This is a genomic window from Nocardioides epinepheli (assembly GCF_037936805.1).
Lineage (GTDB): Bacteria > Actinomycetota > Actinomycetes > Propionibacteriales > Nocardioidaceae > Nocardioides.
This window is the reverse complement of record NZ_JBBMMC010000002.1, coordinates 1-56909: the sequence shown is the minus strand read 5'-3', so window position 1 is coordinate 56909 and position 56909 is coordinate 1. Positions and strand designations below refer to the sequence as shown.

Genomic DNA, 56909 nt, shown 5'->3' with positions numbered 1-56909 from the left:
GAGGCGTCGCGTCGCCACCGCTCGGCGCGGAGGGAGTGCCCGGCTCCGACGACGGCGCCGGGTCCGAACTGGAAGAACCCTCCAGGTTCGGGCGACCGGCATTGTCGGAGTTGTCGGAGTCGCCGGAGTCGCCACCACACCCGGTGAGCGCTGCCACCAGAACCAGACCTGCCGCAGCACCCGCGGTCGCGCGACGCGGAGCCAGTACCGCGCGTAGTCGCACCAGGTCCTCCGTATCGTCAGCGTCCGGCCGGACGGCGGTCGTCACGGTCGCGCCTACCCCGCGGGCGGGCGACACAAACACCGGTCTGCAGACTACCCGGCGTCGGACGGATCCGAATCATGCGGGATCGGCGGCGGATCAGCGGGCGCTCGTGGTGGCCACCGGGTCGACGGCTCCCAGGGCCGCCGAGGCCAGCACGCGGGCGCCGATCGAGATGGCTCGTTCGTCGACCTGCAGGTTTCCCTGATGCAGGTCGTAGGTCGGGCCTCCCGGAGTGCGCGTGCCGAGTCGGAACATCGCGCCCGGCACCCGCTCGACGTACCAGCCGTAGTCCTCGCCGCCGAGGCTCTGCGGTACCGCGACCTGCCCGGAGGGCCCGAGCACCCCTCGGACCGCGGCGGCCAGGATCGCGTTGGAGCCGGCGTCGTTGACCACCGGCGGGACGCCTTGGAGGTAGTCGACGTTGGCCGTGACGCCGTAGGGGCGCACGATGTCCTGGATCGCCTCCCGGATGGCCGGCTCGCATCCGGCCCAGGCGACCGGGTCCAGGATGCGCACGGTGCCGGCGGCCATACCGCGGTCGGGGATCACGTTCGGCGCGACGCCGGCGCGGACCACGCCCCACACGACGCTGACTCCCGAACGCGGGTCCATCCTGCGGCTCAGCACGGCGGGAAGCTCGCTGGTGACCTTCGCCAGGGCGAAGGTCAGGTCTCCGGTCAGGTGTGGGCGCGAGGTGTGCCCGCCGGTGCCCTCGAGGTAGACCTCGATCTTGTCGGCGGCGCTGGTGAGCGCTCCGGAGCGCAGGCCGATCCTCCCGACGTCGACGGCGGGGTCGCAGTGGAGCGCGAAGATCCGGTCGACGCCGTCGAGATGGCCGTCCGCGATCAGCTGGCGCGCACCACCGGGCATGACCTCCTCGGCCGGCTGGAAGAGCAGCCGGACCCGCCCGGGCAGCTCACCGCGCTCGTGGAGCTCGGCGAGGGCGAGGGACGCTCCCAGCAGGCAGGTGGTGTGGACGTCGTGGCCGCAGGCGTGGGCCACCCCGGGCGTGGTGCTCGCCCACGGCACCCCGGTGACGTCCTCGACGGGCAGGGCGTCGATGTCGGCACGCAGCGCCACCACCGTGTCGGCGTCCGGCGGCCCGATCTCGGCCACCACGCCGGTGGGCACGGCGCGGGTGACCTGCCACCCCGACGCCTCGAGCCGGTGGGCGACCAGGTCGGTGGTGCGCGTCTCGGACCACGACAGCTCGGGATGGGCGTGCAGGTCGCGACGCAGCTCGAGGAGCTCGGTTTCGTACTTGCTCACGACGTCGTCGATGACGGTGAGGGCTTGGTCGGACATCACGCCCAATCTAGTGCTCACCCGAGGCGATCGGGACGGGTGTCCGCCCGGGTCGGCCTCCCGGGGGTGCTGGCGACCGTTCTAGTCGACACCGGTGACGACGGACTGGGACTGGACGACGGGCACCACGATCGAGGCCGTCGGGCTGAGCGTCTGGAGCGCGCCACCGACGGGGCCGTCGTTGTCGACCCCCTCCCAGCTGCCCTGCCAGGTGGTCCGCCCGGTGACGGTCCAGCCGGCCGCGCTGGGCCGCAGGAACTCCAGCGTGCACGCCGCGTCGGCGTTGCCGCCGGGAGCGTAGGCGGTCGTCGCCTGGTCCAGGGTGCAATCGCGATCTCCGGCCGGCGAGGTCACCTGCACCCCGTCGGTGGCGGCGTCCAGGGTGGCCCGTACCGGCGTGCCGGGGATCGAGACCTCGAGGTGGATCTTGCCGTCGCCGGCAAGTGCGTCCTCGGTGTTCTCCACCCAGAACCACGTGGGCAGGTTGACCATCGTCGCTCCGCCGAAGTCGCCGAGCTCGGGATTGCGCACCAGCTGCGGGCCCTCGATCTGGGCCGAGGCGGCGTCCCAGACCTCCCGGACGACGTCCTCGACGTCGACCAGCGGTGGCGCCGGGTCGGCACCGATGAACGCGGCGAGCGAGATCGAGAAGTTGCCACTGCCGGGCACCCCCCAGTCGCCCGGGCTGCTGCCGCCACTCGGGGTGAAGCCCTCGTCGGAACAGTTGACGCCATCGGCTGACCCGAGGGTGTACCAGGTGTACTGCGTGCCCTCGTGGGCGTGCATGTACTCCTGTGTGGGAAGGGTCAGCAGGGATGGCACGAAGGTGATGGAGGTGGCCTTCCTGGTGGCCTCGACCCACTGGGTCATCGCGTCGGGCGCGGACGGGTCGATGTCGTAGTAGGACAGGTTGGCGGTGTTGAAGGGCACCCACCAGCACTTCGGGGGGACGGTGACCGTGATCCCTCCGCTCGGTACGGGATCACCGGGTCCCCCCTTCACCACCACGTGCACCGCGATTCCGAAGGACCCACTGCCGGCGCCGGCACGCGCTGGAGCCGGACTGCTGAGCGCGATCACGAGCCCCAGGGCCACACTGACCGCCGCAGTGGCAGCGGCGGATAAGAACCGATTCCTCACGATGCGTCACCCTCCCGAGCGCGGCGACATCCTCGGAGGCACTCTATATCTCCCCGGCCTCCTCGGGTACCTCCCTGGCCTCTTCGGATCCCTGGTCGTAGGCCGCGAGCAGCCGGTCTGCGGCCAGTGTCGCCGGGATCTCGCCGGCCAGGACCTCGGCGCGGACGCCGTCGCGGATGGCCCGGACGCCCGGCGAGTGCCGCAGCCGCTGGTCGAGCTCGTCGCGGACCAGCGCCCAAGTGAAGTCGAGCTGCTGCTGGGCCCGTTTGTCGGCCAGGCCGTCGGCACCGAGGTGGTCGCGGTGCTGCAGCACGCGGTCCCAGACGTCGTCGACGCGCAGGTCGTGCAGGGCCGAGCAGGTGACCACAGGCGGGGCCCACTCGCCGTGGCCGCGCACCAGCCGCATCGCGCTCGCGAGCTCGCGGGCCGCGACCCGGGCCTCGCCCTCGTGGTCGCCGTCGGCCTTGTTCACCGCGATCACGTCGGCGATCTCCAAGATGCCCTTCTTGATGCCCTGGAGCTGGTCGCCGGTGCGGGCCAGGGTGAGGAAGAGGAAGGTGTCGACCATGCCGGCGACGGTGACCTCGGACTGGCCGACGCCGACGGTCTCGACCAGCACGACGTCGTAGCCGGCCGCCTCGAGCACGCTCATCGCCTGGACGGTCGCGCGCGCCACTCCCCCGAGCGTCCCCGCGCTCGGACTCGGCCGGATGTAGGCGTGCGGGTCGGCCGAGAGCTGCGCCATGCGGGTCTTGTCACCGAGCACCGAGCCGCCGGTGCGCACGCTGGACGGGTCGACCGCCAGGACGCCGACCCGGTGGCCGGCCGCGGTGAGCCGGCTGCCGAGCGCCTCGATGAACGTCGACTTGCCCACGCCCGGCACGCCCGAGATCCCCACCCGGACGGCGGGCGAGTGCACACCGGAGCCGGGATCGGCGGTCAGCGTGGTGAGCAGCTCGCGCGCGGCCTCGCGGCGTTCGCGCTTGCTGGACTCCACCAGCGTGATCGCCCGCGCGACTGCCGCCCGCTGCCCGTCGCGGACGCCGTCGACCAGCGCGCCGACGTCGACCTTCACGCGTCGTCGTGGTCGAGCTGGTCGCGCAGCTTGGCGAGCAGGTCGAGGGCCGACTCGGCGATGACGGTGCCGGGGAGGAAGACCGCGGCGGCCCCCATCTCCTGGAGGGTCGGGACGTCGTCGGGCGGGATGACGCCGCCGATGACCGTCATGATGTCGGGCCGCCCCTGCTCCTCCAGCGCCTTCTTCAGCGCCGGGAGGAGGGTGAGGTGGCCGGCCGCGAGCGAGCTGACCCCGACGATGTGGACGTCGGCGTCGACCGCCTGCTGGGCGACCTCCTCGGGGGTGGAGAACAGCGGCCCGACGTCGACGTCGAAGCCCATGTCGGCGAAGGCGGACACGATGACCTTCTGGCCGCGGTCGTGGCCGTCCTGGCCCATCTTGGCGACCAGGATCCGCGGCCGGCGTCCCTCGGCCTCCTCGAACTCCGCGGTGGCGGCGAGGGCCTGCGAGAGCAGCGAGCCGCCGTCGGCGCCCTCCTCACCGGAGTGCTGGGCGGACTCGTCGCGGTACACGCCGGAGATCGTACGGATCACCGCGCGGTGGCGGCCGTAGACCTTCTCCAGCGCGTCGGAGATCTCGCCGACGGTGGCCTTCGCGCGGGCGGCGTCGACGGCGAGGGCGAGCAGGTTGCCGTCGAGGTCGCTGGAGGCGCCGCGCTCGGCGGAGGAGGTGAGCGCCTCGAGGGCCGAGCGCACCGCCTCGTCGTCGCGCTCGGCGCGCAGCCGCTCCAGCTTGGCGACCTGCTGACGGTAGACGTCGTCGTTGTCGACCTTGAGGACGTCGAGCTTGTCCTCGGCGGCCAGGCGGTAGGTGTTGACGCCGATGACCTGCTGGGCGCCGGAGTCGATGCGCGCCTGGGTGCGGGCCGCGGCCTCCTCGATGCGCATCTTCGGGATGCCCTGCTCGATCGCCTTGGCCATTCCGCCGGCGCGCTCGGCCTCCTGGATGTGCGCCCAGGCCCGCTCGGCGAGGTCGTGGGTGAGCCGCTCGACGTAGTAGGAGCCGGCCCACGGGTCGATGGTGCCGGTAGTGCCGCTCTCCTGCTGGAGCAGCAGCTGGGTGTTGCGGGCGATGCGGGCGCTGAAGTCGGTGGGCAGCGCGATCGCCTCGTCGAGGGCGTTGGTGTGCAGACTCTGGGTGTGGCCCTGCGTGGCGGCCATCGCCTCGATCGCGGTGCGCCCGACGTTGTTGAAGACGTCCTGGGCGGTCAGGCTCCAGCCGGAGGTCTGGGAGTGGGTGCGCAGCGAGAGCGACTTCGGGTTCTGCGGGTCGAACTGGCGCACCAGCCGGCTCCACAGCGCCCGGGCCGCACGCATCTTGGCGACCTCCATGAAGAAGTTCATCCCGATCGCCCAGAAGAAGCTCAGCCGCGGGGCGAACTGGTCGATCGTCATGCCGGTGTCGAGGCCGGCGCGGATGTACTCGACGCCGTCGGCCAGGGTGTAGGCCAGCTCGAGGTCGTTGGTCGCCCCGGCCTCCTGGATGTGGTAGCCGGAGATGGAGATCGAGTTGAACCGCGGCATCCGCGCGGCGGTGTAGCTGAAGATGTCGGAGATGATCCGCATCGACGGCGCCGGCGGGTAGATGTAGGTGTTGCGGACCATGAACTCCTTGAGGATGTCGTTCTGGATGGTCCCGGCCAGCTGCTCGGGCGTGACGCCCTGCTCCTCGGCGGCCGCGATGTAGAGCGCGAGCACCGGAAGCACGGCGCCGTTCATGGTCATCGACACCGACATCTCATCGAGCGGGATGCCGTCGAAGAGGGTGCGGGTGTCGTAGATCGAGTCGATCGCCACACCGGCCATGCCGACGTCGCCACGGACCCGCGGGTGGTCAGAGTCGTAGCCCCGGTGCGTGGCGAGGTCGAAGGCGACCGAGAGTCCCTTCTGGCCGGCGGCGAGGTTGCGCCGGTAGAACGCGTTGGACTCCTCGGCGGTGGAGAACCCGGCGTACTGCCGGATGGTCCACGGCTGGGTGGTGTACATCGTGGGGTACGGGCCGCGCAGGAAGGGGCTCAGCCCTGGGAGGGTGTCGAGCGCGTCGAGGCCCGCGAGGTGCTCGGGCCCGTAGACCGGCAGGACGTCGATGCCCTCCGGGCTGGACCACGGCTCGGCGTCGACCCGCGGGGTCTCGGGCGCTGTGCCGCCCGCGAGGGGAAGTCCGCTGAAGCTCTTCGGAACCGTCATGACAGGGCCTCCCGCGTGCGGGTCAGGAAGGCGAGGGCATCGACGCCCATCGCACACGAATCGTCGGCGTAGTCGGTGGGCTTGCCCGCGATCACCACGTGCCGCGCGCCCGCCTCGCGCAGGGCCGCGGCGGCGGCCTCGCCCCAGTCGGCGTAGGCGGCGTCGGAGCCGGCCAGGCACACGACCGGCTGTCCGGCGTAGGCGGCGACGAGCGCCTCGACGCCGCCCTCGGGCGCAGTGGGGCCGGCGACGTCGGCCTCGATGCCGCCGGCGGCGAGCAGGTTGGTCGCGAACGTCGCGCGCGCGGTGTGCTGGGCGACGGTGCCGAGCGTGGCGAGGAAGACGTGAGCGGTGGGCGGGTCGTCGCGCAGGGCCTCGAAGCTCGCGCCGTAGGAGCGGACGCCGAGGCCGGGCCCATCGCGCTCGGGGAGGGTCTCGGCGAGGTTCGGGAACTCGGTGAGTCCGGTGAGCGGACGACGCCGGGTGGCCACCTGCTGCTCGCGCTCGGCCACCACGGCCTCGATCGCGGCCTCGAGGTCGCCGCCGTCGTCGAGGTCGCCGAGGACGGCCCAGGCCGCGGCGGCGAGGTCGTCGGTGAGCCGCTCGACGGCGTACGCGCCGCCGGCGGGGTCGGCGACCCGGGCGACGTGGGACTCCGAGATCAGCAGCGAGGAGGTGTTGCGCGCGATCCGGCGTCCGAAGGCATCGGGGCGGCCCAGGGCGCTGTCGAAGGGCAGCACGGTGACGGCGTCGGCGCCGCCCACCCCGGCCGCGAAGGCGGCGACGGTGGTGCGGAGCATGTTCACCCACGGGTCGTAGCGGGTCATCATCGGCCGGCTGGTGACGGCGTGGATCCGCATCGGCACCGGCGCGTCGATGCCCGACAGCTCCTGGAGCCGGGCCCACAGGCGCCGGGCCGCGCGCAGCTTGGCGATCTGGGCGAACTGCTCGTCGGTGACGGCGTAGCGGAACTCGACCAGCGCGGCCGCGTCGGCGAGCGCGAGCCCGGACGCCTCGGCGGCGCGCAGGTAGTCCGCCGCCGCAGCCATCGAGGCGCCGAGCTCCTGGGCGTCGGAGGCACCTCGGTCGTGGACGGCGGTGGCGTCGACGACGAACCCGAGGATGCCGGCCGCGCGGGCGGCCTCGGCCAGGTCGGCGTCGAACTGCGGCAGGCCGAGGTTGGTGTGGGGGTGCAGCTCCCGGTCGGTGGCCCAGCCGAGGAAGCCGCGCGCCGCGGCCGCCGGGTCCGCGGCGTCGAGCACCACCGGCGCGAGGTCGATGAAGACGCCGGCGAGAGCCGCGTCGAGGGCGTCGGGCGAGGCGGCGTCGGGGTCGGCGAGCGAGACCCACAGCGAGGTGGCTCCGGCCTCGAGGTCGGCGATGGCCTCCTCGTTGAGCAGCTTCGCCGGACCGGCGGCGAGGTGGGTGCGGATGTCCCAGGCGCCCGCGCGGGCCGGTCGTCCTGCCGTCCGGAGGTCCTCGAGCAGGTCGGGAGTGCCGAGCGGACTCACCTCGACGCCGTCGAGGGTGGTGCGGGTGAGCTTCTCCCACACCAGCGAGTCGGGGTCGTCGTCGGTCATCCGCCGCGCCTTGCGCAGGACCTTCGCGGCCTCCCGCTCCCAGTCGCTGCGGGTGTGCGTGTCCTCGGGCTGCGCCAGGTCGAGCGAGCCCTGCTCGGGCTCCAGGTCGGCAGGCTCCTCCAGACCGCCGTCGACGGCAGCCCCATCTGTGGTCATGCTCGGCACCCTAGAGACGACGCGTGACGAGTGCCACCGAGTGTGATGTTTCCCGCCGATGATTCCAGCGGTCTCCACCGGTCCTTCTTCACATGCCCGCCACCGACGTCGACCTGTTCGCCGGGGTGCCCGTCACCGACTTCCCCCGGGCGATCGCCTGGTACGAGCGGCTGTTCGGCCGAGCCGGCGACTTCGCGCCCCATGACACCGAGACGGTCTGGACCCTCGCCGAGCACGGACACGTCTACGTCGTCCTCGACCCGGCCCGCGCGGGCCACGCCCTGGTCACGGTGTTCCGCACCGACCACGACGACTTCGTCGCCGCTGCCTCCGCGCGAGGCCTGGAGCCGATCTCCCGCGAGACCTACGCCAACGGCGTCCGCAAGACCACCTACCGCGACCCCGACGGCAACGAGCTCGGCATCGGCGGCGCCCCCACCCCCACCTGACCACCCGTCCCGCCGTCCCGGCCGCCTTATCCACAACCCGACTCACTCAAGGCACGCTGACCCGTCCGCTATAGCTGACGGGTCACCTCAAATGGACGCCGACCCGTCAGCTATAGCGGACGGGTCAGCGTTCTCGGGACGGTCGGGGCGGGGGTCAGAGTTCGGTGCGGCCGTCGTTGTCCTTGTTGCGGATGCCGATCTTGGAGCCGAGCCAGACGAGGGGGTCGAACATGCGGTCGGCGACGCGCTCCTTCATCGGGATGATCGCGTTGTCGGTGATGGTGATGTTCTCGGGGCAGACCTCGGTACAGCACTTGGTGATGTTGCACAGGCCGATGCCGCCGGCGGCCTGGGCGAGCGAGCGGCGGTCGTGGGTGTCGAGGGGGTGCATGTCGAGCTCGGCGAACCGGAGGAAGAAGCGCGGGCCGGAGAAGGCGGGCTTGTTGTCCTCGTGGTCGCGGATCACGTGGCAGACGTCCTGGCACAAGAAGCACTCGATGCACTTGCGGAACTCCTGGCCGCGCTCGACGTCGATCTGCGACATCCGGCGCTTGCCGTCGGCGTCGCGCGGGGGCGGTGCGAACGACGGCATCTCCTTGGCCTTCTCGTAGTTGAACGAGACGTCGGTGACCAGGTCGCGGATGATCGGGAAGGTCCGCAACGGGGTGACCGTGATCGTCTCGGTCGGCTCGAAGTCGGAGAGGCGGGTCATGCACATCAGCCGTGGCTTGCCGTTGATCTCCGCGCTGCACGACCCGCACTTCCCGGCCTTGCAGTTCCACCGGATCGCCAGGTCGTTGAGCTGGGTGGCCTGCAGCCGGTGGAGCGCATCGAGGACGACCTCGCCCTCCGAAACCTCCACGGAGTAGTCGCCGAGCCCACCGCCGCTCCGGTCGCCGCGCCAGATGCGCAACTTCAGTTCGTAACCCATGTCGACTCCCTCGCGGTCACGTGGTCACTTGCTCTCGAAGTACTGCATGAGCTCGCCGGGCATCTGCGCGAGCGGCTGCTCGAACAGGTCGACGCCGGTGCCGGCGTCGTTGAGCCGGACGACGAGGTTCTTGGTGCCCCACACGGCGTCGGGTCCGGGGAAGTCGTCGCGGGTGTGCCCGCCGCGCGACTCCTCGCGAGCCAGCGCCGCCTTGGCCACCGACTCGCTCACCAGCAGCATGTTGCGCAGGTCCAAGGCCAGGTGCCAGCCGGGGTTGTACTGCCGGTTCCCCTCGACGCTGACCAGCTCGGCGCGGAGCCGGAACGCCTCGATCTCCACCACCGCCTCGGCGAGCTCGCCGGCCGTGCGGATGATGCCGACCAGGTCGTTCATCGACTGCTGCAGCTCGCTCTGGATCGTGTAGGGGTTCTCCCCGCCCTCGATCTCGAACGGCAGCAGTGCGCTGGCCTGCGCGACCGCGACGTCGGCCTCGGCGACCGCCGGACGCCGGGTTCCCAGACTGGCGGCGTAGGCCGAGGCGAACTCCCCGGCTCGCTTGCCGAAGACCAGCAGGTCGCCGAGGGAGTTGCCGCCCAGCCGGTTGGACCCGTGCATTCCGCCCGAGCACTCCCCCACCGCGTAGAGCCCGGTGACCTGGCTCTCCTGGGTGTCGGGGTCGACCTCGATACCGCCCATCACGTAGTGGGCGGTCGGCCCGATCTCCATGGGCTCACGGGTGATGTCGACGTCGGCGAGCTCCTTGAACTGGTGGTACATCGACGGCAGGCGCTTGCGGATGAAGTCGGGCGAGCGTCGCGAGGCGATGTCGAGGAAGATCCCACCGTGCGGTGACCCGCGTCCGGCCTTGATCTCGGCGTTGATCGCCCGCGCCACCTCGTCGCGTGGCAGCAGCTCGGGTGGCCGGCGGTTGTTCTTCTTGTCGTCGTACCAGGCGTCGGCCTCCTCGACCGAGTCGGCGGTCTCGGCCTTGAAGAAGTCGGGGATGTAGTCGAACATGAACCGCTCGCCCTCGGAGTTGCGCAGGATCCCCCCGTCGCCGCGCACCGACTCGGTGACCAGCAGCCCCTTCACCGACGGCGGCCACACCATCCCCGTGGGGTGGAACTGCACGAACTCCATGTTGATGAGCGAGGCCCCGGCACGCAGGGCGAGCGCCTGGCCGTCGGCGGTGTACTCCCAGGAGTTGGAGGTCACCTTGAACGCCTTGCCGATGCCGCCGGTCGCGAGGATCACCGCGGGTGCGTCGAACAGGACGAACCGGCCGGTCTCGCGCCAGTAGGCCAGCGCGCCGCTGATGCGGCCGTCGTCGGGATCCTTGAACAGGTCGGTGACCGTGCACTCCATGAAGACGTCGATGCCGAGCGCCACCGCCCGCTGCTGCAGCGTGCGGATCATCTCCAGGCCGGTGCGGTCTCCTACGTGGGCCAGGCGGGCGTACTTGTGACCACCGAAGTCGCGTTGCGAGATGAGGCCGTCGTCGGTGCGGTCGAACAGCGCGCCCCAGTCCTCGAGCTCCATCACCCGCTCGGGCGCCTCCTGCGCATGCAACTGCGCCATCCGCCAGTGGTTGAGCATCTTCCCGCCGCGCATGGTGTCGCGGAAGTGGACCTCCCAGTTGTCCTCCGGCCAACGGTTGCCCATGGCGGCGGCGATGCCACCCTCGGCCATCACCGTGTGCGCCTTGCCGAGCAGCGACTTGCACACCACGGCCGTGCGCGCGCCGGCCTCGAACGCCGCGATCGCGGCGCGCAGACCGGCGCCACCGGCACCGACCACGACGACGTCGTACTGGTGGTGTTCCATGCCGCCCTCGGCGGCGCCGGACATCTCGTTGCCGGTCATCGGATGCCGCCCGGCGCCGTCGGGCTGGGCTGCGTGTCCTGGACTGCTCATGCGACTCTCCTCGAACCGACGTCGTGGGTGCTCAGAAGAACCTCACGTCCTGGATCGCGCCGCTGGCGACGAGATACACGTAGAGGTCGACCAGGGCCACCGAGAACAGTGAGGCCCAGGCGTAGCGGCCATGGTTGACGTTGAGCTTGGACACCAAGGTCCACAGCTTGTAGCGCACCGGATGCTTGGAGAAGTGCCGCAGTCGCCCGCCGACCGCGTGACGACAGGAGTGGCACGAGAGTGTGTAGAGCCAGATGAGCACCACGTTGACGATCATCAGCAGGGTGCCGAGTCCCATATGGATGCCGCTGGTCTCGCCATCGCCGAGGGCGTACTCGCCCGGCATCGGCCGGAAGGCCAGGAACACGTCGAAGGTGAGGACGCAGCCGATCACGATGGCGGCGTACCAGAAGTAGCGGTGCAGGTTCTGCAAGATCAGCGGGAACCGCGTCTCGCCGGTGTACTTCACGTGCGGCTCGGCGACGGCGCATGCGGGCGGTGAGAGCCAGAACGCGCGGTAGTAGGACTTGCGGTAGTAGTAGCAGGTCAGCCGGAAGCCGAGCGGGAAGATCAAGATGATCAGCGCCGCCGACAACGGGAACCAGCCGAACGGCTGGCCGAAGTCCGAGGCGCCCTCGACGCAGTCGCCGAGGCACGGCGAGTAGAACGGCGACAGGTAGGGCTTGGCGTAGTAGTCGGACCCGCTGAACGCCCGGATCGTCGAGTAGATGACGAAGGCCGAGAAGAGCACGAAGGTGACCAGCGGCGGGATCCACCAGCGGTCGGTGCGGAGTGTGGCTGCGTCGATGTGGGCGCGGGTGGGACCGAAGACGCCGGTGTGCTTCGTCCGTGTGCTCATCGCGCCCCTTGCCCGTGCGGTCGGCTGATCGAGTCAGCCTGAGTCTGCACAAAGTAGACGCGATGTGAAAGGGCCCACACCGAGGAACGCGCCCCCGCACCTCACGTGGACCGAGGGTCAGGCCAGGGCGATGGCGAGGACGAGGAGCACGACGCCGAGGGCCGCGAGCGCAGCGATCGGCCACAACAGCACGCGCGACTGGGCTGCCGAGGGCGGGGGCGGCGCGGCGGGCTGGGCGAGACGGCGCCCTGCCGAGCCGGCCCGGCGCTCGGGCTCGGCGGCCGATGGACGAACGGGCTCGATAGCCGTCTGGAGGGCAGGGGTCGCCCGCGTCGTCGGCGTCGGTCTCGGGCGGGTGGGCTCGCCGGACGCCGCCGGCGCCCGAACCGGACCCGGCGGGCCGGTTTCGCCGGTCGGGCCGGTCGGGCCGTCGGGCCCCCACGGAGCGGGCAGCGGCGGCAGATGGACGAAGACCTCGATCGGATCGCCGTCCGCGGCGCCGCTGGCGAGGTCGCCCGCGCCGGGCAACGCCGCGAGCTCGGCGCGCACCTCCGCGGCCGACCGTGGCCGGTCCGAGGGCTCCTCGGCGCTCATCCGGCCGATCAGCGAGGCCAGCTCCGGCGTAACCGGCAGCGGGGCGCCGTGGTCGTCGGGGTCGGTGCCGGAGGCCATCTGGCGCATGACGACGCCGAGTGCGTAGATGTCCTGCGCGGGCGCGGGATCGGCGCCCCGACGCGCCTCGGGCGAGAGGTAGCCGGGCGTGCCCAGCACTGCGCTGGTGATCGTCAGTCTCGGGCCGCCGATCTTGGCGCAGGTGCCGAAGTCGGCCAGGCGCAGGTGCGGCGCACCCCGACCGGTGGCATCGAGGAGGAGGTTGCTCGGCTTGATGTCGCGGTGGACGAATCCAGCGGCGTGGACCGTCACCAGCGCCTCGGCCGTCTGCCTGGCCAGCTCGACGACCCAGCCCTCGGGAAGCGCACCGAAGTCGCCGAGCAGGTCGGCGACCGACCCGCCGGCCACGAGGTCCATGGTGAACAGGACGCGGTCGTCCTCGCCGAACCAGTTGCGGGCGGTCAGGATGTGCGGGTGCTCGATGATCCGCCTGGACTCCTGCACGAACCGGACGACCGAGTCCGAGTCGGAGTGGCGCAGCACCTTGGCCGCCCGGTAGCGCGACTGCCGGTGGTCCCAGGCCCGCCAGACGGTCCCGCCACCACCGGAGGCGAGGACGTCGATCAGCTCGACGCGGCCGGCCACCACCTCGCCCACTGCCAGTCCTGCCTGTCGCCGAAGCCCGTCGCTGATGCCGGTGGAAAGGATGCCACAGCACGACGCCGGCTCAGCTCAGCGCGGCCGGACCTGCTCGAAGTGGGCCTCGGCGTCTGCCGCGCTACCAGTGCCGTAGACACGCAGCACCTCGGCGAGCGCTGGGAAGTCGGCGCTCAGGAGCTCGGCGGCTCGGCCGAGGTCCTCGGCACTCGAAGCCCAGCGCAGCACGAGCTGCACATCGAGCGCGCCCTGCCGGGGCAGCCGGTCGGTGGCCCTGGTGAGCACCGATCCGGGCCGCTCCGACTCGATCCTGGCGACGGCGTCGGCCGCCGCGATCCGACCCGCGCGCACGTCGGGCGCCACCTCGAGAAGGCGCTGCATCCGCTGCACTGCCGAGGGATTGCCGATCTTGATCCGCCGGCCCGAGGCGAGCTGGGAGAGCATCGGGGCGGAGAGGCCGAGGATGGAGGCGAGCCGGCCCCGGGACAGGCCGTAGTCCTCGGCGAGCCGGGCGATCAGGTCGCCGAGCGGCGCGCCGTAGAGGACGGTCTGCTGATCGCGCACCCGGCGGATGTCCTGCTCGCGGTCGCCCGTCACAGCGGCACCCTCTCCATGCACCAAGTTTGCGACGGCAAAGACACGTCGTCAACCGAGGTCTCGAGCAGCAACCCCGTGCCTTCGCGCGAACGAGCGACGCGCAATGGCTTGACCGAGTCGGCGCGGTCGGTTAATTTTGCGATTGCAAACAAGGAACCGCGCATGGGGGACATCATGGCATCACGCACTCGTCGGGGACGTCGGGTACACAGCCTCGCTCTGGCCGGGCTCGTCCTGGCCGCGTTCGCCGCCACGGCGATCACGCCGATCGCGCCGATCGCGCCGATCGCGCCGTCGAGCGCGGCGGCACCGACCGCAGCGGTTGACGACGAGGGAGCTGGGCCGGCGCGGATGATGCTGGTGCTCGACTCGTCCGGCTCGATGAAGGAGCGGGCCGACGGGGGCGAGACGAAGGTCAGCGCAGCGAAGGGGGCACTCGACACCGTCATCTCGCAGCTCCCCGACGACCAGGACGTGGGCCTGCGGGTCTACGGCGCTACGGTGTTCTCCGGGGACCAGCCGGGTGCCTGCACCGACTCCCAACAGGTGGTGCCGCTGGGCACCGGCAACCGCAAGGCGCTGCGCCGCGAGGTGGCGAAGTACAAGCCGTACGGCGAGACGCCGATCGGCTACGCGCTTCAGGAGGCCGGCAAGGACCTGGGCGAGACCGGACGCCGGACCATCGTGCTGGTCTCCGACGGGGAGCCCACCTGCGAGCCCGACCCGTGCGACGTGGCCCGCGAGCTGTCGCGCCAAGGCATCGACCTGCACATCGACGTCGTCGGCCTCGACGTCGACGACGCCGCCCGCCGCAAGCTCACCTGCATCGCCGACGCCGGCAACGGCACCTACTACGACGCCTCGAACCGCACCGAGCTGCGGGACTCGCTGAGCGCGGTGAGCCGGCGTGCGGCTCGTCCGTACACGCCGGTCGGCCGGGTCGTCACCGGCGCCGCCGATCCAGCGTCGGCTCCGGTGATCACCGCGGGCGACTGGCTGGACCCCACCACTCCCCCGGCGAAGGACACCTACTACGCCGTCGAGCGCTCCGCCGAGGGGTCGACGCTGATCGCCGGCGCGGCCTACCGAGTCGCCGCCGAGGGCGGGGTCGACAACCTGGATGTGTCCTTGGAGACCGAGGGCGGCTCGACCTGCAGCATCGGCAACGGCGTCGGCGACCAGGGCGGGCTGGCCAGCGCCGCGGCCTCGGTCACGCCCTACACCAGCGACGAGGATTGCCTGACCGCATCGCGCCTGCTGCTCCACATCGAGTACCTCGGCAACCCGCCGCAGACCCCGACCGAGATCCGGGTCACCGAGCTGCACCCCGTCGAAGACCTCGAGACCCTGCCGGAGGCGAGCACCTCCACGGCATGGATCCAGCCGCCCGCGACCGGCAGGCGCACGGAGGTGAGCGGGGGCGTCTCGTTCCTGGACGCCGAGCAGCTCACCCCGGGCAGTTATCGCGGCACGATCGTGCCCGGCGAGCTGCTCACCTTCAGCGTCGATGCCGACTGGGGGCAGCAGGTCGCCGTCTCGGCCCGGTACCCCGCGCTGCGCGGCGAGAGCGCAGAGGTGGCCGACGGCACCACCACCGCGGCAGGGATCTATGCACCGAGCCGCGCCTCGGCCGAGGCGGTGTTCACCGAGCCCAGTACGTCCGCCTCCGACCTGCTGCTGAAGGACGGCAACACACGCGTCGAGGCGACCACCCCGGTCATCAACTTCGCGAACATCGAGCGCGAAGACGCAGCATCCTTGAGCGGGGCCTACACGATCGTGCTCAGGCTGGACCGCCCGGCCGGCACCCCCTCGATCGCCGTCCCGTTCGAGCTCGAGGTCGACGTGTCGGGTACCCCGACGACCGGCCCCAGCGTCGTCGAGGCGGAGCCCGCTACCCCCGAGCCCTCCGACACCGCCGAGCCGAGCGAGGCGCCCTCGCCCACCGCCGCGAACCCCGCTACCGAGGGCACCGACCCAACGCAGGAGACCGCCTCCTCGCCCGGGGACGACGACGGCGGCCCCTCGAGGCTGAGCCTGGTCCTGGGCGGGCTGGGGGTCGCGGCCCTGGCCGCGGCCGTGGTGCTCGGCCTCAGGCGAGCCAGGACGACGTCGAGCTGAGCGTCGGGGCCGGCCCTCAGCGAGCCTGGACGACGCCGAGGGGCCGGTACTTCAGCCCGGGGAACACCTTCGACGTCGAGGCGCCGAATCGCTTCACTGCCAGCTCGCCGAACACCTGCCGGTAGTCGGTGGTGACCTTCAGGTCGGACTCGTAGCCGGTGCCCAGGCCCGGCCAGCGCCCGTGATACCCGCCCTTGACCCCTGCTCCCGCGACGAACATGACGTTGCCGTGGCCGTGGTCGGTCCCGCCGCTGTCGTTCTCCACGACCCGGCGACCGAACTCGCTGATCGTGACGAGCGTGACCTTGTCGGCCTGGGAGCCCAGGTCGCCGAGGAACGCCGCCATCGAGCCGGCGAGGTCACGGATGTTGTTGTTCATCCAGCCGCCGTCGGCACCGCCGGCGCCGACGTGCATGTCCCAGTCGCCCTGGTCGACGGTGACTACCTCGACACCGACGTTGCCGCGGATGATCTGCGCGGCGGTGGCCATCGCCCGGCCCAGGTCGGTGTCGGGGTAGTCGGACTTGTTGCTGGCGGCCCTGCGGATCGCGCGCCCCTCGCCGACGGCGTCGAACACCGAGGCCATGCTGCGGCCCAGTGGTGTCTTGTTGCCCTTCCACACGGTGCGCAGCGAGGCCTTCTTGAGTCCGTCGCCGTCGGCGCCGGGGATGGCCAGGGCGTCGGCGGCGCCGCCCGACATCACGCGCGTGGGCCCGTACAGCGAGGTCGGCAGCACGCCTCCGGTGACCCCGAAGCCCTGCAGCGGCGAGTTGCCCGAGGTGGTGCCGACCAGCCGGTTCAGCCAGCCGACCCGCGAGGTGGTGCCGGGATCGGCGTCCTCGATCTCCTCCATGGCGGCGAAGTGCGAGCGGTTCGCCACGGGCAGACCGGTGGCCTGGACGGCGGCCACCTTCCCCGCCTGCCAGTACGAGGAGAGCGGCGCGAACGCGGGGTGGAGCCCGAACATGCCGTCCTTGTGGAGCAGCCGGTCCGAGCCCACCGAGATCGATGGGCGGGCCTGGTAGTAGGCGCGGTCGCCGTGCGGCACGACGAGGCTGAGGCCGTCGGCGCCGCCACGCAACGACAGCACGACGAGCACCGACGACGCCGAACGCGCCTGTGCGGGCGAGGCCGTGACGACGGCGCCGCCGACGACCGTGCTGGCGCCGGCCAGGGCCACCGCGCCCTTCATCAGGCCACGACGGGACACGCCGGTGCGGGTGGCGGCGTACTCGTCACAGCACGCGTGGGTGGATCCGGTGGTGGGAGTGGTCGAGGTCATCGGGTCACCTGCTCAGGTGGTCGGGCGAGTCGAGGAAGACGGAGAGGAAGCGCGGGAAGCCCCACTGCACGAGCTCGTGCTCGGCGTCGACGAGCTCGCGGCGCTTGACGCCGGTCGCGCGGCAGCACGCCTCGACCAGGCGGTCGGAGGCGTGGCGGTGCAGGGTGATCCGGGCGACGTGCTCGACCAGATCCTCGAAGCGGACCTGCCGTCTGGGGAGCCAGTCCTTGGGCTCGCGGTACCCCACGGCGACCGTGGGCCACCAGCCGCCGGCGAGGTCGAGGTGGAAGCGCATGGAGGCCAGCAGCCTGGACGGCGAGGCCCACGCGGCGCCGTCGAGCGGCTGCCCGTCAGGTGTCGGCCAGCCGAACGGCGACACCCCGATCGTCTGCGCCGAGTAGAGCATCGTCGCGGCGGCCGAGCGGCCTGCGCGGTCGCCCTTCGGGGGTTGCGACACCGAGATGCCCAGCGCCCGATAGGTGCCGACGACGTCCTCTCCGGGGTCGCGCACCTTCTTGCCCGCCGCGTTCTGGAACGCAGAGGAGCGCACAAGTGCTCGGAGCACGGGCTTGATGGCGGTGTCGTTGTCGAGGTAGACGCGGGCCAGCCGGTCGACCAGCGAGGCCGGCGGACGGTCGCTGACGAACTTCACCGCGAGCTTCTGGGCGATCCGCCGCGCGGTCTGCGGGTGGTGCGCCAGGTAGCGCAGGTACTTGCGGGTCACCGCGCGGCCGTCGTCGTTGCCGTTCTTGGCGGCGAAGCCCTTGACCTTGACCCGGCCGACGTAGTGGTCCTCGCGGTTGTACTGCGGACGCCACGACTCCCACATGTCGACCGACCAGCCGGTGAGGATCCGTGCGGAGTTCTTCACGTCGCGCTCGTCGTAGTTGCCCACGCCGACGGTGTGGAGCTCCAGGAGCTCGCGCCCGAGGTTCTCGTTCGGGTGCTCCTTGGTCGACTCGGCCGCGTTGAGGTAGATGAGCATCGCCGGGTGGGTGATCGCGGCGACGAGCATGTCGTCGAAGCGGCCCAGGGCGTGCTGGCGGATCGTCTTGCCGTAGTCGACGCGATGGGTGAACTGGCCGTCGCCGACCGCGGTGACGTGCAGGTGGTTCTCCCAGAACTCGACCATCATCTCGAACACCGGGCGCCGGGTCTTGATGCGACGCAGCAGCAGCCAGCGGGCGTAGTCGTCCATCACCTCCCAGCCGCCCTCGATCTCCTTGACCTGACGGCGCCACAGCTCGGAGGGGCCGCGGCGCAGGCTCGGGTACCAACCGGCCAGCGCGTCGACCTGCGGGTCGGCGATCGAGCCCGGCGAGAGCTGCTGCTCGAACCAGGCGAGGCCGCCACCCGCCTTGCGCACGCGCTTGGCGAGCTCGGGGGTGATGCCGTAGGAGAAGCGCCGCACCAGGTGCCGGTCGGCCGGTGCGAGCAGTCGCACCCGCTTCTTGCCGGGACGCTTGCCCGGACGACGCCGGGTCGCCGGAGCAGCCTCGCCGATCGACTGGCCTACCGACTGGTTGACCGGCTCCTGCTGGACGAGCTGACGGGCAGTGCTGGTGGTGCTGGTGAAGCTGACGGGCATGAGCAGAGGACTCCAGGTGTCGTGGGACGGGCACCGGAGGAAGCGAGGAACACCATAGGGGTGAACCGCCGCGGCGCAAATCGAAGCGTTCATCTGGTGGCCACGGCGACGTCGGATCCGTGTGGTGGCCCCGATGCCGCGTGGCCCCACCGTGAGGGGGTGAGGATCGCGCTGGTCACCGAGACCTTCTACCCCGCGGTCGACGGCACGACGACCACCCTCAAGGCAGTCGCCGACCGCCTGGTCGACCTCGGTCACGTCGTCCGGATCATCACCCCAGGCCCGGGCCTGGGCACCTATCGCACCTCGCAGGTGGTGCGGATCCGCCCCTTGGAGCCGACGCTTCCCCAGGTCAAGGCGGCATTGGAGCACTTCGAGCCCGACCTGGTGCATGTCACCTCCCCCGGCACGCTGGGCCGCCGGGTCCTGCGCCACACCCACCGCGCCGGCATCCCCTCGCTGGTGGTCGAGCAGTCCCCCGTACTCGACGTGAGCGCCGGGTACTGGCGGACCCGGGTGGCCGATCGCGCCGACCGGGTGCTGGTGACCTCGACGTGGATGCTCGACCGGGTCGCCGAGTTCGGCGTCACCGCGCGGCTGTGGCGTCCCGGCGTCGACGCGGCGGCCTTCACCCCCGCGCTGCGCGACGCCTGGCTGCACGACTCCTGGTCGCGGGCGCGCTCGGCCCGGCGCGCCGGTACCGAGCCGCTGGTCGTCGTCGGCTACGTCGGCGGACTGCACAAGCGGCACGGCGTGCGGCGGCTGGCCGAGCTGGCCGCCTTGCCGGGCATCCGCCCCGTGCTGATCGGCGAGGGGTCCCAGCGCGAGTGGCTCGAGGCACGACTCCCCCAGGCGAAGGTGACCGGACGGCTGGGCCCCGGCGACCTCACCGTCGCTATGGCGACACTCGACGTCCTGGTGCACCCGGGCGAGCACGAGACGTGCGCGCACGCGCTGCGCGAGGCCGCGGCATCCGGTGTCGCGGTGGTCGCACCTCGCAGCGGCGGTGCCCGCGACGTCGTCCGGCACCTGGAGACCGGGCTGCTCTACGACCCGGCCGATCCCCGCGCGATGCTGCGTGCCGTCGCCTCCGTGGTCGCCGACCGGCGCCGGGGCCTGCTCGGCGCCGAGGGACGGGAGGTCGTGCGCCGTCGCAGCTGGATCGACGCGGTCGACGAGCTCGTCGCCGAGCACCTCCAGCCGGCCCGCATGCTGGCCGCCTGACGGGCTTCTGGACGCGCCGCGGGAGCCGCGACGCGACCTATGTCACAGGACTCGGGTGCGGCGAGGCCTCCGGTTGGCCCTAGAGTGCACACGTGGTGATGACAACTCGCCCTGCCCTGGTCAAGGGCGCACGCGCCGCGCGGACGACCATCGCGCTGAAGATGCTGATGGCCGCCAGCGGCATCCTCTTCATCGGCTTCGTGCTCGGGCACATGTACGGCAATCTCAAGGCCTTCTCGGGCCAGCGCGCCTTCAACGACTACGCGCACCACCTGCGCGTGCTCGGCGAGCCGCTGCTCCCGCACGAGGGCTTCCTGTGGATCATGCGCGTCGGTCTGCTGCTCGCGCTCGTGGTGCACGTGGGCAGCGCGCTCGCGCTCTGGCGCCGCGCCGACAAGGCCCGCTCGATCAAGTACGTCTCCAAGCGCAACGTGCACTCCAGCATCTCCTCGCACTGGATGCGCTGGGGTGGCATCACGATCCTGATCTTCCTGATCTGGCACCTGATCAACTTCACCATCGGCAAGGTGAACCCGAAGACCGGCGACACCGGCGCGGCCGCCGGCGACCCGTACACGCTTCTGGTCCAGTCCTTCGAGGTCTGGTGGATCACGGTCATCTACCTCATCGCGATGGTGGCGCTGGGCATGCACCTGCACCACGGCACGTGGAGCGCGGCGCAGACGCTCGGCCTCACCAACAACGCCAAGGCGCGCCGCAACGCCAAGGCGATCGGCATGATCCTCGCCGTGGTCATCGCCGGCGGCTTCTCGCTGGTGCCGATCTTCGTGCTCGCCGGCGTCATCGACTGATCTGAGGGACCCCACATGACCGACATGCCCGACACCACCAACACCTTCGACGCCTCCCACACCGAGCAGCTCGGCGAGGAGCGCTACGACGACGCCGCCGGCTACTACGTCGACGGCGCCCCGATCGCCGACACCAAGGCCCCCGAGGGTCCTCTCGACGAGCGCTGGAACACCCGGCAGTTCGAGGCCCGCATCGCCAACCCGGCCAACCGGCGCCGGCTCTCGGTGATCGTGGTCGGCACCGGGCTGGCGGGTGCCTCGGCGGCCGCGACCCTCGGTGAGGCCGGCTACGTCGTCAAGTCGTTCTGCTACCAGGACTCCCCGCGCCGCGCGCACTCGATCGCGGCCCAGGGCGGCATCAACGCGGCCAAGAACTACAAGGGCGACGGCGACTCGATCTACCGGCTCTTCTACGACACCATCAAGGGCGGCGACTACCGCTCGCGCGAGTCGAACGTCTACCGGCTGGCCCAGGTGAGCACCGGCATCATCGACCAGTGCGTGGCCCAGGGTGTCCCCTTCGCACGTGAGTACGGCGGCCTGCTCGACAACCGCTCCTTCGGCGGCGTCCAGGTCTCGCGCACCTTCTACGCCCGCGGCCAGACCGGACAGCAGCTCCTCATCGGCGCCTACCAGGCCCTCGAGCGCCAGGTCGCCGCCGGCACGGTCAAGTGCTACACCCGCCACGAGATGGTCGAGCTGATCGTCGTCGACGGCCGCGCCCGCGGAATCATCGTCCGCGACCTGGTGACCGGCGAGATCGAGACCTACTTCGCCGACGTCGTCGTGCTGGCCTCCGGCGGCTACGGCAACGTCTTCTTCCTCTCCACCAATGCGATGGGCTGCAATGTCACCGCCTCGTGGCGGGCCTACCGCAAGGGCGCCTACATGGCGAACCCCTGCTACACCCAGATCCACCCGACGTGCATCCCGGTGTCGGGATCGCACCAGTCGAAGCTCACCTTGATGTCGGAGTCGCTGCGCAACGACGGCCGCATCTGGGTCCCGAAGAACCAGGCCGACTGCACCAAGGACCCCCGCGACATCCCCGAGGACGAGCGCGACTACTACCTGGAGCGGATCTACCCGGCCTTCGGCAACCTGGTGCCCCGCGACATCGCCTCGCGCCAGGCCAAGAACATGTGCGACGAGGGCCGGGGCGTGGGCCCGGAGGTCGACGGCGTCCGGCGTGGCGTCTACCTCGACTTCGCCGACGCCATCGAGCGCCTCGGCCGCGATGCCATCGAGGACAAGTACGGCAACCTCTTCGACATGTACGCCCGCATCACCGGCGAGGACCCCTACTCCACTCCGATGCGTATCTACCCGGCCGTGCACTACGTGATGGGCGGGCTCTGGGTCGACTACGACCTCCAGTCGAGCATCCCCGGTCTGTTCGTCACCGGCGAGGCCAACTTCTCCGACCACGGCGCCAACCGGCTCGGGGCCTCGGCCCTGATGCAGGGTCTGGCCGACGGCTACTTCGTGCTCCCGAACACCATCCGCGACTACCTCGCCGAGGGGCCCTTCGAGAAGGTGGCCGAGGACGACCCCGCTGTCGTGGCGGCACAGGACGCCGTCGCCGGCCGGATCGCCCAGCTGATGAGCACCAACGGCACCCGCAGCGTCGACTCCTACCACCGCGAGCTCGGCCACATCATGTGGGAGTACTGCGGGATGGAGCGCACCGCGGAAGGGCTCCGCAAGGCGATCGACCTGATCCGCAGCCTGAAGGAGGACTTCTGGCGCAACGTCAAGGTCCTCGGCGAGACCGACGGCATGAACCAGTCGCTGGAGAAGGCCGGCCGGGTTGCCGACTTCTTCGAGCTCGGCGAGCTGATGTGCATCGACGCGCTCAACCGGCGCGAGTCCTGCGGCGGCCACTTCCGCGCCGAGTCGCAGACCGAGGACGGCGAGGCCCTGCGCCACGACGACCAGTACGCCTACGTGTCGGCCTGGGAGTTCGCCGGCGACGACGAGCTGCCGATCCTCCACAAGGAGCCCCTGACCTATGAGTTCGTCGAGATGAAGCAGCGGAGCTACAAGTGAGTCTCTTGCGCCTCTCTCCCCTCTCGCACAACGCCGTGGAAGGCCCCCGATGAAGCTGACCCTCAAGATCTGGCGCCAGGAGCGCGCCGGAGCGTCCGGCTCGATGCACACCTACGAGATCGACGACGTCTCGGAGGACATGAGCTTCCTGGAGATGCTCGACGTCCTCAACGAGGACCTCAACGCCAAGGGCGAGGAGCCGATCGCGTTCGACTCCGACTGCCGCGAGGGCATCTGCGGCATGTGCGGCCTGATGATCAACGGCCAGGCGCACGGACCCGAGGTCACCACGACCTGCCAGCTGCACATGCGCTCGTTCAAGGACGGCGACACGATCACGATCGAGCCGTGGCGCGCCGACGCGTTCCCGGTGATCAAGGACCTCGTCGTCGACCGCAGCGCGTTCGACCGGATCATCCAGCAGGGCGGCTACATCTCGGTCAACACCGGTGCCGCGCCGGACGCCCACGCCACCCCGGTGCCGAAGGACAAGGCCGACCGGGCCTTCGACGTCGCCACCTGCATCGGCTGCGGTGCCTGCGTGGCCGCCTGCCCGAACGCCTCGGGCTCGCTGTTCCTGGGCGCGAAGATCACCCACCTCGGCGAGCTGCCCCAGGGGCAGGCCGAGCGCGACACCCGCGTGGTGAACATGGTCGCCCAGCACGACGCCGAGGGCCTCGGCGGCTGCACGAACATCGGTGAGTGCACGGCCGCCTGCCCCAAGGAGATCCCGCTCGACGTGATCTCGCGTCTCAACTGGGACCTGCACGCCGCGCTTCGCCACGGTCGCTGAGCCCCGCGGCCTCGCTCACGGCGGCCATCCAGCGCGCTCGACGCGCGAACGCCTGCCGCAACTCGGCCGGCTCCTCGATCCGCATCGCGAACTCGTGGTCGGAGAGACGGAGCACGGTGGCCTCGAGGTTGCGGGTCGTCAGGCGCACGCGCGTCGTGTGGTCGTCGACGGCCTCCGCGACGCCGACGTAGCCCGGGATGGTGGCCCGCACGGCAGCCAGCGGTGCCTGCAGCACCACCGAGACCTGCCACTCCTGCCAGCTGGTCGCCAGCGACGCCTCGACGGCGGCGGCGACGTCCAGTCCGCGCGGCCGGCGGAAGACGTCGGGCCGTAGCGCGACCGTCTCGATCCGGTCGACCCGGAACGTGCGCCGGGCACGACGCAGATGGCACCAGCCGTGCAGGTAGAGGTGGCCGCGCACGACCACCACGCCGTACGGGTTGACCTCGCGGGTCGTGAGCTCCTCCCCCGAGCGGTGGACGATGCGGCAGACCCGCTCGGCGACGACGCCGCCCGCAAGGGTGGCGAGCAGGCCGGGGTCGGGTGCGGCGCCGGCCGCAAGACGGTCTGCCCGAGCCGGCGGCACGACGGCGGCGAGCACCGCCTCGACGCGCTCGTCGACGTCGCGCGGCAACGCCCGGCGCAGCTTGGCCAGCGCGGCCGCCGTCGGCCCCGACTCGGCCCGGAGGACCGCGAGGGTCAAGGTGAGCGCGACCGCCTCGTCGGTGCTCAGCATCAGCGGTGGCATCCGGAATCCGGCCTCGAGGTGGTAGCCGCCGGTGCGGCCGCGGCGGGCGACGACGGGGATGCCCAGCTCCTGGAGGGTGCCGACGTAGCGGCGCACGGACCGTTCGCCCACCCCCAGCTCGGTGGCGAGCTGGGCTGCGGTGAGTCCGGGGCGCTCCTGGACCCGCTCGAGGAGGGCGAGCACGCGGCCGGCCGGACTCGAACCAGCGGTGGGAAATCCGGTCGGATCCTGTCCGGTCACGTCGCTAGCGTACGACCATGGCTACCTCGAAGACCGTCCTCGTCGTGATCGACGTCCAGCACGGCAACACCGCACAGGGCTGGGACCGCGATGGCGTGATCGGCCGGATCGCCGGCCTCATCGACCGCGCTCGCGGCGACGGCGTACCGATCGTCTGGGTCCAGCACGAATCCGGTCCGTTCGTCCCCGGCAGCGATCCGTGGCAGATCGTGGCGGAGGTGCGGCCGGGTGCCGACGACCCGGTCGTCGCCAAGCGCTATCTCGACGCCTTCGTGGAGACCGACCTCAAGGAGCGTCTCGACGCACTCGGGGCCACCCGACTGGTGCTGTGCGGTGCCGCCACCGATGCCTGCATCCGCAGCACGGCCGCCCGCTCGCAGATCGAGGGCTACGACACCGTGTTGGTCGCCGACGGCCACACCACCGACGAGGGCCCGTGGGACATGCCCCTGCCCGACGGGACCGAGGTGCCGGTCGGGGCCCGCGAGATCATCGCCTACACGAACTTCTTCGTCGGCGACACCGAGTACCCGGGCGTCACCACCGAGGTGGTCAGGGCAGCCGAGGTGACCTGGTAGGTCGGTCAGCGGCCCCGGGCGCGCTACAGGACGTCGTTCTTCTTGCGCAGGAAGGCCACCAGGCCGAGCATCCCGGTAGCGCCGGCCGCGAACGGCGCGGTCAGCTTGCGCAGCCGGGCACGCTTGTCCTCGACCTGCTCGAGGCGAGGCAGCGAGGGGCCGTGCACCGGATCGGTGGGCCGGGCGAGGCGGATCGCCCGCGCCTCGGGGGTGGTGTAGGCCCAGGAGGCCGAGTAGAGCACCAGACGCGAGAAGTAGTTGATCCAGACCAGCAGGATCAGGGCGATCCCGAACGCCTGGAAGGCCGGCTGCCCCTGGGTCGACTTCAGCAGCAGGCCCGAGGCCTGCTTGAGGATCTCGAAGCCGACAGCTCCGAGGATCGCACCCGAGCGCAGCGAGCTCGCCGGCACCGGCGGCTCGGCGAGCAGGTTGAACAACGTGTAGAACAAGAAGGCGTTCGCGGCCAGGCCCACGACGAGGACCAGGACCCGCACCACCCACGCGAACTCCGAGCCAAGACCGACCCAGCCCAGGATGTCGGAGGCGAAGCCGGAGACGAAGCCGGCGAGCGCCACGGTGACCAGCAGCACGAGACCGATCACCGCGAGCGCCGCGAGATCGCGCACCTTGCCCTTGACGAAGGTAGGCAGGTCGCGCGGCGGCGTCTCGAAGATGACGACCAGCGACGCCCGGAACGCCGAGACCCAGCCGAGTCCGGCATACAGGACACCGAGCACACCGACGACACCGGCAAGGCCGGAGAAGGTCTGCACGTCGCTCAGCGAGATCTGGTTGGCGCCGTCGCCGACCAGCCCCGGAAGCACCGACTCGATCGCCTTGGTGAGGTTCTCGTCGGCGTCGGGATAGATCCGCGAGATCATGCCGACCACGAAGAAGGCCAGCGCGAGGATCGGGAAGAACGACAAGAAGGCGAAGTAGGTGACGGCACCGGCCTGCTGGTTGCCGTTGACCGCCGAGTAGTGCTCGTGGGTCAGGAGCAGATGGTTCAGGTGCGGGTGCCGCTCACGGGCAGCCGCGAGACGTTGCTTGAATCCGGCCATCGAGTCAGCCCCCCAAAGCTGCCAGGAGGTCGAAGCTGCGCGTCTGGCGCCAGCCGGTGTCCTCCTCGTGCACGTAGAGATGGAACTGGCCCACGGTGAACTCGCACTCGAAGTCCGAGAGCTGGTCGAAGGCCTGGTCGAGACGCACGTCGTCGAGGTGATGGGCGACGGTCACGTGCGGGTGGTACGGGAAGGTGAGGTCGACGTCGAGCGGGCCGCGGCGCACCGCGGAGGCCAGCTGCTCGCACTGGGAGATGCCGATCGCGACGGTGACGAAGACGACCGGGGAAACCGGACGGAAGGTACCGGTGCCCCTCAGGTGGACGTCGAAGGCGGGCACCGTCGCGGCAGCCGCGGCGAGGTGCTCCTCGATGGCCGCCACGCCGTCGTCGGCGACCTCGGTGGGTGGCACCAGGGTGATGTGGGTCGGGATCGTGGGCGCGGTGGTGTCGCCGACCGCGGCACGGTAGTCCTGGAGCTGTGTCGCCCAGGGCTCGGGGATTGCGATGGCCACTCCGATCGTGGGCATTGCCCGACCCTATCGGCCGGTCGCAGCCACGAAGCCCACCCGTTGGTAGACGTCGCGCAAGGTGGCGCGAGCCACCTCGCCGGCTTGGGCTGCGCCCTGCGCCAGCACCTCGGACAGGTAGGACTGGTCGTCGAGCAGCTCGAGGGTCCGGTCGCGGAACGGCGTGACGAAGGTGACCACCGCGTCCGCGAGGTCGCCCTTGAGAGTGCCGTACCCCTTGCCGGCGTACTCGGCCTCGAGGTCGGCGACGCCGGTCCCGGTGAGGGCGGAGAAGATGGTGAGCAGGTTGCTGATGCCGGGCTTGGCCTCCGGGTCGAACCTGATCTCGGCCTCGGAGTCGGTGACCGCCGAGCGGATCTTCTTCGCGCTGACCGACGGCTGGTCGAGCATCTCGATGATGCCGGCCGGCGAGGAGGCCGACTTCGACATCTTCGAGGTGGGGTCCTGCAGGTCGGCGATCTTGGCGGTCGCCTTGAGGATGTAGGGCTCCGGGAGCCGGAAGGTCTTCTTGTAGCGGTGGTTGAACCGCTGGGCGAGGTCGCGGGTGAGCTCGAGGTGCTGGCGCTGGTCCTCGCCGACCGGTACGTAGTGCGGGCGGTAGAGCAGGATGTCGGCGGCTTGGAGCACCGGGTAGGTGAACAGCCCGACCGAGGCGGCGCCCTCGCCGCCCTTGGCCGACTTGTCCTTGAACTGCGTCATCCGCCGTGCCTCGCCGAAGCCGGTGAGGCACTCGAGCACCCACCCGAGCTGGGGATGCTCGGGCACCTGGCTCTGCACGAAGATCGCCGAGCGCGCGGGGTCGATGCCCATCGCGAGGAGCTGGGCGGCCGCGCGCAGCGTGCGCTCGCGCAGCACCTTGGGGTCCTGCTCGACGGTGATCGCGTGCAGGTCGGCGATGAAGAAGAACGGCTGATGGTCGCGCTGGAGGTCGACCCACTGGCGCAGGGCGCCGAGGTAGTTGCCGAAGTGGAAGGAGTCGGCCGTGGGCTGGATCCCGGACAGCACGCGTGGACGTGCGCCGCTGGTCGGAGCCGTCGGGACGGCGATCTCTGGTTCGGTCACCGCAGGCATGCGGGTCATTGTTCCCGATGACCTGAGAGCATCGGCGCGTGCCCACCCACCTCGCCTTCGACGACCACCTCGCCGGCCTCCACGACGCCATGACGGCCTTCGCGCGGCACGCCGAGAGAGCCGGCATCGACACCGACGTCCCCACCTGCCCGGAGTGGACCGTGCGCCGCCTGATCGGCCATCAGGGTGCCGTGCACCGCTGGGCGGCCGGCGGGTTCACCGGCGTGGAGGTCGACTGGGACCCGGTCGAGAAGGCCGGGCGCAGCAGCGCGGATCCGGTCGAGTGGCTTCGTGACGGCGCGATCGAGCTGGTGACGACGCTGGTGAAGGCACCCGCCGACGGCGCGACGCCGCGAGCGTTCCTGCACGACGCTCCCCCACCGCGCGCCTTCTGGGCTCGCCGTCAGTGTCACGAGACCACGATCCACGCCGTCGACGCGCTGGCCGCCGCGCTCGGGCGTCGTCCACGCGCCGAGGAGACCTGGATCGGCCCGGACCTCGCCCTCGACGGCGTCGACGAGTTGCTGCTGGGCTTCGTGCCGAGGTCGCGCTCGAAGCTGCGGTCGGAGACCCCGCTCACCCTCGCCGTGCGCCTCACCGACGCCGACCGCGGTTACCTGATCGAGGTGAGCAACGAGCCTCCCCGCGTCACGCGCCACGACGGCGCGGACGTCGATCTCACCGGGGACCGCACCATCGAGGGCACCGCTGCCCAGCTCTATCTCGCGCTCTGGCAGCGCTCCGACGAGCTCGACTCCGACTTCTGGCCGCTGTGGGAGAGGTCTGCGGTTCGGTGATGTCGCTGCGCCGAAATCGACATGCGTCCTGGCCCGACGCCGTGTCAGGGTTCGGCGCATGACCGTTCCAACCCTGAGCTCCACGACGTCGATCGGCACGGTGACCCTCCGCGCCCTGGACGAGCGCGATATCGCCGGAGTGCTGGAGCAGTGCGTGGATCCACTCTCGATCGAGTGGACTCAGGTGCCGGTGCCGTTCGGGCTCGCCGACGCGCGGGAGTTCGTGGAGGTCATCGCGCCGAACGCCTGGGCCGACGGGTCGCAGTGGATCTTCGCCGTCGAGCACGACACCGGCGACGGTCCGCGGTACGCCGGAAACATCGCGCTGCGCGACGAAGGACACGGGCTGGCCGAGATCGCCTACGGCTCACACCCCGAGGCTCGCGGCACCGGCGCGATCGAGGCGGGCCTGCGGCTGCTGCTGGAGTGGGGTTTCGGCACCCAGGGTCTCCAGACGGTCATCTGGCGCGCGAACAAGGGCAACTGGGCCTCGCGCAAGGTGGCGTGGCGGCTCGGGTTCCGCATCGACGGCGTGCTGCGGCACTCCCACGTGTTCCGCGGCGAGCTGGTCGACGGCTGGGTCGGCACACTGGTGGCCGACGAGCCCCGCGAGCCGCGTCACCGGTGGCTCGACGTGCCCGAGCTGCGCGGCGACGGCGTGTGCCTGCGGGCGGTCTCCGACGACGACACGTCACGGATCGTGGAGGCGTGCGGGGACCCGCGCACCCAGCAATGGCTGGGCCTCATGCCCTCGCCCTACACCGCCGACGACGCCTGGGCCTGGCGCCAGGCCTGCACCGAGAAGCGCGCCACCGGCACCGGGACGACGTGGGCGATCACCGCGGACTCGCCGGACGCGCCCGCACCGCTCCTCGGAGCGATCAGCCTCTTCGACCTCAACGACGACGACGTCGAGATCGGCTACTGGGCGCACCCCGAGGCACGCGGCCGCGGCGTCATGACGGCGGCCGTGCGGGTCGTGACCACCTGGGCCTTCGAGGAGCTCGGCGTGGGACGGGTCCGGATCGTGTGCGCCGTCGACAACGCCGCCTCGCGGCACGTCGCCGAGGCGGCCGGCTTCACCGAGACCGGCGGCGAACGTCGGGCCACCCGGGTCCGCGACGGTCGCGCCGACGTCGTGCTCTACGACGTCCTCGACTCCGAGTGGGCGGCCGGCTCGCAGGCGTGAGGCCGCCGGCGCGGCGGTGCAGGAGACCGGAGGTCACGATGACGGCAAGGCCGGCGAGGGAGAGCGCGACGCCGGCCAGGGCCGGGGCGCGGTAGCCGAGGTCGGCGGCGATCACGACGCCACCGAGCCACGCACCGAGTGCGTTGGCGACGTTGAGGGAGGCGTGGTTCATCGCCGCGCCGAGGGTCTGGGCGTCACCGGCGACGTCCATCAGCCGCAGTTGGAGGCTCACCACGAGGATCGAGCCGAGCACGGTGACGACGAACGCGACCGGGAGCAGGCCCCAGCCGGTGGGGGCCAACAGCCAGTAGGCCAGCAGTGCCACGGCCAAGCCGGCCGAGCCGAGCACCAGCGCCCGGAACACCGACCAGTCGGCCAGGGGTCCGGCCGCCCAGGTGCCGGCGACCATGCCGAGACCGAAGACGAGCAGGAACACCGGCACCGCGCCGTCGCCGAGTCCGCCGACCTCGGTGACCGTCGGCGCGACGTAGGAGAACACCGCGAACATGCCGCCGAAGCCGATCGCGCCGGCGAGCAGGGTGAGCCAGACCTGGGGCTTGGAGAACGCCGCGAGCTCACGTCGTCCGGTGGCCTCGGCGTCGCCCGGGCAGGAGGGAACGAACGCGAGGATGAAGGCGATCGTGACCACCGCGAGCACCGCCACCGACCAGTAGGCCGCGCGCCACCCGAATTGCTGCCCCAGCCAGGTGGCGGCCGGGACGCCGGCGACGTTGGCCACCGACAGACCGAGCATCACCGCCGCCACCGCGCGGCCCTTGCGCCCCGGCGGGGCGAGACCTGCGGCGACGAGGGAGGCCACACCGAAGTAGGCGCCGTGCGGGACGCCACCGAAGAACCGGGCCACCATGAGCCATCCGTAGCTGGAGGCCATCGCGCTCATCACGCTGAACACGGTGAAGAACACCATCAGCCCGATCAGCAACGCCCGGCGAGGCCACTTGGCGCCGAAGAACGCGAGCACCGGTGCTCCGACCACGACGCCGACGGCGTAGGCGGAGATCACGTGCCCCGCCGTGGGGATGGAGACGTCGACACCGCGGGCGATCTCGCGGATCAGCCCCATCGTGACGAACTCGGTCGTGCCGATCGCGAACCCGCCCATCGCGAGCGCGAGCACGGCGAGCCCGAAGTGGGTCGCCCGGGGGGCGTCCTGGGCCGATGACTTCGACGCGGGGGTCGTGGCGGTGGACGTCATCAGGGCTTTCGGAAGGAGAGGGCGGGCTGCACGTCATTGTTCAACCCGCCCCCGACGGCGACCTATTCCACGTTCGCCGTGTGACCGGCGCCTCGTGTCGTGGTCCGGTCCGACGCTACGAAAGCGCAGCCTGGATTCAGCAGAGGTTGCGGACGCCGTCGATCGCGTCGTCGAACTTCCCGCGGGCGCGGGAGACGGCCTGCATGTCGACGTCGGCACCCTCCGCCGCCGACCTCGCCTGGCCGAGCAGGTCGTCGACGGCGCCGCGGGCGTCGGCGATCTGCTTCTTGACGTCGCCGGACAGTCCCTTCTCCGCCGTCGCGAGAGCGTTGCGGATCCCCTTCAGCTCGCGCTGGGCGGAACGGGGATCGGCGCCGATCTCGTCGATCGCCTGCCCCGCCTGCCCGCTGGTCTCGTCGACCACGCTGGTGGCCAGGGAGCAGGCGGCATCGGTCGCAGTCTCCTTGGCGGCGTCCTTGGCCTGCGAGCAGGAGGAGAGACCGACGGCCGCGAGGAGGGCCACGACGGCGAGAGCTGCCTTGTGCATGGCGCCAAGCGTGCCAGGGCACTCCACCCCGGCCGACCTCCACCCGTCGAGCGAGCGAGCGCCCGTTGATCGATCGAACCCCGGCAACTCCGATGCACTACCCGGCGAGGTGTCCCCATCTCGGCGCGAGCTCGCGCCAGGTACCGACCGCGGCGACCTCGCCGGCGACGAGCACCACGACCCGGTCGGCCTGGGCGAGCGCGGCGCGCTTGGAGGTCGCCCCGATCACCGTGGTGCCGCGGCTGCGTAGCGCACCCCACAGCTCGACCTCGGTGGCGGCGTCCAGCGCGCTGGAGACGTCGTCGGCGAGGAGCACCTCGGTGTCGGCCGCCAGCGCGCGTGCCAGCGCGAGCCGCTGGACCTGTCCGCCCGAGAGCCGGACGCCGCGGTGACCCACGACCGCGTCGACCCCACCGGCGTCACCCACGTCGCGCCCCAGGCGGGCGTCGGCGACCGCGGTCTCGAGGTCGCGGTCGAGGTGCCCGAGGGCGATGTTGTCGGCGAAGGTGCCCGACAACACCCGCGGCACCTGGGCGACGTGAGCGATCTGACCGGGGCGCAGGAAGGCTTGAGCGTCGTCGACCTCCACGCCGTTCCAGCGGATCTCACCCTCGTGTTCGACCAGCCCGGCCAGCGCGGCCAGCAGACTCGACTTGCCCGAGCCCACCTGTCCCAGGAGCAGGACGAGCTCGCCGGACTCCACGTCGAGGTCGACGTCGACGACGCCGCGGGTGCCGTCGTCGTGCACGGCGGTGAGCCCGCGCAGCTCCAGCGAGCGCAGCGGCACCCGGGCGCCTTGCGTCGGCGCGGGCGCCTCACCACGCACCAGGTCGACCTCGGGCGGCAGCGTCATCAGGTCGACTCCGCCGGCCAGCCGCGCGGTCGCCTTCTGCCAGGCGCGGGTGCCAGGTGCCTCGGTGACCACAGCGCCGGCCACACGGCCGAACCAGTCGAAGCCGTTGACGGCGCCCGCGACGAGGATCGCGGTGGCGAGTCCCCAGCCGCCGAGGAAGTAGGTGGCCCAGGCCGCGACGACGCCGCACTGGACCATCACGATCGGGACGCCGTCGAGGATCGCCTGGACGCGGTGCTCGAACACGGCGGCCTCGACCCGACCGCTGTCGACCTGGCGCAGGTGGCGGTGGACCGCCGGGGTGGCCGCCGCCAGCTTGACGGTGCGCGCGGATTCCAGGGCCGACACCAGAGACCGCCCGAACCGGGCGCGCGCGGCGGAGGACTCCGCCGCCGAGCGGCCGGCGATCGGACGTCCCAATGCGGAGGCCAGCGCCGAGCCGACCATGACCGCGAGCAGCACGGCGCCGGCCAGCAGGCTGCCACCCGCGATCGCGGTGAAGACGACGATCGCGGCGCCGTTGATGAAGTCGACCCAGCGGTCGGCGTAGCGGGCGTAGCGGTCGGCGTCCATCGAGCGGGCCACGACCTCGCCGGCCGGGGTCCGCGTCAGACGGTGCTGCCGGGTCTGGCCGAACAGCACGGCCATCCGCACCCGGAGCATCACCTCGACCCACCAGCGCGGGTAGCGCCGGATCGCCGAGCCGAGCACCAGGGGTGCGGCCAGGAGCGATCCGGTGACGGCGACGGTGAGCGCGACCGTGGTGGCGTCCCAGCCGGCGCCTTGCTGCAGGCGCTCGACCAGCGTGCCCCACAGATAGCCGGTGACTGCGCCGAAGGCCCCGAACACGCTCGAGAGCAGGAACAGGAAGGCCGCCCACGCGCCCCACGAGGGCTTGATGGTCAGGGCCGAGAGCATGCCGCGCGCCAGGCTCGGGCCATCGCCCGGATCGGCGAGGACCGGCGCGGCCCCCGTACGGCGCAGGCCACCGACGGAACCGACCGCGAGCGAGCCGGTGCCGCCCGCGACAGACGGATCGGGCTCATCGGACTGATCGCAGTCATCGGGCTCATCGGTGGCCGTGTGCTCCTCGAGAAGCCCGTCGCCGCCTGCCTCGAGCAGGTCGCGGAAGCGTCCGGGCTCGGTGGCCAGGCGCACCCGCGGCCCCTGCTGCACGACCTGGCCGGCCTCGAGCACGGCGACGAGATCGGCGCGTGCCACGGTGGAGAGCCGGTGCGCGACGAGCAGACCGGTGCGGTGGCGCAGCAGGCGCTCGGAGGCACGCACGACCAGCGCCTCGGTGAGCGGATCCATCCGCGCGGTGGCCTCGTCGAGGACGACCACGGACACGTCGCGGACCAGCAGCCGGGCGAAGGCGACCAGCTGCTCCTCCCCCGCCGACAAGGTGGTGCCGCCGGGGCCGAGGTCGGTGTCGAGGCCGTCGGGGAGCCCCGCGACCCAGTCGGTGAGACCGAGCTCGGCGAGGGCGTCGATGACCCGCTGGCGGGGCAGGTCGGCGAACAAGGTGATGTTCTCGACCAGGGTGCCGACCAGGATCTCGGTGCGCTGGGTGACCACACCGACGGCGGCGCGCAGCTCCTGGAGGTCGAGGTCGAGGACGTCGACGCCACCGAGGAACACCGTGCCGGGTGCCGGATCGACCGCGCGGGAGAGCAGCGAGGCGAGGGTCGACTTGCCCGACCCGGTGCGCCCGACCAGGGCACAGGTCTGGCCGGCGGGCACGTACAGGTCGACGTCGCGCAGCGCGAAGGTGCCCTCGGCGTAGGAGAAGTGGAGATCGCGCAGCTCGAGGTCGAGCGGCGCGGGCGGGACGGCGAGGCCGCCGACCGGCTCGGGCTCGGTGGCGGCGAGCTGGCGCAGGCGGGTGAGCGCACCGAGGCCGGCCTGGATGTCGGGCAGGTGCCGCGCCATCATGTCGACCTGACCGACGAAGGTGCTGGTGACCAGGAACAAGGTGACCAGTCGCGCGACGCTGAGGCCGTCGCCGATCACCATGGCGATGCCGCCGAGCGCGATCCCGGCCAGCAGCGCGTGGAGGATCACTCCGGTACGGCGGGTCACTCGGACCTGCACGAGCAGCAGCTCGTCGAACCGCCGGTGCACGACGCCGGAGAGCCGCGCCAGGCGTCGGACGACGTGGGCCTGGCCCAGGCTGGTGCGCAGGTCGTCGCGCCCGGTGACGCCCTCCTCCATCGCGGCCGCGTGGTCGGTCCACGCCATCTCCTCCACGACCGTCCGCTCGCCGATCTCGGGCAGCTTGCCCTTGACGAGCCAGAACGCGAGCCCGGCGAACAGCGGGAACAGGATCCAGGCCGGCCACCAGGTGATGCCCGCGACGACCCACATCGGGACGGCGGCGAACACGGTGCGCAGCGCGTCCCAGATCTGGCGGCGCAGCAGGGCCCCGATCTCGTGGGTGTCGTCGTCGATCCGGTCGAGGATCTCCCCGACCGCCTGCTCGTTGAGGGCTTCGAGGGGCTGGTGCAGGGCGGCGTCGAGAAGATCGGCGCGCAGCTTGCCCTCCGCGCGGTCGACCACGGCCGACCACATCGTCCGGCCGATGGTGTTGAGCAGTGCCGCACCGACCACGCACAGCGCGAGCAGCCAGACCAGCAGGGTCGTGGGGCTCTCGGCGAGGCGACCGGCGACGACGGTGCCCAGCGTCTGGCCGACCGCGGCGACGGCCGAGAGCACCAGCGCCCACCACGTGACCGCGCTGCGCAGCCGACGCCGGTCGATCCGCCGAGTGGGATCGATGGCGTCGGAGGTGCCGGGGTGATCGGCCGCGCGGGTGGCGGGCTCGGTGGTGGTCGTCGTGCTCATCGCTGGAGAGACGCTACGCCTGACCGCCGACGGTCTCATCTCGATTAACGGCCGGGGTGAGCGAGGTCACCGGTCGCCGCCGCGTCACAGGTCGGCCGCGGTCGGCGTCGTATGCGCGAAGCCCCAGAAACGAGAACCGTAGGAGGCCACATGAGTGCGAACACCGACCACGTCGGGACCGCGCGGATCCCGGCAGCAGAGGTCACCGGCATCAAGGGCGCCTTGATCAGGCGCTTCGCCACGCGGATGCTGGGGCGGATGCCGGACGCGATCGGCGTCTACTGGCACCACCAGCCGGTCCTGATGGCGATCCAGGGGTTCAGCGCGAAGGTCCGCAAGTGGGACGCCTGCGACGAGCAGCTGAAGACCTTCGCCCACATGGTCGTGGCCGCGAAGGTCGGCTGCTCGTGGTGCCTGGACTACAACTACTTCGAGGCGCAGAACAAATCGCTCGACGTCGCCAAGGCGCGCGAGGTGCCCCGCTGGCGGGAGTCGAGCGTCTTCAGCAGCCTCGAACGGGACGTGCTCGAGTACGCCGAGGCGATGACCGAGTCCGAGCCCACCGTGACCGACGAGATGGTCGCCTCCCTGCGTTCCCGCCTCGGCGACCGAGCCCTGATCGAGCTCACCGCGGTGATCGCGTTCGCGAACCTCAGCGGGCGTGCCAACGTCGCACTCGGCATCGGGTCCGACGGCTTCGCCTCGGCCTGCGGCCTCGCGCCGCTCCCCGAGCCGTCCGGCGCTCGCCCCCGACTGCGCGGACTAGAGTCGTGAGCATGGCCGAGGACCCCTTCCTCACCCATCGCGGCCTGCTGTTCACCGTCGCCTACCAGATGCTCGGCGCCGCCGCCGAGGCCGAGGACGTCGTCCAGGAGACGTGGATCCGCTGGCACGGCGTCGACGACGCCGCCCGGGCCGAGATCCGCGATCCTCGCGCGTTCCTGGTCCGGATGACCTCGCGCAAGGCACTCGACCGGCTGCGCGCCGACTCCCGCCGCCGCGAGGACTACTTCGGCGAGTGGCTGCCCGAGCCGTTGCTGACCGCCCCCGACGTGGCCGACGACGTCGCGCTGGCCGAGAGCGTCTCGTTCGCGATGCTCACCGTGCTGGAGACCCTCACCCCGACCGAGCGCGCGGTCTTCGTGCTGCGCGAGGTCTTCGACCTGCCCTACGCCGAGATCGCGGGCGCCCTCGACAAGTCCCCGGCCGCCGTCCGCCAGATCGGACATCGGGCCCGCGAGCACGTCGCCGCCCGGCGGCCCCGGGTCGAGGTGAGCGCCACCGAGCAGCGCGAGGTCGTCGACCGCTTCCTCGCCGCGGTCGCCGGCGGCGACCTGACCGCTCTGCTCGACGTGCTCGCCCCCGACGTCGTGCTGGTCGCCGACGGCGGCGGCGTCGCGCACGCCATCTCCAAGCCGGTGCTGGGTGCGAAGAAGGTCGCGAACCTGCTCGGCGGGTTCGGCAGGTACGCCGGCCACGCCAGCATCCGCCCGGTCCACCTGAACGCCGCCCCGGCCGCTCTGGTCGTCGACCTCGACGACGGCCACGACACCGCCATCACCTTCGACATCGACGGCGGCCTGATCACCGGGATCTTCGTCGTCCGCAATCCCGACAAGCTCGGCGGCCTCGGCCGCGAGGCCACGCTGACCCGGGCACCGGTGGAGAGGCCGTCGTAGTCTGCGGCAATGACCCCGCCACCGTCAGCGCGCTTGGTGGGCATCTCCCTGGACTGCCCGGACCCACAACGACTGGCCGACTTCTACCGAGACCTGCTCGGCGGTCGCGAGCTGTGGGCGAAGGAGTCCAGCGTCGGCGTCGAGGTGCCGGGCATGGTGCTGGTCGCGCAACTGGTCGAGGACCACGTCGCCCCGCGCTGGCCCGGGTCGTCGATCGTGCACCTCGATCTGACCGCCGAGGACCTGGACGCGGCCCAGGGTCGGGCGCTCGCGCTCGGCGCGGCCCTGCCCGACCAGCCCGACCCCCGCTGGCGGGTACTGCTCGACCCGGCCGGCCATCCGTTCTGCCTGACGCCGTTCACGCCGGAGACGACACCACGCAAGCCCCCGGAGGTTGAGCAAGCCGACGAGTGAGGGACGAACTCGCCTGACAGTCGCGTGCCGACGAAACCTCACAGCCGTCCTCGCCAACGCTGGCAAGGACGGCTGTGCGGTATTGGCCGGGGCCGGAGCGGGTCAGAGCGCCGCGAGGGCCTCGTTCAAGGTGGCCGAGGGGCGCATCACCGCGTCGGCCTTCTCGGCGTCGGGGCGGTAGTAGCCGCCGATGTCGGCCGGGCTGCCCTGGACGCCGTTGAGCTCGGCGACGATCTTGTCCTCGTTGGCGGCCAGCGACTCCGCCAGCGGCGCGAAGACGGCGGCGAGGTCGGCGTCCTCGGTCTGCGCGGCCAGCTCCTGGGCCCAGTAGAGCGCCAGGTAGAAGTGCGAGCCGCGGTTGTCGATGCCGCCGACGCGACGGGTCGGGGACTTGTCGTTCTCCAAGAACGTGCCGGTGGCGCGGTCGAGGGTGTCGGCGAGCACCTGGGCGCCCTTGTTGCCCGCGAACTCGGCGAGGTGCTCGAAGGAGGCCGCGAGCGCGAAGAACTCGCCGAGGCTGTCCCAGCGCAGGTAGTTCTCCTTCACCAGCTGCTGGACGTGCTTGGGCGCCGAGCCGCCGGCGCCGGTCTCGAACAGGCCGCCGCCGTTCATCAGCGGGACGATCGAGAGCATCTTGGCCGACGTCCCGAGCTCGAGGATCGGGAAGAGGTCGGTGTTGTAGTCGCGCAGCACGTTGCCGGTGACCGAGATGGTGTCCTCGCCGCGGCGGATCCGCTCCAGCGAGTACGCCGTCGCCTCGGCCGGAGCCATGATCTCGATCGTGAGGCCCTTGGTGTCGTGCTCGGGCAGGTACTCCTTCACCTTCGCGATCAGGTTGGCGTCGTGGGCGCGGGTCTCGTCGAGCCAGAACACCGCGGGGGCACCGGTCGCGCGGGCGCGGGTGACGGCGAGCTTCACCCAGTCGCGGATCGGGGCGTCCTTGGTCTGGCAGGCACGCCAGATGTCGCCGGGCTGGACGTCGTGCTCGATCAGCACGTCGCCGTTGGAGGAGACGACGCGCACCGTGCCGGCGGCCGGGACCTCGAAGGTCTTGTCGTGCGAGCCGTACTCCTCGGCTGCCTTGGCCATCAGACCCACGTTCGGTACCGAGCCCATCGTGGCCGGGTCGAACGCGCCGTGAGCGCGGCAGTCGTCGATGACGGTCTGGTAGACGCCGGCGTAGGACGAGTCGGGGATGACGGCGAGGGTGTCGGCCTCCTCGCCGTCGGGTCCCCACATGTGACCCGAGGTGCGGATCATCGCCGGCATCGAGGCGTCGATGATGACGTCGCTGGGCACGTGCAGGTTGGTGATGCCCTTGTCGGAGTCGACCATCGCCAGCTCCGGACCGTCGGCGATCCCCTGCGCGACGGCGGCCTTGATGGCCTCGCCCTCGGGCAGCGACTCGACGGCGGCGAGCAGGGCGCCCAGGCCGTCGTTGGGGCTGATGCCGGCGGCGGCCAGCTGCTCGCCGTACTGCTCGAAGAGCGTGGGGAAGAACGCCTGCACCACGTGACCGAAGATGATCGGGTCGGAGACCTTCATCATGGTCGCCTTCAGGTGTGCGGAGAAGAGCACGTTGTCGGCCTTGGCGCGGGCGATCTGCTCGGTGAGGAAACGGCGCAGGGCGGCGACGTCCATGTAGGTGCCGTCGACGACCTCGCCGGCAAGCACCTTCACCTCCGGCTTGAGGACGGTGACGGTGCCGTCGGCGCCGACGTGCTCGATGCGCAGGGTGTCGTCGGCCTCGATGACCACCGACTTCTCATTGGAGCGGAAGTCGTGCTCGCCCATCGTGGCGACGTTGGTCTTGGAGTCCGAGGACCAGGCGCCCATCCGGTGCGGGTGCGCCTTGGCGTAGTTCTTCACCGACGCCGGCGCCCGGCGGTCGGAGTTGCCCTCGCGCAGGACCGGGTTGACCGCGGAGCCCTTGACCTTGTCGTAGGCCGCGCGGATCTCCTTCTCCTCCTCCGTCGAGGGGCTCTCGGGGTAGTCGGGCAGGTCGTAGCCCTGCTCCTGGAGCTCCTTGATCGCGGCCTTGAGCTGCGGCACGGACGCCGAGATGTTGGGCAGCTTGATGATGTTGGCCTCGGGCTTGGTGGCCAGCTCGCCCAGCTCGGCGAGGTGGTCGGGGATCCGCTGCTCCTCGGTGAGCCGGTCGGGGAACTGGCTGATGATCCGGCCCGCGAGCGAGATGTCACGCGTCTCGACGTCGACACCCGCCTTGGCGGCGTAGGCCGCGATGATCGGCAGGAACGAGTACGTCGCCAGCAGCGGCGCCTCGTCGGTGTGGGTGTAGATGATCTTCGACTGGTCGGTCATGGGTGGTCATCAGCTCCTGCGGCGACGAATCGGTTTCTTGACGTCAAGATACCTGACGGCGGCCACCGCGGCCAGACGGGCACCCGGGTCCCACAGGGCGCGGGCCCAGCGGTCTAGAGTTCTTGGCATTCACGTTTCAGCCCCCAGCACGAAGGACAGGTCCGTCCCATGGACACAACACCCGCTCCTCCCACCACCCTTCAGAAGGTCCTCGCAGAAGCCATCGGCACGTTCGTGCTGGTGTTCATCGGCTGTGGCTCGGTCGTGCTCTCCGTCGGCAAGGCAGGGTCGCTCGCCAGCGAGGACGCCTTCACCTCGGTGGACCTGAGCGATCTCGCCTCGATCGCGACCATCGGCCTGTCGTTCGGCCTCGCCGTCACGGTCATGGTCTACGCGGTGGGTCGCATCTCGGGAGGCCACTTCAACCCTGCCGTCACCGTCGGCGCGGTGATCGGTGGCCGCATGGCCTGGAAGGAAGCCCCCATCTACATCGGCGCCCAGCTCGTCGGCGCGATCGTCGCCGGCGCCGGACTCCTCATCGTCGCGATGGGCTTCGACGGCTTCGACGCGTTCGATTCCACGCTGGGCACCAACGGCTGGGGCGATGACGGCACGGGCTACGCCGTGTGGGCCGCGCTCATCCTCGAGATGCTGCTGACCGCGATCTTCGTCTTCGTGATCCTCGGAGTCACCGACGAGCGCAACGAGCACCCGGCACTGGCTCCGCTCGCCATCGGTCTGACCCTCGCGATCATCCACTTCGTCGCGATCCCGGCCACCGGAACCTCCGTCAACCCGGCCCGCTCGATCGGACCCGCGCTCTTCTCGGGCTCCGACCCGCTCATCCAGGTCTGGGTCTTCATCATCGCCCCGATCGTGGGCGCGTTGATCGCCGGCATCGTCTACCCCGCCATCTTCGGCCACGCCACCGAGCCCGTCCCCGGCTCCGGCTTCAACTTCGGTGGCGGCGCTCCCGCCGCTCCCGGCTACGGCGCGCCGGACCAGTTCCAGCAGCAGTGGAACCAGCCGGGTGCGACCCCCGCATTCGGTGGCCACGACGCCGGCCACGACCACGGCCATGGTGGACCTGGTGGGCAGGGCGGCTACGCCCAGCCGGGTCAGCAGACCGGCCAGCACGCCGGCCAGGCCGAGCAGCCGATCATCCAGGACGGCTGGCAGTGGGACCCGCAGGCCCAGCAGTGGATCCCCGCCCAGCAGCAGCCGCCCGCGCAGACCAGCTGGCCGAGCCCGGGCGAGCAGACCCAGGTCCGTCCCCCCGACGGCTCCTGACCACTCGCTGACGACCAGCGGCGCGGCCGCTCCGGATCCCTACGGACCCCGGAGCGGCCGCGCCGCTGATTTCGGCGTGTGCGTCCGACCGCAAAGGCCCGTTCGGATGCGCGGACGTCGCGCTGCTAGCGTCGGGAGCACCCGATTCGTCACATTCACAACTTTGCGTCAGGAGTCGTCGTGAGCTCTGCTCCGCTCAAGATCGCGGTCACCGGTGCCGCCGGCCAGATCGGCTACAGCCTTCTCTTCCGTCTCGCGAGCGGTGCGCTCACCGACCGCCCGGTCGAGCTGCGGCTCCTGGAGATCACCCCCGCGCTCAAGGCGCTCGAGGGCGTCGTGATGGAGCTCGACGACTGCGCCTTCCCCGGCCTGGCCGGCGTCGAGATCGGCGACGACGCCGAGAAGATGTTCGACGGCGTCAACCTCGCCCTCCTGGTCGGCGCGCGCCCGCGCGGCCCGGGCATGGAGCGCGGCGACCTGCTCTCGGCCAATGGCGCGATCTTCACCGCGCAGGGCAAGGCGCTGAACAAGGTCGCCGCGGACGACGTCCGCATCGGCGTCACCGGCAACCCGGCGAACACCAACGCGCTGATCGCGCTCAAGAACGCCCCCGACATCCCGGCCGAGCGCTTCTCCGCGCTCACCCGCCTCGACCACAACCGGGCGATCTCGCAGCTGGCCGCGAAGACCGGTGCCCCGGTCACCGACATCACCAAGATGACGATCTGGGGCAACCACTCCGCCACCCAGTACCCCGACCTGTTCCACGCCGAGGTGGCCGGCAAGAACGCCGCCGAGACCGTGAACGACCAGGAGTGGCTGGAGAACACCTTCATCCCCACCGTCGCCAAGCGCGGGGCGGCGATCATCGAGGCGCGCGGCTCGTCCTCGGCGGCCTCTGCCGCCTCGGCCACGATCGACGCCGCCCACGACTGGCTCTTCGGCTCGGCCCCGAACGACTGGGTGTCGATGGCGGTCGTCTCCGACGGCTCCTACGGCGTCCCCGAGGGCCTGGTGTCCTCCTTCCCCGTCACCACCAAGGACGGCGACTGGGAGATCGTTCAGGGCCTGGAGATCGACGACTTCTCTCGCGGCAAGATCGACGCCTCCACCGCCGAGCTCGCCGACGAGCGTGCCGCGGTCACCGAGCTCGGCCTGATCTGACCCCTCGCTTCGCCCCGGCACCGACCCGGGTTTACGGTGACCCGTCCGCTATAGCTGACGGGTCACCGTCGTTTTCACGCTGACCCGTCAGCTATAGCGGACGGGTCAGCGCAGAACGCACGCACACGAGGAGACGCACGCCGGTGGGACTGATGAGCGGGCTGGTCCCACCTACGAAGCTCGAGCGCAACCTCGCGCTCCAGTGCGTCCTGTCGGCATTCGCGACCGGCTCGTTCCTCACCGGCACCGCGGTGTTCTTCACCCAGATCGTCGGGCTCAGCGGCGCCCAGGTCGGGCTCGGCATGTCGGTGGCCGCCGGGGTCAGCCTGGCGCTCTCGATCCCGCTGGGCCGGCTCACCGACGTCGTGGGCGCCAAGCCGCTGTGGGTGATCTCCTCCCTGCTGGAGGCCGTGCTCTACCTGCTGTGGCCGGCGATCGGCTCGTTCGCGCTGTTCGTCACGATGCTCGCCGTGCTGGCCTCGGTGGAGACCGCCGGCCGCTCGGCCCGCGAGGTCTACCGGATCGCGATCTTCCCCCGGGAGACCCGGGTGCGCTCGATGGCCTACATGCGAGCCGCCCGCAACGTGGGATACACCCTCGGCGCCGGCGCGGGCGGCGTCGCACTCGGGATCGGCACGCGCGAGGCGATCATCGCCGTCCCGCTGCTCACCGGCGCCCTGCTGATCCTCAACGCGGTGATGATCGCCTTCCTGCCCGGCATCTCCCGTCCGCCGCGGGCCGCCGACAGCCCGCTGGAGCACCTGGGTCCCGCGGCCCTGCGTAACCCGGGCTTCGTCATCCTCTCGGTCTGCAACGGCGTCTTGAGCTCCAACCAGGTGCTGCTCAACGTCGTCGTGCCGCTGTGGCTGGTGGAGCGGACCGACGCGCCCCAGGAGCTGCTCGCCTGGCTGTTCGGCACCAACACGGTGCTCGCCGTACTGCTCCAGGTCCGGGCCTCCCGAGGCGCCGACACGGTCACCGGAGCGCTGCGGGCGGTGCGTTGGTCGGGGTGGGCCTTCGTGCTGTCCTGCCTGGTGTTGAGCGTGACGCACGAGACCACCGGCTGGATCTCGATCGTGCTGATCTGGGTCGGCCACATCACGATCACCGGCGCCGAGCTGTGGCAGTCGGCGTCTAGCTGGGGGTTCGCCGCGGAGCTGTCCGACCACCGCCGCCTCGGCGACTACCAGGGCGTGTGGGGAATGGGCTACCAGGTCGAGTCGATCGTCTTCCCTGCCCTCTACACCTTCCTCGCCCTCCAGTGGGGCGCGCCCGGATGGGCCGTGATCGCCGGGATCGGCGTGGCCGCCGCCGTCGCCTCTCACCCGGCGGCGCGCGCCGCGGAGCGCTACCTGCACAAGGTCGGGGCGCCGGTGGGTGCGTGACGCCCTCCCTCCATCCCTAGACTGACGCCGTGACTGCCAAGCGACTCGACGGCTCCGCCACCCTCAAGATCATCAAGGCCGAGCTGGCCGAGCGGATCGCCCTGTTGCGCGAGCGTGGCGTCGTGCCCGGACTCGGCACGGTGCTCGTCGGCGACGACCCCGGCTCACACTGGTACGTCGGCGCCAAGCACAAGGACTGCGCCGAGATCGGCATCGAGTCACTGCGCCGCGACCTCCCCGCGACCGCCACCCAGGAGGAGGTCGAGGCCGTCATCGACGAGCTCAACGCCGACCCCGCCTGCACCGGCTTCCTGGTCCAGCAGCCCACCGGGCTCGATGAGTTCCGGCTCCTCTCGCGCGTCGACCCCGACAAGGACGTCGACGGCCTGCACCCGGTCAACCTCGGCAAGCTCGTGCTCGGCGAGGCCGGCTCCCTGCCGTGCACGCCGATCGGCTGCCTCGAGCTCCTGCGCCGCCACGGCATCGAGCTGAACGGCGCCGAGGTGGTCGTCGTCGGTCGCGGACTCACCGTCGGGCGGCCGCTCGGCCTGCTGCTGACCCGTCGCTCCGAGAACGCCACGGCCACCCTGTGCCACACCGGCACCCGCGACCTCGCCGCGCACACCCGCAACGCCGACGTCGTCATCGCGGCTGCCGGAGTGCCCGACCTGATCACCGGCGACATGGTCAAGCCGGGCGCCGCCGTCCTCGACGTCGGCGTCTCGCGCGTCGACGGCAAGATCGCCGGCGACGTCGCCGCGGACGTGTGGGACGTCGCGGGCTGGGTCTCCCCCAACCCGGGGGGCGTGGGCCCGATGACCCGAGCGATGCTGCTGAGCAACATCGTCGAGCGAGCCGAGAGCCTGGCGGCGGCCTCCGACGCGTGATGACCGACCCCGACCCGGCCGACACCGCGCCCGATCCCGGCGCGGGCGACGGTCCCCCTCTCGACGACGGCGGCGACGAGCCGCGACGCTATCCCTCGACGGTCGGCGGCGCCTTCTACCTGGCGATCCTGGTCACGGCCGCCACGGCGATCGGGATCGTCGTCAACGGCGACTGGCGCGTCGGCATCCGGGTGCTCGCGGCCGGCCTGGCCGTGGCGGGGCTGCTCCGGCTGGTCCTCCCCCGCCGCGACGCCGGCATGCTCGCCGTCCGGCATCGCGTGCTCGACGTCGTCCTGCTCTTCGGGGTCGCGATCGCGCTGTACTGGTTGGCCGGCTCCATCCCCGACCAACCCGGCTGATCCCGCACGGGCACGCCCTCTCTCCACAGCACTCTGTGGAGATCCGACGCTGACCCGTCAGCTATGGCTGACGGGTCAGCGTGGAGGCGGGTCAGTGCGCGAAGTGGCGGGTGCCGGTGAAGTACATCGTGACGCCGGCGGCCTCGGCAGCCTTGACGGTGAGCTCGTCGCGCACCGATCCGCCGGGCTGGACGATGGCGGTGACGCCGGCGTCGATGAGGATCTGCGGGCCGTCCTCGAAGGGGAAGAAGGCGTCGGACGCCGCCACGGAGCCGGCCGCCCGCTCGCCGGCGCGGGAGACCGCGAGCCGGCAGGAGTCGACCCGGTTGACCTGGCCCATCCCGATGCCGACCGAGGCGCCCTCCTTGGCGAGCAGGATGGCGTTCGACTTCACGTTGCGGCAGGCCCGCCAGGCGAAGGCGAGGTCCGCCAGGGTCTCGGGCGAGGCGGCCGTGCCGGTGGCGAGGGTCCAGGTGGAGGGGTCGTCTCCGGGAGCGTCGACGTGGTCGACCCGCTGCATCAGGACGCCGCCGCTGATCGCCCGGAACTCGACCGGGTCGGGGTGCTCGTCGAGCGGGCATACCAGGATCCGGATGTTCTTCTTGCCCTGCAGGATCTCCACCGCGCCCTCCTCGTAGGCCGGCGCGACGATCACCTCGGTGAAGATCTCGGCCACCTGCTCGGCCATCGCCACCGACACCGGGCGGTTGACCGCGATCACGCCGCCGAAGGCGGAGGTCGGGTCGCACTCGTGGGCGCGGCGGTGGACGTCGGCGATGTCGTCGCCCTCGGCGCCGACCGCGATGCCGCACGGGTTGGCGTGCTTGATGATCGCGACCGCCGGCTCGGCGAAGTCGTTGGCCGCGCGGCGGGCGGCGTCGGTGTCGACGTAGTTGTTGTACGACATCTCCTTGCCGTGCAGCTGCTCGGCGCCGGCGAGGCCGCCGCGCCAGTGCCGGTAGAGCGCGGCGGGCTGGTGCGGGTTCTCGCCGTAGCGCAGCACCGCGGCGCGGTCCCAGGTCGCGCCGGTGAACTCGGGGAATCCGGTGCCGTCGCTGGTGTCGGTGAGCACGCTGCCCATCCAGGAGGCCACCGCGACGTCGTAGGACGCCGTGTGCGCGAACGCCTCCGCGGCCAGTCGGCGCCGCTGCTCGAGCGTGAATCCGCCGGCGGCGACCGCGGCGAGCACCTCGTCGTAGGCCTCCGGCGAGACCACGACGCCGACCGAGGGATGGTTCTTGGCGGCCGCCCGGACCATCGAGGGCCCGCCGATGTCGATCTGCTCGACGCACTCATCGGGCGTCGCGCCGGACAGCACCGTGTCGCGGAACGGGTAGAGGTTCACGACGACGAGGTCGAACGGCTCGACCTCGAGCTCGGCGAGCTGCTCGACGTGGGAGTCGACCCGCCGGTCGGCGAGGATGCCGGCGTGCACGCGGGGGTGCAGCGTCTTGACCCGCCCGTCCAGGCACTCGGGGAAGCCGGTGAGCTCCTCGACCCGGGTCACCGGGAGACCGAGCGACTCGATGCGGGCCGCGGATCCACCGGTCGAGACGAGCTCGACCCCGGCGTCGTGGAGACCGCGGACGAGGTCGTCGAGGCCGGTCTTGTCATAGACCGAGACGAGTGCGCGGCGGATCGGGATCTGGTCGGCCATCTGGTGCTCCTGGGGTCGAGGACAACGTCGCTCCGGGGCCACCCAGGCGGTCGATGGCCGTCGACGGTTCACTCCCCGGTGGTGGCCCACCTGCGCCAGTCGTGTGGCCTCAGCCTACTGCGGATCGGCGGTGCGGCCGAACCGCACCCGGCGTCCGTCGACGATGAAGCCCTCGCGTGCCATCCGCCCGACGGCGTCGACGAGCATCACCCGTTCGGCGCCCTTGATCCGCTCGTGGAGCGTGGCCTCGGTGTCGTCGTCGGACACCGCGACCGCGGTCTGCGCCACGATCGCGCCGGTGTCGACACCGGCGTCAACGACGAACAGCGTGCACCCGGTGACCTTGACGCCGTAGGCCAGCGCGTCGGCGGGCCCGTGCATCCCCGGGAAGGACGGCGAGAGCGCCGGGTGGGTGTTGACGGTGCGGCCACCGTGGGCGGCCAGGAAGGCCTCGCCCACCAGCTTCATGAACCCGGCGAGCACCACGAGGTCGGGCCGGTGGCCCTCCACCACGCGGGCGAGCTCCTCGTCCCACGCGGCCCGCGAGTCGAAGTCGGACACCCGCTGCACGAACGTCGGCACCCCGGCCCGCCCGGCACGGGCCAGTCCCTCGATGCCGTCACGGTCGGCGCCGACGGCGACCACCTCGGCGCCGTAGCCGGACTCGCCGCACGCGTCGAGCAGGGCCTGGAGATTGGTGCCGCTGCCGGAGACGAGGACGACCAGGCGGGCGGGCGATGCGGACACGGCAGCGAGACTATCGGCCACTCGACCGGCGTCAGTCGGCGTCCTCGGCGTCGCCGTCGAGCACGATCTCGATCGGCATCGAGCGGCGCTGCCACCAGGTCATCGCCACGGCGCCCACCAGCCCACCGAGCCCGAACGAGGTGAGCGCGTGGATCAGGGTGTCGAAGGCGTAGGGCGCGACGTCGGCCATCCGCCCGGGTCCGACCGCTCCGCCGGCCAGGGTCGCCGCGATGCCGAAGAGCACCCCGGCCGCGACTCCGCCGGCGACCCCGCGCACGGCCGCCTCGACGTAGTAGGCGGTGGGCCAGGTCCACTGCGACCAGGCGACGACGGCGCAGGCGACCAGCGGCGGCACCACCACCAGCCAGCCGGTCCACCCTCCGGAGCCCTCGTCGGGCAGCGCGGCCAGCATCGGGAACGCCGGCAGGGGGCCGAGCACGACCAGGCCGGGAGTCACCGCGGTTCCGGTGCCGACGGTGAAGCCGGGACCGAGAAGGTAGGAGCCGGTGAACACACCGGCGTTGGGCAGCAGCGCCAGGCCGAGGACCACGACGATCGCGACCGCTCCCCCACCGCCGCCGAGCTGTCCCATCACGTTCGCGGCGGTGCTCAGGTCGAGGACCAGAGCGAGGAGGAAGACGGCCAGGCACAGCGCCGACCACACCACGAGCAGTCGCCGGGCGACGTGAGCGGCGGCCCGTACCGTGGGCGGCAGGTCGGCGGTCCAGACGGCCGCCCGGCCGGAGCCCACGGCGATGCCGGGGACCCCGGCGAGCAGGCACAGCAGCAGCGACCAGAGCACGACCCGTTGGGCGCTCGGCGCCGTCGCGTCGGTCCCCGCGAGTGTGAGAGTGGCCACAGCGGTCAGGACGTAGCCGAGGGTGAGCAGCAGGCCGGCGGCCGGCACGACGAGGTCGCGCCGACCGTCCAGGACGCCGTCGGCGTCGGGGCCGTGGCCGGAGACCGACACCCCGATCCGCTGGCCGATCCGCCAGAGCACCCAGGCGCACACCGCCGTGACGCCCAGCGGCATCGCGGTGATCTGGACGCCGTCGACCCGCACGCCCGAGCCGTGGCCCATCAGCCAGCCGAGCGCACCGATCCGCAGGCCGTCGCGCGGGGCGCCGTGCGCTCCGCCGTCGGTGAGGAACCAGCCGGCAACCCCGAGCGCGAGACACACCAGCAGCGTCGAGCCGGCCGCGAGGACGCCACCCAGCCCGGCGACCAGCACGAGCGGGCGGCGGGTCGCGAGGTCGTCGCGCACCTCATCGGCGCTACGCCGGCGGGCACGGGACTCATGGGGTAGGAGTGAGGTCATGGCCGATCCATCGTGACCCGTCGAGCGGCTCAGGCGGCGGTCCCACGCCGGGCGAGCGCGAACCCCGGGTGAGCCGGGAGGACTTTGACGAGTCGGAGGTCCGACCCTGTCTCGTCTACCGTGGACCGGCGATGAAACAGCCAGACGAGTTCGACGCGTTCTACGTCGACGCCCGCGAACGACTGCTCGTGCAGACCTATGCGCTGACCGGCGATCTCGCCGCCTCCCGCAAGGCCGTGCGCGACGCCTTCGTCGTCGGCTGGCAGCGCTGGCGCAAGCTGTCGCGTCGAGAGCGCCCTGAGGACGTCGTCGGCCCGCACGCCTGGCGACTGGCCCAGCGTCGGCACTCGGCGAAGGTGTGGCACCGCGAGAAGGACATCCATCCCGAGGTCCGCGAGATCCTGGACGCGCTCGGCAAGCTCTCCACCGCCCAACGCAAGGCGGTCGTGCTGACCCAGCTCGCGGCGGTGTCGATGCCGCAGATGGCGCGCGAGGTGGGGTTGCCGCTCGAGCGTGCCGAACGCGAGCTCCAGTCGGGAGTGGCGGCGCTCTCGCTCGCCCTCGACGTCGAGGGCAGCGAGCTGCGCTCGGTCTTCGACGTGCTCGCCGCGTCGGTGCAGGGGCGCACCGACGAGGCCACCCGGTTCCCACGCTCCACGATCGTGCGCCGAGCAGGCAACGCCCGCGGACGGGCGCACACGCTGGCGGGGGTGCTGGCGACCGTCGGCGTACTCGTGGCCAGCGGCGCCGTCGTCACCGATGCCGCCGGCGTGCGGCCCACTCTCTTCGCCGATGACCCGAGCACGCCGGCGCCGGACCCCACGACGCCGCCCGTCGACCACACCGACGTGGAGACCGAGGTCGAGATGGTGCTCCCCGACACCGCATTGCTCAGCCCGGCGCAGCTGGCGGAGGTACTTCCGGGCAAGCGCACCTGGACCGCCGGGCGCACCACGGACAACAGCACAGGCAACGGCCTGGTCATGCCCTGCCAGACCACGCGGTACGCCGACCCTCACGGGACCGCCGCGCTGGTGCGTACCTTCAAGTCCAGCGACAAGGGACAGCCGGCCGCGACGCTGACCGAGTTCACCGAGGCCTCGGCCAAGCCGCGGGCGGCGCGACGCGCTTTCCGCGCCACGACCTCGTGGTTCGCCCGCTGCACCGAGCCACGGATGCAGCTGCTGGCCACGCGCACCCCCACGCGGGTCGGCGACGAGGTCCTCCAGGTGGTGCTGCGTTCGGCGAGCGACCCGGTCACGACCTACGTCGTCGGGATCTCGCGCACCGGCCTGCTCACCACCACGACCATGCTGGCGGTCGCCTCCGCAGATGCCACGGACGCTGGCGAGCCGGCGGCGTCCGCGGGGCTCCTGGCTCGCGCCGTGGGCGCGCTGTGCGCCCTGCCGGGTGGCGGCGCCTGCGCGCCGCCCCGCCCCCGGGTGGAGGATCGCGCCCCGCTACCGGTCGGACGGCAGCCCGCGCTGATCTCCGAGCTCGACCTGCCACCGGTCGACGGCGTCGACGAGGCCTGGGTCGGCACGCGCCCGAAGAAGGCCACCACGAACGCCGCCGCGACCAGCTGCGACCAGACGTCTTTCACCGGCAAGGTCAGCGGCGCTCCCTTCACACGCAACACCACGCGGACCTTCCTGATCCCCACCGCGAACCTCCCCCGGGAGTTCGGCGTCACCGAGACGGTGGGCGCGCTGCCCCGGCCGCAGGCCATCGCGCTGGTGGATCGAGTGCGCGATCAGCTGGCGAGCTGCGAGACGCGCAAGCTCAACACCACCATCGAGCGTCTCACCGACCAGACCGACGCCCGGGCCGCCCTGACGGCGTGGCGGATCAACGTGAAGGTTCCCGGCACGTCGTGGACCTTCCACATGGCGATCCTGCGCTCGGACCACGCGGTCGGTCAGCTGACCCTGGTCGAGGCCAAGGGGGCCGCCGTCTCCGACGAAGACTTCATCGCCCTCGCCCGGCGCGCCCAGGAGCGACTGGGAGAGATGCCCCCGCCCGGGGGGCGCTGAGCCAACTTCTAGGCCGTGGGCCGCGTCCTACCTGTCCAGACCGAACGACAGGAGCGGCCATGGCCAGCATCAGCACCACCTCGACCACCCGCGTCCGGATCGCCCTGGCGGCGGCGAGCGCAGCGCTGCTGACCCTCGGGCTCGCCGGATGCGGCGATGACAGCGGCGATTCGGCGGCCGGCGACAGCGACTCCAGCACGACCCGGTCGACCAGCCCGGGCGGCCCCGGCGGTACGGACGACCCGACCAGCGAGCCGACGACACAGGCGCCGTCGACGCCGCCGAGCACGGGTGCTAGCGAGATCCCGCCCGACTTCCCGCTGACCTCGGGGCTGCCCGCCACCAATGGCGACGACGGCACGCCGGTCGAGGTGACCGACCGTCCCGGAGTCATGGCGTTCACGATGTGCGGCACGGAGACGTGGAGCCCGCGCGACACCGTCGACCTCGCCGGGGCGAAGTACACCGGCGAGGCCGAGGACTTCCGCTCCCGCACGCTGGCGCTCTACCCCGACCAGGCTGCCGCCCGCGCCGCCTTCAAGAAGCTGCGCGCGACTGTCGCCGCGTGCCCCGACGAGACCGTCCGTGACACCGACCAGCTCTACGACGTCGTGACGGAGGGTCCCGGGCGGGTCACCTACTCCCACCAGTACCGCTACGACGGGCGGGTGTCGCCCGGGCTCGAGGTCCTCGAGGTGGTGCAGGTCGGGCCGGCGCTGTACCTCGCGTCCTACTACAACGAGGGCGGGGGCCCCTACGGCGACATCGAGAAGACCGTCCGCCGGGCCGAGCACGACTCGGCTGAGGTCGTCACCGCGATGGCCGACCTCTGAATCCAGGCGGGAACCGCGACGACCCGGTCGGGTCCTACTGCCCACACACCAGGGAACACCGGAGGAAGGACAGGACCATGGGGGGCAGCAGCTCGGTCACGCGGAGCCCAGGCGCCAGGATCACGATGGGGCTCGCGGCCGTGGGTGTCACCGTCATCGGGATAATGGCCGCGCAGAGCGGCGGTGATCCGACCGACAACGCGAACGGCTACGGCTACCCGCCGATCTCCCTCCCCCGTGAAGACACCACAGCCCCCACCTGGGCCGGGGAGATCGCATCCGAGTTCCCGCTGGCGGCCGGCCTGCCCGCCACGAACGGCGACGGCAGCCCGGTCGAGGTCACCGTCAGCTCCGGGGTGGACGACATCGACCGATGCGGGCTCAACGCCTGGAGCACGCGCGACACTGTCGACGTCGCCGGCGTGACCTTCAACGATGGGTCCGGCGAACGTCGCGCACGCACGCTGGCCCTCTACGCCGACGACGGCGCGGCCAAGGTTGCCTTGAGCGCGCTGCGGCTGGCCGTGGTCGGCTGCCCGGTCACCACCGTCGGAAGCACCGACCATGTCTACGACATGGTGAGCAAGGCTCCGCGCCGGGTGATCTTCACCCACCGGTACAGCAGCGGCGGGGAGCTCTCCGACGACCTCGAGGTCCTCGTGGTCGTGCGGGAGGGTCGTGCGCTGTACCTCGCGACCTCCTACAGCAGAGGCGATGGCTCCGCGCCTGACATCAAGGCACAGGTACGGGCGGCCGAGCACGACTCCGCCAAGGTCGTCGCCGCGCTGGCCGACCTCTGACCTCCCCCACGCCTAGGGCATGTCCTAGAACGCGAACGGCCCCGGGCAGTGCCCGGGGCCGTTCTGGGTCGTGGTGCGCGGGTCAGCTCTCGGCGAGGATCTCGCGCATCAGCGCGGCGGTCTCCGACGGCGTCTTGCCGACCTTCACGCCGACGGCCTCGAGGGCCTCCTTCTTGGCCGCGGCGGTGCCCGAGGACCCGGACACGATGGCGCCGGCGTGACCCATGGTCTTGCCCTCGGGTGCGGTGAACCCGGCGACGTAGCCGACGACCGGCTTGGTCACGTTGTCCTTGATGTAGGCGGCGGCCCGCTCCTCGGCGTCGCCGCCGATCTCGCCGATCATCACGATCGCCTTGGTGTCGGGGTCGGCCTCGAACGCGGCGAGCGCGTCGATGTGGGTGGTGCCCACGATCGGGTCGCCGCCGATGCCGATGGCGGTGGAGAAGCCGAAGTCCTTGAGCTCGTACATCATCTGGTAGGTCAAGGTGCCCGACTTCGAGACCAGGCCGATCGGGCCGGAGCCCGCGATGGTGTGCGGGGTGATCCCGGCAAGCGACTCTCCCGGCGTGATGATGCCGGGGCAGTTGGGGCCGATCATCCGGGTGTCCTTGCCGTCGAGGTAGGACCACACCTCGGCGGTGTCCTGCACCGGCACGCCCTCGGTGATGACCACGAGCAGGCCGATGCCGGCGTCGATGGCCTCGATGCAGGCGTCCTTGGTGAAGGCGGGCGGCACGAAGACCACCGACACGTCGGCGCCGGTCTTCTCCATCGCCTCCGCCACGTTCGCGAAGACCGGCAGCTCCTTGCCGCCGAGCTCGACGGTGGTGCCGGCCTTGCGGGCGTTGACGCCGCCGACGATGTTGGCGCCGGCCTCGACCATGAGGGTGGTGTGCTTGGAGCCCATCCCACCGGTCATGCCCTGGACGATGATCTTGCTGTCCTTGTTCAGGTAAATAGACATTGTCTGGCCTCTTCCGGTCTCAGGCGCTCTGGGCGTGGGCGAGCTCGGCGGCCTTGTCGGCTGCGCCGTCCATGGTGTCGACCTGCGTCACCAGCGGGTGGTTCAGCTCATCGAGGATCGCGCGTCCCTTGTCGACGTTGTTCCCGTCGAGGCGGACGACGAGGGGCTTGGTCGCGGAGTCACCCAGGATCTCGAGCGCGCCCTTGATGCCGTTGGCGACCTCGTCGCAGGCGGTGATGCCGCCGAAGACGTTCACGAACACGCTCTTGACCTGGTCGTCGCCGAGGATGACGTCGAGCCCGTCGGCCATCACCTGGGCGTTCGCGCCGCCGCCGATGTCGAGGAAGTTGGCAGGCTTCACGCCGCCGTGCTTCTCGCCGGCGTAGGCGACGACGTCGAGGGTCGACATGACCAGGCCCGCGCCGTTGCCGATGATGCCGACCTCGCCGTCGAGCTTGACGTAGTTGAGGCCCTTCTCCTTGGCCTTCGCCTCGAGCGGGTCGGTCTCGTCCTTGATCTCGAACTGCGCGTGGTCGGGGTGACGCACCTCGGAGGCGTTGTCGTCGAGGGACACCTTGCCGTCGAGTGCCTCGAGCTTGTCGTCGGCGAGCCGCGCGAGCGGGTTCACCTCGACCAGGGTGGCGTCCTCCTCGACGAAGACCTTGTAGAGCGACTGGATCATCTCCACGGCCTGCTCGAAGACCGGCTCGGGGAACTTCGCCTCGGTGGCGATCTCACGGGCCTTGGCCTCGTCGACGCCGGCGCCGGGGTCGATCGCGATCTTCTTGACGGCGTCGGGGTTGGTCTTGGCGACCTCCTCGATCTCCACGCCGCCCTCGACCGAGGCGATGCACAGGTAGTTGCGGTTGGCGCGGTCGAGCAGGAAGGAGAAGTAGTACTCCTCCTCGGGCGGGGTCGCGGGGGTGACCAGCACCCGGTTCACGGTGAGGCCCTTGATCTCCATGCCGAGGATGTCGCTGGCGTACTGGAAGGCCTCCTCCGGCGTCTTGGCCAGCTTCACGCCGCCGGCCTTGCCGCGGCCTCCGACCTTCACCTGGGCCTTGACGACCGTGACGCCGCCGAACTCCTCGGCGGCGGCCTTCGCGGCCTCGGCGTCCTCGACGACGATCCCGAGGGTCGTCGCCACCCCATGCTTGGCGAAGAGCTCCTTCGCTTGAAACTCCATCAGGTCCACTGGTTCACCACGTTCTCGATAGGTCTCGATAGTTCTCGACGGTCTTCGATTGTTCTCGATACGGTCGTCACGCGGCGAAGCGGCCCAGGTTCTCGATCAGTCGCCGGTCGATGGTGCCCGAGGTGGAGCCTTCGGGCGCGGGCCGCGCACGTGGCGTGTCTCCTCAGCGCACCCTAGACGATCCGATCGGTTCGGCTTTGCGCGGGCGCGAGACCTGATACGGCGCTCGTCGAGGAGTGGTTCGCACCACAACTTCGCGGTTCTGCCGCGCGTGGCGGCGCGCTCGTCCACAATCATGTGGAGGGAATTCTCGACCTCGTCGAGGCATCGGTTAGAGTGCTCGACGTTTGTTCGACACTCGCTTGAACACCACTGATCAGCACGTCTCCCCTGCGTGCACGTGAGCCAGCACCGGACCAGCAACGGAGTCGCCTGACCAATGGGTAGCCACAGAGCCGAAGGCCGCGCGCCGTCTCGTCTCGAGGAGACCTCGTCGCAGGCGCACTACGTCGGCCGTCGGATCGCTCGACCCACGCAGGCGCCGGAGGCGCCCGCCCCCACGATTCGTGAGGCGCAGCCGCAGGTCGCCGAGACGGCCGAGACGATCGCCGAGGCTCCCACGACGGCAGCGGCCGCTGTGGTCGCCGAGCCCGCGTCGTCCTCAGGCGCGCCCCTGGCCGGCGCGAGTCGAGCGGGCGCCAGCGGCAAGCGCAAGGCCGTCAAGCACGCCGGCTCCCGCGGTCCCCTGTTCCGCGGTCTGCCCTCTCCGCCGATCCTGGTCGGTCTCACCGTCCTGGCCGTCGCCGTCGGCGGGGCCCTCACCGCGGGCAACCAGCCGACCGGACCGGCTCTGGCGCACACGGTCGTCAACGACGTCCGGCCGGCCACCGCACTCAGCGGCAACGGCGCCATGGGCGCCGTCGGCTCTCGTGACACCCTGAGCCGCTCGGCCGACCGGGGCGGGTCCGGATCCGACCAGGGAGATCTCCAGGCTGCCACCGAGGCCCAGGCCGCCCAGCGCGACAACGCGCTCGGCGCCCTCGCCCAGGAGGCACAGAGGGAGGCCGAGAAGATCGAGGAGAACCGCTGGTTCCTCCCGCTCAACCCCTCGATCACCACCGCCGAGTTCGGCGACTACGGACTGTGGGCCAGCTACCACACCGGCCTGGACTTCAACGGCGAGAACGGTGACCCGATCCACGCCATCGCCAACGGCGTCGTCACCTTCGCCGGCTCCGACGGCTCCTACGGCAACAAGACCGTCGTCACCCTCGAAGACGGCACCGAGATCTGGTACTGCCACCAGACCGACTTCCTCGTCTCGGTCGGCGACCAGGTCATCGGCAACCAGATCATCGGCACCGTCGGCTCCACCGGTAACGTCACCGGCTCCCACCTCCACGTCGAGGTCCGCCCCGGAGGCGGAGACCCGGTCGACCCGTACGCTGCCATGGTCGAGCACGGCGTCACGCCCTGACGAGCAGCTCCTTCGTCGATGCGGCCCATCCGGTCGGGTCGGAGCCTGACGGCACGCGCTGGGCCGTGTGCCACAGCAGCAACCCCGGCCACCACGCCCGCTCGGCCGGCGTCAACGGCTGCACCGCCTCGTAGCCGGCCAGGAACCTCTCGTGCACCCGGTTCGAGACCGGCGCCCAGTCGTGGAAGCGAGTGCCGAGCCGCACCGCGGAGCGGGCCAGCGCGTTGACCCGGTGCTCGGTGCGCGCCTCCTCGAAGTCGAGGACCGCGACCACCTCACTCCCCGCGCACAGCAGGTTGGCGGCGCGATAGTCGCCGTGGACGAGCTGGGCAGGCAGGTCGTCCGGACCTTCGGCGGCGAGCCGGCTCAGCATCTCGCTCACGGCGGCCGGCACGTGCGGGCCCGCCGACTCGGCCCAGCGCGTGATCGCCTCTCGTGGAGACTCTGCGAACCCGTCGCCACCCAGCGTGGCGGCGTCCGGGTAATCACCCAGGGCGCGATCCAAGCGCGCGAGCGTCGCTCCGGCCGCGTGCACGCTCGGCTCGTCCGCCGCATCGAGCAGGTCGCCGTCGAGGACCCGCTGGAGGCCCATCGCCCTCCCTGCCGTCTCCACCTGCAGCGCGCCCGACGTCGAGGGCACCGGCGCGGACACCGGGATCCCCCGGTCGTCCAGCCATCGAGTCAGCCGGGCGATCTGCCCGAGCCGTGCGAACAGCTCCGGCACCACCGACCACTTCAGGATCATCCGCCCCTCCGAGACCGTGGTGACCCACGCGAGCGCGCTGCCCGCGCTGATCACGATCCGCTCGCAGCGCGTCACCGAGATCCCCCAGTGCTCCCGCGTCGTCGTCCCGACCCACCGCGCCGCCGCGGCGGCGTCCGCGAACCCGAACCGCTCCTGGAGCACACGCCCCGGAGCCTCGCGCTCCCAGAGCATCTGGACCACCGGCTCCGACATGGCTCCACTCAATCAGAGGGCGTCCGGGCGGCGCGTGGGCCCGCAGGCCCCGCCGGGGGTTGAGCAAGCGAGCGCCGACGCCGGAGGTTGAGACGCTTCTATGGGTTGTCAAGCCATTGTGGTGGCGAGGTGTCGGTAGATCTCGCGGGCGATGTA

The 56909-nt window shown here is 71.3% G+C and carries 48 protein-coding genes and 1 riboswitch (1 of these 49 running past the window's edge); of the genes, 21 read left to right on the top strand and 27 right to left on the bottom strand.

What is annotated here, in order from left to right; genetic code table 11:
- From WMR31_RS03685 to WMR31_RS03660, 6 genes are all read right to left on the bottom strand, one after another.
- Positions 1-268, bottom strand: the start of a protein-coding gene (locus WMR31_RS03685; RefSeq protein WP_340537421.1) for a hypothetical protein. Its footprint begins 449 nt before the window's first position; 268 of the gene's 717 nt are visible here — the first part of the coding sequence; its start codon is at positions 266-268; the stop codon falls past the left edge of the window.
- 93 nt (positions 269-361) lie between these two features.
- A complete protein-coding gene (locus WMR31_RS03680) occupies positions 362-1570 on the bottom strand; it encodes an amidohydrolase (protein ID WP_340537420.1) in 1209 nt (402 codons plus the stop codon).
- 81 nt (positions 1571-1651) lie between these two features.
- A complete protein-coding gene (locus tag WMR31_RS03675; protein WP_340537419.1) occupies positions 1652-2500 on the bottom strand; it encodes a hypothetical protein in 849 nt (282 codons plus the stop codon).
- Between the two features lie 253 nt (positions 2501-2753).
- The gene (gene meaB / locus WMR31_RS03670) at positions 2754-3785 is read right to left on the bottom strand and encodes a methylmalonyl Co-A mutase-associated GTPase MeaB (RefSeq protein WP_340537418.1); all 1032 of its coding nucleotides are present in this window, start codon (positions 3783-3785) and stop codon (positions 2754-2756) included.
- A complete protein-coding gene (scpA, locus tag WMR31_RS03665; protein WP_340537417.1) occupies positions 3782-5974 on the bottom strand; it encodes a methylmalonyl-CoA mutase in 2193 nt (730 codons plus the stop codon). The genes meaB and scpA overlap by 4 nt, the downstream gene beginning before the upstream one ends.
- Positions 5971-7710 (bottom strand): methylmalonyl-CoA mutase family protein, encoded by a 1740-nt coding sequence (locus tag WMR31_RS03660; RefSeq protein ID WP_340537416.1) that lies wholly within the window; start codon positions 7708-7710, stop codon positions 5971-5973. Before WMR31_RS03660 ends, scpA begins: the two co-directional genes overlap by 4 nt.
- Before the next feature lie 92 nt (positions 7711-7802).
- Between WMR31_RS03660 and WMR31_RS03655 the strand changes: the two genes are divergently transcribed.
- The gene (locus WMR31_RS03655; protein WP_340537415.1) at positions 7803-8159 is read left to right on the top strand and encodes a VOC family protein; all 357 of its coding nucleotides are present in this window, start codon (positions 7803-7805) and stop codon (positions 8157-8159) included.
- A gap of 154 nt (positions 8160-8313) precedes the next feature.
- Here WMR31_RS03655 and WMR31_RS03650 read toward each other — a convergent pair whose 3' ends face one another.
- The 5 genes from WMR31_RS03650 to WMR31_RS03630 all read right to left on the bottom strand — a co-directional run bounded on the left by WMR31_RS03650 (position 8314) and on the right by WMR31_RS03630 (position 13729).
- Entirely contained in the window at positions 8314-9090 is a 777-nt protein-coding gene (locus WMR31_RS03650) for a succinate dehydrogenase/fumarate reductase iron-sulfur subunit (protein WP_340537414.1), read from the bottom strand.
- A gap of 24 nt (positions 9091-9114) precedes the next feature.
- On the bottom strand, positions 9115-11004 hold the full coding sequence (locus WMR31_RS03645) for a fumarate reductase/succinate dehydrogenase flavoprotein subunit (RefSeq protein ID WP_340537413.1): 1890 nt from the start codon (positions 11002-11004) through the stop codon (positions 9115-9117).
- Positions 11005-11035: 31 nt separating this feature from the next.
- Positions 11036-11863, bottom strand: a complete 828-nt coding sequence (gene sdhC, locus WMR31_RS03640; RefSeq protein ID WP_340537412.1) for a succinate dehydrogenase subunit SdhC — start codon at positions 11861-11863, stop codon at positions 11036-11038.
- A gap of 117 nt (positions 11864-11980) precedes the next feature.
- The gene (locus tag WMR31_RS03635) at positions 11981-13132 is read right to left on the bottom strand and encodes a serine/threonine-protein kinase (RefSeq protein ID WP_340537411.1); all 1152 of its coding nucleotides are present in this window, start codon (positions 13130-13132) and stop codon (positions 11981-11983) included.
- Between the two features lie 75 nt (positions 13133-13207).
- Entirely contained in the window at positions 13208-13729 is a 522-nt protein-coding gene (locus WMR31_RS03630) for a helix-turn-helix domain-containing protein (protein WP_340537410.1), read from the bottom strand.
- A gap of 174 nt (positions 13730-13903) precedes the next feature.
- Here WMR31_RS03630 and WMR31_RS03625 point away from each other — a divergent pair, with 174 nt between their 5' ends.
- Positions 13904-15850 (top strand): vWA domain-containing protein, encoded by a 1947-nt coding sequence (locus WMR31_RS03625; RefSeq protein ID WP_340537409.1) that lies wholly within the window; start codon positions 13904-13906, stop codon positions 15848-15850.
- Between the two features lie 16 nt (positions 15851-15866).
- Here WMR31_RS03625 and WMR31_RS03620 read toward each other — a convergent pair whose 3' ends face one another.
- Both WMR31_RS03620 and WMR31_RS03615 read right to left on the bottom strand, forming a co-directional pair.
- Positions 15867-17132: a DUF1501 domain-containing protein gene (locus WMR31_RS03620; RefSeq protein ID WP_340537408.1), complete on the bottom strand. Its 1266-nt coding sequence runs from the start codon at positions 17130-17132 to the stop codon at positions 15867-15869.
- Between the two features lie 4 nt (positions 17133-17136).
- Entirely contained in the window at positions 17137-18720 is a 1584-nt protein-coding gene (locus WMR31_RS03615) for a DUF1800 domain-containing protein (protein WP_340537407.1), read from the bottom strand.
- 159 nt (positions 18721-18879) lie between these two features.
- Between WMR31_RS03615 and WMR31_RS03610 the strand changes: the two genes are divergently transcribed.
- The 4 genes from WMR31_RS03610 to WMR31_RS03595 all read left to right on the top strand — a co-directional run bounded on the left by WMR31_RS03610 (position 18880) and on the right by WMR31_RS03595 (position 23598).
- Positions 18880-19944, top strand: coding sequence for a glycosyltransferase (locus WMR31_RS03610; RefSeq protein WP_340537406.1), 1065 nt, complete (start codon positions 18880-18882; stop codon positions 19942-19944).
- A gap of 98 nt (positions 19945-20042) precedes the next feature.
- Entirely contained in the window at positions 20043-20756 is a 714-nt protein-coding gene (locus tag WMR31_RS03605; protein WP_340537405.1) for a succinate dehydrogenase cytochrome b subunit, read from the top strand.
- A 24-nt stretch (positions 20757-20780) separates the two neighbouring features.
- Positions 20781-22805, top strand: a complete 2025-nt coding sequence (locus tag WMR31_RS03600; RefSeq protein ID WP_340537676.1) for a fumarate reductase/succinate dehydrogenase flavoprotein subunit — start codon at positions 20781-20783, stop codon at positions 22803-22805.
- A 49-nt stretch (positions 22806-22854) separates the two neighbouring features.
- Positions 22855-23598 (top strand): succinate dehydrogenase/fumarate reductase iron-sulfur subunit, encoded by a 744-nt coding sequence (locus WMR31_RS03595; protein WP_340537404.1) that lies wholly within the window; start codon positions 22855-22857, stop codon positions 23596-23598.
- Here the strand turns inward: WMR31_RS03595 and WMR31_RS03590 are convergent.
- Complete coding sequence (locus tag WMR31_RS03590; RefSeq protein WP_340537403.1) at positions 23558-24586, bottom strand: helix-turn-helix transcriptional regulator; 1029 nt, start codon at positions 24584-24586, stop codon at positions 23558-23560. The genes WMR31_RS03595 and WMR31_RS03590 overlap by 41 nt on opposite strands.
- 17 nt (positions 24587-24603) lie before the next feature.
- On the opposite strand from WMR31_RS03590, the gene WMR31_RS03585 reads away from it, so the two are divergent.
- On the top strand, positions 24604-25164 hold the full coding sequence (locus WMR31_RS03585) for an isochorismatase family protein (protein ID WP_340537402.1): 561 nt from the start codon (positions 24604-24606) through the stop codon (positions 25162-25164).
- Positions 25165-25187: 23 nt separating this feature from the next.
- On the opposite strand, the gene WMR31_RS03580 is transcribed toward WMR31_RS03585, so the two are convergent.
- The 3 genes from WMR31_RS03580 to trpS are packed head-to-tail and all read right to left on the bottom strand — an operon-like array spanning position 25188 to position 27825.
- Positions 25188-26225: a YihY/virulence factor BrkB family protein gene (locus WMR31_RS03580; protein WP_340537401.1), complete on the bottom strand. Its 1038-nt coding sequence runs from the start codon at positions 26223-26225 to the stop codon at positions 25188-25190.
- Between the two features lie 4 nt (positions 26226-26229).
- Positions 26230-26754 carry a 2'-5' RNA ligase family protein gene (locus WMR31_RS03575; protein WP_340537400.1) on the bottom strand — a complete coding sequence of 175 codons (525 nt, stop codon included), beginning with the start codon at positions 26752-26754 and terminating at the stop codon, positions 26230-26232.
- A gap of 9 nt (positions 26755-26763) precedes the next feature.
- Positions 26764-27825 carry a tryptophan--tRNA ligase gene (gene trpS, locus WMR31_RS03570; RefSeq protein WP_340537399.1) on the bottom strand — a complete coding sequence of 354 codons (1062 nt, stop codon included), beginning with the start codon at positions 27823-27825 and terminating at the stop codon, positions 26764-26766.
- 38 nt (positions 27826-27863) lie between these two features.
- Between trpS and WMR31_RS03565 the strand changes: the two genes are divergently transcribed.
- On the top strand, positions 27864-28622 hold the full coding sequence (locus WMR31_RS03565; RefSeq protein ID WP_340537398.1) for a maleylpyruvate isomerase family mycothiol-dependent enzyme: 759 nt from the start codon (positions 27864-27866) through the stop codon (positions 28620-28622).
- Between the two features lie 58 nt (positions 28623-28680).
- Complete coding sequence (locus WMR31_RS03560; protein ID WP_340537397.1) at positions 28681-29811, top strand: GNAT family N-acetyltransferase; 1131 nt, start codon at positions 28681-28683, stop codon at positions 29809-29811.
- Here WMR31_RS03560 and WMR31_RS03555 read toward each other — a convergent pair.
- From WMR31_RS03555 to WMR31_RS03545, 3 genes are all read right to left on the bottom strand, one after another.
- Positions 29702-31027 carry an MFS transporter gene (locus tag WMR31_RS03555; RefSeq protein WP_340537396.1) on the bottom strand — a complete coding sequence of 442 codons (1326 nt, stop codon included), beginning with the start codon at positions 31025-31027 and terminating at the stop codon, positions 29702-29704. The two genes, WMR31_RS03560 and WMR31_RS03555, sit on opposite strands and share 110 nt — an antisense overlap.
- 136 nt (positions 31028-31163) lie before the next feature.
- Complete coding sequence (locus tag WMR31_RS03550) at positions 31164-31574, bottom strand: hypothetical protein (RefSeq protein ID WP_340537395.1); 411 nt, start codon at positions 31572-31574, stop codon at positions 31164-31166.
- 97 nt (positions 31575-31671) lie between these two features.
- Positions 31672-35271 (bottom strand): ATP-binding cassette domain-containing protein, encoded by a 3600-nt coding sequence (locus WMR31_RS03545; protein WP_340537394.1) that lies wholly within the window; start codon positions 35269-35271, stop codon positions 31672-31674.
- 150 nt (positions 35272-35421) lie between these two features.
- Between WMR31_RS03545 and WMR31_RS03540 the strand changes: the two genes are divergently transcribed.
- From WMR31_RS03540 to WMR31_RS03530, 3 genes are read left to right on the top strand one after another with little or no spacing between them, the layout of a single operon-like run.
- Positions 35422-36045 carry a carboxymuconolactone decarboxylase family protein gene (locus WMR31_RS03540; protein WP_340537393.1) on the top strand — a complete coding sequence of 208 codons (624 nt, stop codon included), beginning with the start codon at positions 35422-35424 and terminating at the stop codon, positions 36043-36045.
- Between the two features lie 2 nt (positions 36046-36047).
- Complete coding sequence (locus tag WMR31_RS03535) at positions 36048-36950, top strand: RNA polymerase sigma-70 factor (RefSeq protein WP_340537392.1); 903 nt, start codon at positions 36048-36050, stop codon at positions 36948-36950.
- A gap of 9 nt (positions 36951-36959) precedes the next feature.
- Positions 36960-37364 (top strand): VOC family protein, encoded by a 405-nt coding sequence (locus WMR31_RS03530; RefSeq protein ID WP_340537391.1) that lies wholly within the window; start codon positions 36960-36962, stop codon positions 37362-37364.
- A 102-nt stretch (positions 37365-37466) separates the two neighbouring features.
- Here the strand turns inward: WMR31_RS03530 and WMR31_RS03525 are convergent, their stop codons facing one another.
- Positions 37467-39686 (bottom strand): NADP-dependent isocitrate dehydrogenase, encoded by a 2220-nt coding sequence (locus tag WMR31_RS03525; RefSeq protein WP_340537390.1) that lies wholly within the window; start codon positions 39684-39686, stop codon positions 37467-37469.
- Between the two features lie 168 nt (positions 39687-39854).
- Between WMR31_RS03525 and WMR31_RS03520 the strand changes: the two genes are divergently transcribed.
- The 5 genes from WMR31_RS03520 (at position 39855) to WMR31_RS03500 (ending at position 44771) form a co-directional block, all read left to right on the top strand.
- Positions 39855-40976: an MIP/aquaporin family protein gene (locus WMR31_RS03520; protein WP_340537389.1), complete on the top strand. Its 1122-nt coding sequence runs from the start codon at positions 39855-39857 to the stop codon at positions 40974-40976.
- Between the two features lie 180 nt (positions 40977-41156).
- Entirely contained in the window at positions 41157-42140 is a 984-nt protein-coding gene (locus tag WMR31_RS03515; protein WP_340537388.1) for a malate dehydrogenase, read from the top strand.
- 152 nt (positions 42141-42292) lie between these two features.
- The gene (locus tag WMR31_RS03510; RefSeq protein WP_340537675.1) at positions 42293-43525 is read left to right on the top strand and encodes an MFS transporter; all 1233 of its coding nucleotides are present in this window, start codon (positions 42293-42295) and stop codon (positions 43523-43525) included.
- Positions 43526-43554: 29 nt separating this feature from the next.
- Positions 43555-44412 (top strand): bifunctional methylenetetrahydrofolate dehydrogenase/methenyltetrahydrofolate cyclohydrolase, encoded by an 858-nt coding sequence (locus WMR31_RS03505; RefSeq protein ID WP_340537387.1) that lies wholly within the window; start codon positions 43555-43557, stop codon positions 44410-44412.
- On the top strand, positions 44412-44771 hold the full coding sequence (locus WMR31_RS03500; protein ID WP_340537386.1) for a DUF3017 domain-containing protein: 360 nt from the start codon (positions 44412-44414) through the stop codon (positions 44769-44771). The genes WMR31_RS03505 and WMR31_RS03500 overlap by 1 nt, the downstream gene beginning before the upstream one ends.
- A gap of 91 nt (positions 44772-44862) precedes the next feature.
- Here WMR31_RS03500 and purH read toward each other — a convergent pair whose 3' ends face one another.
- From purH to WMR31_RS03485, 3 genes are all read right to left on the bottom strand, one after another.
- Positions 44863-46428, bottom strand: a complete 1566-nt coding sequence (purH, locus tag WMR31_RS03495) for a bifunctional phosphoribosylaminoimidazolecarboxamide formyltransferase/IMP cyclohydrolase (protein ID WP_340537385.1) — start codon at positions 46426-46428, stop codon at positions 44863-44865.
- Positions 46429-46461: 33 nt separating this feature from the next.
- Positions 46462-46541, bottom strand: a riboswitch (ZMP/ZTP riboswitch).
- A 1-nt stretch (position 46542) separates the two neighbouring features.
- Positions 46543-47175, bottom strand: a complete 633-nt coding sequence (gene purN / locus WMR31_RS03490; protein ID WP_340537384.1) for a phosphoribosylglycinamide formyltransferase — start codon at positions 47173-47175, stop codon at positions 46543-46545.
- A 31-nt stretch (positions 47176-47206) separates the two neighbouring features.
- Complete coding sequence (locus WMR31_RS03485; protein WP_340537383.1) at positions 47207-48493, bottom strand: cell division protein PerM; 1287 nt, start codon at positions 48491-48493, stop codon at positions 47207-47209.
- 131 nt (positions 48494-48624) lie between these two features.
- On the opposite strand from WMR31_RS03485, the gene WMR31_RS03480 reads away from it, so the two are divergent.
- The 3 genes from WMR31_RS03480 (at position 48625) to WMR31_RS03470 (ending at position 52159) form a co-directional block, all read left to right on the top strand.
- On the top strand, positions 48625-50526 hold the full coding sequence (locus WMR31_RS03480) for a hypothetical protein (protein WP_340537382.1): 1902 nt from the start codon (positions 48625-48627) through the stop codon (positions 50524-50526).
- Positions 50527-50585: 59 nt separating this feature from the next.
- Entirely contained in the window at positions 50586-51359 is a 774-nt protein-coding gene (locus WMR31_RS03475; RefSeq protein ID WP_340537381.1) for a hypothetical protein, read from the top strand.
- Between the two features lie 125 nt (positions 51360-51484).
- Complete coding sequence (locus tag WMR31_RS03470; RefSeq protein WP_340537380.1) at positions 51485-52159, top strand: hypothetical protein; 675 nt, start codon at positions 51485-51487, stop codon at positions 52157-52159.
- Between the two features lie 82 nt (positions 52160-52241).
- Here WMR31_RS03470 and sucD read toward each other — a convergent pair whose 3' ends face one another.
- Together sucD and sucC are read right to left on the bottom strand one after the other, a co-directional pair.
- Positions 52242-53123, bottom strand: a complete 882-nt coding sequence (gene sucD, locus WMR31_RS03465) for a succinate--CoA ligase subunit alpha (RefSeq protein WP_340537379.1) — start codon at positions 53121-53123, stop codon at positions 52242-52244.
- Between the two features lie 19 nt (positions 53124-53142).
- On the bottom strand, positions 53143-54318 hold the full coding sequence (sucC, locus tag WMR31_RS03460; RefSeq protein WP_340537378.1) for an ADP-forming succinate--CoA ligase subunit beta: 1176 nt from the start codon (positions 54316-54318) through the stop codon (positions 53143-53145).
- A 439-nt stretch (positions 54319-54757) separates the two neighbouring features.
- Here sucC and WMR31_RS03455 point away from each other — a divergent pair, with 439 nt between their 5' ends.
- Positions 54758-55795 carry a M23 family metallopeptidase gene (locus WMR31_RS03455; protein ID WP_340537377.1) on the top strand — a complete coding sequence of 346 codons (1038 nt, stop codon included), beginning with the start codon at positions 54758-54760 and terminating at the stop codon, positions 55793-55795.
- Here the strand turns inward: WMR31_RS03455 and WMR31_RS03450 are convergent.
- Positions 55785-56753 carry a phosphotransferase enzyme family protein gene (locus tag WMR31_RS03450; protein WP_340537376.1) on the bottom strand — a complete coding sequence of 323 codons (969 nt, stop codon included), beginning with the start codon at positions 56751-56753 and terminating at the stop codon, positions 55785-55787. The two genes, WMR31_RS03455 and WMR31_RS03450, sit on opposite strands and share 11 nt — an antisense overlap.
- Between the last annotated feature and the right edge of the window lie 156 nt (positions 56754-56909).

What these genes read in the sequence shown, in the direction of transcription:
- WMR31_RS03680 (WP_340537420.1), bottom strand. Translation starts at nt 1,570, where the DNA reads ATGTCCGACCAAGCCCTCACCGTCATCGACGACGTCGTGAGCAAGTAC.
- scpA (WP_340537417.1), bottom strand. Translation starts at nt 5,974, where the DNA reads ATGACGGTTCCGAAGAGCTTCAGCGGACTTCCCCTCGCGGGCGGCACA.
- WMR31_RS03660 (WP_340537416.1), bottom strand. Translation starts at nt 7,710, where the DNA reads ATGACCACAGATGGGGCTGCCGTCGACGGCGGTCTGGAGGAGCCTGCC.
- WMR31_RS03655 (WP_340537415.1), top strand. Translation starts at nt 7,803, where the DNA reads ATGCCCGCCACCGACGTCGACCTGTTCGCCGGGGTGCCCGTCACCGAC.
- WMR31_RS03650 (WP_340537414.1), bottom strand. Translation starts at nt 9,090, where the DNA reads ATGGGTTACGAACTGAAGTTGCGCATCTGGCGCGGCGACCGGAGCGGC.
- WMR31_RS03645 (WP_340537413.1), bottom strand. Translation starts at nt 11,004, where the DNA reads ATGAGCAGTCCAGGACACGCAGCCCAGCCCGACGGCGCCGGGCGGCAT.
- sdhC (WP_340537412.1), bottom strand. Translation starts at nt 11,863, where the DNA reads ATGAGCACACGGACGAAGCACACCGGCGTCTTCGGTCCCACCCGCGCC.
- WMR31_RS03625 (WP_340537409.1), top strand. Translation starts at nt 13,904, where the DNA reads ATGGCATCACGCACTCGTCGGGGACGTCGGGTACACAGCCTCGCTCTG.
- WMR31_RS03620 (WP_340537408.1), bottom strand. Translation starts at nt 17,132, where the DNA reads ATGACCTCGACCACTCCCACCACCGGATCCACCCACGCGTGCTGTGAC.
- WMR31_RS03615 (WP_340537407.1), bottom strand. Translation starts at nt 18,720, where the DNA reads ATGCCCGTCAGCTTCACCAGCACCACCAGCACTGCCCGTCAGCTCGTC.
- WMR31_RS03605 (WP_340537405.1), top strand. Translation starts at nt 20,043, where the DNA reads ATGACAACTCGCCCTGCCCTGGTCAAGGGCGCACGCGCCGCGCGGACG.
- WMR31_RS03600 (WP_340537676.1), top strand. Translation starts at nt 20,781, where the DNA reads ATGCCCGACACCACCAACACCTTCGACGCCTCCCACACCGAGCAGCTC.
- WMR31_RS03595 (WP_340537404.1), top strand. Translation starts at nt 22,855, where the DNA reads ATGAAGCTGACCCTCAAGATCTGGCGCCAGGAGCGCGCCGGAGCGTCC.
- WMR31_RS03585 (WP_340537402.1), top strand. Translation starts at nt 24,604, where the DNA reads ATGGCTACCTCGAAGACCGTCCTCGTCGTGATCGACGTCCAGCACGGC.
- WMR31_RS03580 (WP_340537401.1), bottom strand. Translation starts at nt 26,225, where the DNA reads ATGGCCGGATTCAAGCAACGTCTCGCGGCTGCCCGTGAGCGGCACCCG.
- WMR31_RS03575 (WP_340537400.1), bottom strand. Translation starts at nt 26,754, where the DNA reads ATGCCCACGATCGGAGTGGCCATCGCAATCCCCGAGCCCTGGGCGACA.
- trpS (WP_340537399.1), bottom strand. Translation starts at nt 27,825, where the DNA reads ATGCCTGCGGTGACCGAACCAGAGATCGCCGTCCCGACGGCTCCGACC.
- WMR31_RS03560 (WP_340537397.1), top strand. Translation starts at nt 28,681, where the DNA reads ATGACCGTTCCAACCCTGAGCTCCACGACGTCGATCGGCACGGTGACC.
- WMR31_RS03555 (WP_340537396.1), bottom strand. Translation starts at nt 31,027, where the DNA reads ATGACGTCCACCGCCACGACCCCCGCGTCGAAGTCATCGGCCCAGGAC.
- WMR31_RS03550 (WP_340537395.1), bottom strand. Translation starts at nt 31,574, where the DNA reads ATGCACAAGGCAGCTCTCGCCGTCGTGGCCCTCCTCGCGGCCGTCGGT.
- WMR31_RS03545 (WP_340537394.1), bottom strand. Translation starts at nt 35,271, where the DNA reads ATGAGCACGACGACCACCACCGAGCCCGCCACCCGCGCGGCCGATCAC.
- WMR31_RS03540 (WP_340537393.1), top strand. Translation starts at nt 35,422, where the DNA reads ATGAGTGCGAACACCGACCACGTCGGGACCGCGCGGATCCCGGCAGCA.
- WMR31_RS03535 (WP_340537392.1), top strand. Translation starts at nt 36,048, where the DNA reads ATGGCCGAGGACCCCTTCCTCACCCATCGCGGCCTGCTGTTCACCGTC.
- WMR31_RS03530 (WP_340537391.1), top strand. Translation starts at nt 36,960, where the DNA reads ATGACCCCGCCACCGTCAGCGCGCTTGGTGGGCATCTCCCTGGACTGC.
- WMR31_RS03525 (WP_340537390.1), bottom strand. Translation starts at nt 39,686, where the DNA reads ATGACCGACCAGTCGAAGATCATCTACACCCACACCGACGAGGCGCCG.
- WMR31_RS03520 (WP_340537389.1), top strand. Translation starts at nt 39,855, where the DNA reads ATGGACACAACACCCGCTCCTCCCACCACCCTTCAGAAGGTCCTCGCA.
- WMR31_RS03510 (WP_340537675.1), top strand. Translation starts at nt 42,293, where the DNA reads ATGAGCGGGCTGGTCCCACCTACGAAGCTCGAGCGCAACCTCGCGCTC.
- WMR31_RS03500 (WP_340537386.1), top strand. Translation starts at nt 44,412, where the DNA reads ATGACCGACCCCGACCCGGCCGACACCGCGCCCGATCCCGGCGCGGGC.
- purH (WP_340537385.1), bottom strand. Translation starts at nt 46,428, where the DNA reads ATGGCCGACCAGATCCCGATCCGCCGCGCACTCGTCTCGGTCTATGAC.
- WMR31_RS03485 (WP_340537383.1), bottom strand. Translation starts at nt 48,493, where the DNA reads ATGACCTCACTCCTACCCCATGAGTCCCGTGCCCGCCGGCGTAGCGCC.
- WMR31_RS03480 (WP_340537382.1), top strand. Translation starts at nt 48,625, where the DNA reads ATGAAACAGCCAGACGAGTTCGACGCGTTCTACGTCGACGCCCGCGAA.
- WMR31_RS03475 (WP_340537381.1), top strand. Translation starts at nt 50,586, where the DNA reads ATGGCCAGCATCAGCACCACCTCGACCACCCGCGTCCGGATCGCCCTG.
- WMR31_RS03470 (WP_340537380.1), top strand. Translation starts at nt 51,485, where the DNA reads ATGGGGCTCGCGGCCGTGGGTGTCACCGTCATCGGGATAATGGCCGCG.
- sucD (WP_340537379.1), bottom strand. Translation starts at nt 53,123, where the DNA reads ATGTCTATTTACCTGAACAAGGACAGCAAGATCATCGTCCAGGGCATG.
- WMR31_RS03455 (WP_340537377.1), top strand. Translation starts at nt 54,758, where the DNA reads ATGGGTAGCCACAGAGCCGAAGGCCGCGCGCCGTCTCGTCTCGAGGAG.
- WMR31_RS03450 (WP_340537376.1), bottom strand. Translation starts at nt 56,753, where the DNA reads ATGTCGGAGCCGGTGGTCCAGATGCTCTGGGAGCGCGAGGCTCCGGGG.